We start from the raw sequence: 53,594 nt of genomic DNA, 5'->3' as shown, positions 1-53,594 counted from the left end.
CTATCAAGAAACATGGTCGCCGAGCAAAAAGCCTCTTTCGGCTAGGTTTAGACCACCTTCGTCATCTTATTCTCAATCCTTCATTACCTAACTTTTCTCTTTTTCTCCAGTCCTTACATTTTTTGTCCTGTACTTAGATCCACGCCAAACGTGACATCATCTGGATTTGGAGCTATGACATTTACTTGACCCTCAACAGGAGTGGTTACATCGTAAACAGTAAATTTAATGGTTTGCCCTAAAACTCTCTCCTTAAAAACTTGTTTGTGTTTAATTTGAAAACGAAATGAAAGGTCTACGCCATTGAGTTCCAGTCGTTCAACTGTTGCATCACCCTCGTTACCTTGAGCAACACTGTCCTCTAGAAATCTTTCGATTATATCTGCCTTGTCCGTTCCACGAAGATCAATCGCCATTACTAACTCCTTAAACTAAGTAGTCTAACCACATATTGTACGGAAACTTTCTGCATAACACTCTCCATAGTAACGATATGGGTCAACTTTCGGTATATCACTCCATTTAAGAGCAATCGCCAGAACTTTTCCCTATATCACCCCCAAAAGCCTGTTAGTCAGATTAGCATATTGCCAAAAACCTTGTTTAACTAAATTCCTGACAATTAGGCTCATTCTAGCGATGATTCCTATATCTGACCGCACCCCTTGACAAAAATTTACAATTATTCGACCTTTAGCGATCGCTATCGGGGGATAGTTGTTTTTTGTTACAGCAGTGGGGAGAAGGGAGCGGGTTTTTCAAGTTGAATTGGCAGTTAATCATGCTATTAAAAACCGATTCAGTATAAAGACCCCGTTATGCCGTGTCCCTACAGATAGACTTCAAAGGCCCTAGCATTCGCCGCGTCACGGAATGAATATTCGCCTTGCGCCTCGATAATCTTCAATATTAACTACAATATCAACCAAACGGTTAACGCAACGATCGCGATAATCTGGCTCGGCAAGTAGTCGCTCAATATTACCGATTGTCACGACGGGTAATGATGTGGGGGTATTTTCCTCCCGCATCACTTGCTCCAGGGAATCTTTGCCTTTCATGCTTCGGTTAGCGGTGATCAGGATCATCTGATTGGCTTGGGCATACCGCCAAACAACGCGATCATCGCTCGTGACAGCTAACCCAACTTCTTCAAACAGAATAAAAAGAATCGAGATCAAGTCAAGCCAACCACTCGCAGCAAGGCCACCGGCGAGGACAAGAGAATGCCCTCGTAAGTTATGATCAACTAGAAAATTCATGCCCGTGATGCCAACTTGGCTTTTTCCGCTTGAAGTTTTGCTAGAATGGCTTCTGTGCCTGGTTTTGGCGGCTTAGCAGCAATACGGGCAACTCGCTCACGATTTTGCTCTTCATAATATTGTCGGAGTTCTTCAGCTTCTTTGAGAACTTGCTGGTACTCAGCTTCCACATCCGCACGATGAGCCTCAATATAAGCCAGGGCAGCGTTAATTTGCTCTTCCGTCAGATCAAATAATCCCTGAATGAACTTAGGTGGATATTGAGCAGTCACATAATCCATCACATCATAGAGGGTGATGCGGGTTCCTGCGATTGTCAGTCCTCGCTCTGTACGAATGATAGCGGTTTGTTCATTAGATGCGAGCGTCATAGCTATAGTCTCAGTCTTTCACCATCTCATTCCATATTACCGCATGAAAAAGCAAGGTGAGCAAACGCCCACCCTGACTACTAATTCGCAAGCTCTTTAATCCTCGACCCAGACTTTCAAAATGTATTTCAGCCTCGTTCCTGCATCTAGCCAGTAGTGAACTCCAATATCTGGCAATTCAGTATCATTTGTGTGAGCATCACCAGGCCACGTACTACAAGATCGGCGATCAAATTTAGACCACAGCTTCAATTAATGTGCATGGTGCGTTCCCCAAAATCGATCGCTGGAGCAGTGGGAGCCACATTAGGGAACGCACCCTACGGCGATTGCGTACTGCTACGCAGTGCCTTCGGCATCGCACTGCCATGTCTAGGAGCAAAGTGACGCTCGCGGCATCGGCAGCTGCAACGATCGGTTGGTTAGCCAGCGGTTACACAGGTAGCCAGGTATCCCGGTTTGGCAATGGGCCAGCCAACTTGCAGCGGGCAACAGGCGTCAGTGGATCAACGAGACCCTTCGTCTTATCTGACATGATAGAGTTGCCGAAGTTCATAACGTCGCAAGGCAGGACTGACCCGTGCACCCATTCAGAAATCGATCCATGTCGTGAAAAAAGCCGTCGTAACCAGAAAGGTTTACGAAACTTACTTGGTCCGTACTCGGCAATTGAGTTGGCAACGGGAGGATCATCGCCACGTCGGATTCCGACGTTATTGGGACGCTCCGCCTGTGCGTAAAGGGAGTGATCGAATTGCGCCACGGGATGAACGCTTCCATCATGGACGTGGGCAGTCGGGAAGAAAAGGGCCGTTGAATTCCGCGTCCTAAACGACAATGCCATGGGATGGATCCGCATGTCTCCAGATCGAAGCTGAAAGACGGCAAAACCAAAGTCACTGTAAAGCGGCAGCTGTTTCCAAACATCCTCTGGAAGGCGAAATCGAAGATCAAGTCTGTGAAAATCCGCGAGTGCGGGTACGAACGAAGCGTCAAACGCGCCAACTCGATGAACCATGAGATTTCTAGGACTCGCTCTCGCGACAGCGACGCCTTTGCTACGCATTTCCAGCGGCTGCGGGAAGCATCGATCCATGTCGCGAAAAAAGCCGTCGTAACCAGAAAGGTTTACGAAACTTACTTGGTCCGTACTCGGCAATTGAGTTGGCAACGGGAGGATCATCGCCACGTCGGATTCCGACGTTAGGCGCATCTCATACACTAAGTGCTGACGGTCGCCATTCAGGCGAGCGTAGATCTTCGTGTTGGACACCTGTTGAACGTCGTGAGAAAAGATACACATTGGATTGCATCTGCCTAACTACATATTATGCGGAAACTTTCTGTATAACACTCTATTTAGGCGCGATTGCCAGAACTTTTCCCTATATCACACCCAAAAGCGTGTTAGCCAGATTAGCATATTGCCAAAAACCTTGTTTAACTAAATTTCTGACAATTAGGCTCATTCTAGCAATGATTCTTCGATCTGACCGCACCCCTTGACAAAAACTGACAATTATTCGACCTTTAGCGATCGCTATCGGGGGATAGTTGTTTTTTGTTACAGCAGTATGGAGCAGTCTAACTGATGGCTATATTTCCAGATTATCGCCGGTAGGAAACCAATCTTGATCGAGAATTTGTTCAAGGGAACCAATGGGAATAGCGGGGAAAGTATCGAGGGGTAATTGAGTTCTAACTTGAGCCTCTTTTCTAGCAAATTGATAGCATTCCTCAAAGATTTCGAGAATATAAGGTTTGAGACTAGGGCTATCTTTAACTTCTTTGATTATTTGTCGGCGAAAGTTGATAATTTCCCCTTTCCAGTGACCCTCATTTCTTGCTCTTTCTCCTGTCCAGTAAGTTAGTTTCAGCAAATGTACCAGCAATTGAATTAAAAGATTTTCGATTTTGCGTTTTTCACTCCTTCCCATACTTGCTAATTCCTCCAGTAAATTCTCTAAATCTACCCGCTCAAACTGTCTCGCTTGCAGTTGATTAATAGTAGTTCTAATCCAGAGATAAAAGTCTTCTTCGTACAGGGTTTTATTGTCCATAATTGACCTCTAGATATTACTCATGGTTATTACTGGGAAACCAATCTTCATCGAGAATTTGTTCAAGGGAACCAATGGGTATAGCGGGAAAAGTATCGAGGGGTAATTGAGAGCGATCACTGGCATTTTTTCGGGCTGAAAGATAACATTCATCGAAAATTTCCAAAAGATAGGGTTTCAGACTAGGACTATCTTTAAGTTCATCTAATATATCGAGACGAAAAGTTCTAATCTCTCCCTTCCAGTGACCTTCGTTTCTCTCTCTTTCTGCTGTCCAATATTTGAGCTTAAGTAAATGTTCTAATAATCGGGTTAACAGACTTTTAATTATGCGCTTTTCACTCCTTCCCATACTTGCTAATTCCTCCAGTAAATTCTCTAAATCTACCCGCTCAAACTGTCTGGCTTGCAGTTGATTAATAGTAGTTCTAATCCAGAGATAAAAGTCTTGTTCGTACAGAGTTTTATTGTCCATAAATACTCACTTAAACCAAATAAAATGGGGATAATCATAGAAATTAACTATATAAACTAGCCACATATTCACCGTAGCCATTATAGGGCAGAGTTTCGATAATTTCCCAAGATAAATCACTTCTACTGCCGATAAATTTCTCCGTTGCTTGCGACCAACGAGGATGGGGTTTACTGGGGTTAACATTAGCCTCAAAATCGTATTCGTGAGCGTCAATTGTGTTCCAGTAGGTGGCGGGTTGTTTGGCGGTAAATTCAATTTTTACTATTGATTTTGCCCCTTTAAAACCGTATTTCCAAGGAATAACCATTCGCAAGGGTGCGCCGTGTTGTTTGGGTAAATCATGCCCGAAAATTCCCACAGCAAAGAAAGCTAATTCATTGGCCATTTCTTCAATTCTTAAACCTTCTGTATAGGGCCAGGGTAAGGCTCCTAAATGTAATCCTGGCCCTTTGGTAATTTCGGGATCATAAAAGGAGGTAAAACGGACGAATTTAGCTTCTGGTTTTGGTTCCACTGCCGCGATTAAAGCACTCATCGGAAAACCCAGCCAAGGTAAGACCATTGACCAAGCTTCCACACAACGAAAACGATAGATTCTTTCTTCGAGAGGAAAGGTTTTTTTAATAGTATCTATATCGTAGGTCTGGGGATTTTTCACCAATCCTCCCACTTCTACCGTCCAGGGATTCGTTGGTAATTTCTGCGCTTTTAACCAGATATTTTTACCCCCTCCGAACTCATAAAAATTGTTATATCTCCCCGCTACAGTTTCGGCAACTATGGGGCGATTTACCGTTAAAAACTGCGGATTTTTGCTGAACCCTTCAATTTTAGGTAATTGCAAACTTTTTTCTAAAGCTTCCGAGGAGGAGGATTTACCACAAGCAGTTAATAATAGGGAACTCCCCGCAATTCCTGCCCCGATTAACCCCTGTAAAAAGCGACGACGGTTAAAATAAACACTTTCGGAAGTAACTTCATTTTCGGAAATTTGCCAGGATTTAGCTAAACGAATTAAGACCATAATTATCCCCAATTTTATTGACAAAAAAACAGAGTTATGATAGAAAATACCACAACTCTGATTGTACAATAGTTTGTCAGTTTTTTTAAGAAATTTCGGCGAGCATGGGGGCAGTCACCAGAGGTTCCCGTCGTCCTTTTAAGACCATGGGAACTCCTCGCGAGGGAGCAAGGGTGACACCGCGGCGACTGGGTTTTTCGGGGGTATTATTAACTAGAGTTAACTGATAATTGGCCAAAATTGTGGCGATAGCGATTTTCATCTCGTAGATAGCTAAAACTTCCCCGATACAACGACGCGCCCCACCACCAAAAGGCATATATTCGTAGGGGGTGAATTGTTTTTCTAAAAAGCGTTCTGGTTTAAAAGTATGGGAATCGGGGAAAGTTTGCTCGCGGTGGTGAGCTAGATAAATACAACCCATAAGAATTGTCCCTTTTTCTAAAGGATAACCATCTAGTTCTACCGGTTCTTCCACTACTCGCGGAAAAGTTAACATTCCCACGGGATGAATGCGTAAAGTTTCCGAACAAACCGCCGAAAGATAGGGTAATCTAGTTATGTCAATCGGGTTAGGATTATCTCCTAAAGTGGCTATTTCTTGGAGAATTTTTGCTTGAATTTCTGGATAGCGATGAGTCCAGTAGAGCGCCCAAGACATAGCAGTGGCTGTGGTTTCATGACCTGCGAATAATAAGGTCATTAATTCATCGCGCAATTCCTTATCGCTCATCGGGTTGCCTTCTTCATCCTGGGCCGACATCAGTAGTGATAAAATATCGGTGCGATTGGGGTTAGGATTAGCTTTTCTTTCGGCAATTTCTGTGTAGATAATATCATCAATTTTTTCTTGGGAACGCCGGTATTTTCCCCAGGGACTCCAAGCACCCAAATCAGCCCGCAAAATTGGGAAAAATAGCAAAGAAGCCATCACTGGAGAGTTAAAAATATCGAGCATTTCAGCCAGAATTTTTTTCAGGGTTTGATAACGTTCCCCTTGACTAATTCCAAAAACTGCCTCCATAATTACTTGTAAAGCAATCGCTGTGGTCGCTGAACGGGCTTTAAAAGGTTGATTTTGGGGCAATTCTGCCATTACTCTCAGGGTAATATCGCGGATTAAATCGCCGTAGAAACGCATTCTTTCCCCGTGAAAAGGTGGCAATAAAAGCTGACGGCGTTTTTTGTGGATGTCTCCGTCTAACATGAAGACGGAATAATCACCAATAATCGGGGCAATAATCCGATTGGCTTCCCCCGGTGCCGAGAATTGTTTACGGTCATTAGTTAAAATTTGTTGTAGGGCCGAAGGACTACTGACAAAGATAAAATTACCTACAGTTAAACCCACTTTTGTGCTAAAAATATCGCCATGCTTGCGGGCGGCATTTTCCATAAAAGCTACGGGATTAATGATCCATTGTGCCATTTGCACGAAGGTGGGGGCTTTGACCTTGGGGATGATTTTCATAGATTAATTGCTATATCCAATGCTAATTATTTCTAATTCTGACATTTTTTCCCCAGAGACGGCAAGGTGTAATAAGCTGCCCGCGCATTTAAATTGCTTATTGAGATGAGGCACTCTTGCAAGAGGCAAGGGGGGGGGAGATTCAGCTAATCTAAGGATAGGCGGTTAAGATGCGTCTTAGCTTATCAAGTAAACAGCAAAAATTACCGGGCTGTTGCTTGTCTTATCTTCCGGGAGAGAGAGGGATTTTCTGGGAATTTTCAGGATTGACTTTCTGGTCTAAACAATGATAATCGGGGTAGAATAGCCCCCAGTTCTATTTAATTCGCTTTTATAGTTCAATCTCTCTTTTTTCATTCCTTATAGGGACTTTTTATGATTATTTCCAAGTTTTTGCCCTTAGGAAAAACTGTGATTATCAGGCATTTACTGTTATTAACTACATTTAGCCTTGTTTTTTTCCTGACTACTCCCCCCGCTTTTGCCCTCGAATCCAGTCCCTCCACCAGTTTTAATCCTCAAACTATTCTTTTCCATGCCTTAACTTGGGTGGATAGTTTGGGAGCCGTAGGAGCGATCGCGTTTATAATTATCTATATTCTAGCTACTGTGGCCTTTTTCCCAGGTTCAATCCTGACTTTAGGGGCTGGTGTGGTTTTTGGCCTGGTTTTAGGCTCTTTTTACGTCTTTATCGGGGCAACTATCGGCGCTACTGCCGCTTTTCTGGTGGGACGTTATCTGGCTAGGGGTTGGGTGGCGGAAAAAATTCAAGGTAATAGTAAATTTCAAGCTATCGATGAAGCTGTGGGGAGAGAAGGCTTAAAAATAGTGCTTTTAACCCGTTTATCTCCCATATTTCCCTTTAATCTGCTCAATTATGCCTATGGTGTCACCGGGGTTTCCCTGAAAGATTATCTACTAGGTTCCGCGGGCATGATTCCGGGGACGATAATGTATGTCTATATTGGCTCTTTAGCGGGCAATCTTGCCACTATCGGGACCTCGGCACCAGCCACTAACCCAGTTTTACAATGGACTATTCGCCTGAGCGGTTTTATCGCTACCGTTGCTGTCACCCTCTACGTCACAAAAATTGCCCGTCAGGCCCTGGCATCAGTTATCAATGAATAGTCATCAGTTATCAGCCAGGGGTTGGGGAAGTGGGAAGTGGGGGAATGGGGTGTGGGGTGTGGGGTGTGGGGTGTAGGGTGTGGGGAGAACAAATAAAAATAATCTCCTGACGACCGGCGACCGGCGACCGGCGACCGGCTACCCAAAACGAAAACTTCGTATCTCACCATTAAGATAACTGCTTTAATAAACCTCTTGCATAATTAATTTTTCAGGGTTCAAAAACGGCAAAAATAAGAATTAAATTGCATAATATCTGTAAATAGACCATTTAACTGATTATTATTCATTCTTAATTCTCCTGACTACTGACTACTGGCTACTGACTCCTAACCCTAACAACAATTTTTGATTTTTACAAGAGGTCTAATATGTTTGAAAATAGCTCTAGGGAAGTTAATGTTCTCCCCATGGACGAACATAATCAAAAATTAATTAATTATGTTCATCCTGCCGATTGGGTCAATCCACAACCCCAAGATTGTTATGATTTAGTCGTCATTGGTGCGGGTACTGCGGGTTTAGTCGTGGCGGCGGGGGCGGCGGGTTTAGATATAGGTTTGAAAGTGGCTTTAGTGGAAAAACACTTAATGGGGGGAGATTGCCTCAATTTCGGTTGTATTCCTTCTAAATGTCTGATTCGTTCCTCTAGAATTATCGGGGAAATTGAGAAAGCCAAAAAATTAGGAATTGATATTGGGGATACTAGGGTAGATTTTGCCAGAGTCATGACCAGAATGCGGCAAATTCGCGCCGATATTAGCCATCATGATTCGGTGCAACGTTTCCAAAAACTAGGTATCGATGTCTTCTTGGGTAGCGCTCGTTTTTTAGGACAAAATGCCGTGGCAGTGGCGGGAAAAACCCTCGATTATAAAAAAGCCATCATTGCCACTGGTACTAGGGCCATTCATCCCGATATCCCCGGACTAAAAGAAGTGGGATTTTATACCAATGAAACAATTTTTTCCCTAACAGAATTACCTCCCCGATTAGCTATTATCGGTGGCGGGCCGATTGGTTGTGAATTAGCCCAAGCTTTTCAACGGTTAGGCACGCAGGTGATTTTATTTCATAATCATTCCCATCTTTTGAATAAAGAAGACCGAGAAGCATCCGCAATTATTGAGCATACTTTCCTGCGGGAAGGAATGCAGTTAATTCTCTCCTGCCAAATTGAACGGGTGAGAAAAAATGAACGGGGTAAAACCATTGAATATACAAGCAACGGTCAAGGAGCAACTATCGCCGTTGACGAGATTTTAGTCGCTGCTGGTCGGGAGCCTAATCTGTCAGGATTAAATTTAGAAGCGGTGGCCGTGGAATACGATACCCGTCGGGGAGTCAAAGTTAATGATTATCTGCAAACTACTAACCCGAAAATTTATGCGGCTGGTGATATCTGTATGGATTGGAAATTTACCCATGCTGCCGATGCAGCCGCCCGTATTGTGATTAAAAATACCCTCTTTTCTCCCTTCGGTTTCGGACGCAATAAGCTCAGTAATTTAGTTATGCCTTGGGTCACTTATACCGACCCAGAAATCGCCCATCTGGGCATGGATGAAACCCAAGCACAAGCCCAGGGATTGGCCACTAATACTATTAAAATTCCTTTGAGTATAGTCGATCGAGCTATCGCTGATGGCGAAACAGCAGGTTTTTTAAAAATTATTCACAAACAAGGTTCCGACCAAATTTTAGGAGCCACTATCGTCGCCGCCCACGCCGGTGAGATGATTTCTCAAATTACCACCGCTATGGTGGCTAAAATCGGACTGAGTAAACTCTCTACTGTTATTCATCCCTATCCCACCCAAGCGGAAGCGATTAAAAAGGCCGCCGATGCCTATCGTCGAACTCTCCTGACTCCTAATAGTCGAAAATTCTTGGCATTGTTGACTAAATTATCCCGTTAAAATCAGTTATCAGTTATCAGTTATCAGTTATCAGTTATCAGTTATCAGTTATCAGTTATCAGAGTTGAGTTTTCTTTGGGAGCATCTCACCTTTGTAACCCCTAAATCAGGTTTTATGTCAAGCTATTTTGAAAGCCTTGCTAGAAACCAGTTTTAGGGACAAGTATAATTAGGGTCTGCTGAAAAAGTTTTTCCTAGGGGCAGGGTGTAGGGTGTAGGGTGCGGGGTGTGGGGTTTTACAGATTTTGAGGGGGTAAATTACCTAATTTTCAGGGAAAAAGTCCCTGAATTTCCCCCTGATCACTCCCATATCTGGTACTTTTGGATTTCAAAAAAGTCTAAAAGTCTTATCCAGCAAGGTTTTTAGATTTATTCAGCCAGCCCTAATTACTCACTTGCATAAATGAGATGCTCCCGTTTTCTTTTCACTGATTACTGATTACTGTTTACTGTTTACTGATAACTGAAAATACTTCCCAACTCCCACTCTGCAATAACTACTGGCAGCCAGAAATAGGTTGGGTACTTATCATACTTTGTGCTTTTTGTCAAAAAAACTTTTTTTTTGCAATAAAACTACACAAAAAAAAGATCATCGTTGTCGGTGAAATTGACTGATTTACCAGTCTTAATTAGGATCACCTTGTAGGTGTGGCAAGGGTTTTAGCCATTGCTGCTCAAAAAAGTACAGAAAAACCCATTATGAAATTCTATCAAATCGCTGTAACCATTGTAAAATCGTTGTTAAATAAAAATCTTTCTCAATTAATTCTTAAGAATTTGTAAATATTGCGGAATGTTAATTTAAATATTCTCAAGTTTTTGGAGTCAATATATAATTTTTGCTTATCTTTTTTTAAAAATACAACTCCTGCAAAAATCCAACATCTACCATTGGGTTAGAAGTCAGTTATCAGTTATCAGTTATCAGTTATCAGTTATCAGTTATCAGTTATCAGTTCACTGAGAAAACTCCCCACACCCCACACCCTACACCCCACACCCCATACCCTACACCCCACACCCTACACCCCACTTCTTATGAGAGATTCCATATCGGGCTATCTAAGAGTACAACAACACTGCCTCAATCAAGTTAAATTAGCCGTGAAAAAGCAGGGCTTTAGCAGTCAACGCTCCTTAGCCCAAGAAGCTGAATTTAGTCTGGCTATTGTCAGTAACTTCCTGACCGGTAAACCGGTAGAACAAGCCACTTTTGCACAAATTTGTCGTCGATTATGCCTCGACTGGCAAGAAATCGCCGCCCTGAATGTTCAGCTAACAGCACCCCCTCAAGACAAAATTCTGGTTAATTCTCCATCCAAGAGCGAAAAATTGGACACATTGCCCCCCTATCCCAATGGGGCAGTTCCCCTTGGTTCCCCATTTTATTTAGAACGTCTTCCCCTCGAAGAACAGATAAGGCAGGAAATCAAGAAACCGGGGGCTTTAGTGCGGATAAAAGCCCCGAAAGAAATGGGCAAAACTTCCCTACTTTTGAGAATGCTCGATTTTGCCAAACAGCAAGGCTACCGCACGGTGAGTTTGAACTTAGAACAGGTGGACCAGGCGATTTTGGCTGATTTAAACCAATTTTTGCGCTGGTTGTGTGCCAATGCCGCCCGTCAACTACAGTTAAAACCGCAATTAGATGAGTATTGGGATGAGGATTTAGGCAGCAAGATTAGCTGTACGGTTTACATTCAAGACTATCTCCTGGAATCGATTACCGCCCCCATTGTCCTCGCCCTTGATGAACTTAATCAGATTTTTGAACATCCCCAAGTGGCCAAGGATTTTTTACCGCTGCTGCGTTCTTGGTACGAAGAAGCCAAAACCCTACCTATCTGGCAAAAACTCCGTCTTATCGTCGTCCATTCCACAGAAATTTATGTTCCCCTGCAGCTCAATCAATCCCCCTTTAACGTGGGATTCCCCGCACAGCTAAGTCATTTCAGTCTTGAGGAGGTATTGCAATTAGCCCAACGTTATCAACTCACCTGGGAAAATCAGGAAAAAGTCCAACAATTGATGGAGCTAGTGGGAGGACACCCAGCTTTGGTACAAACTGCCCTCTACTATCTCAGTCGGGAGGAAATAACCATGACGCAAATATTAACCAGTGCCGCCTCTGTCACGGGGATTTATGCCCATCACCTGCGGCGCCATTGGGCGGTATTAGAACAACAGCCTGAACTAGCAAAAGCCCTCGATCGGGTGATGAGCGCCATGGAACCCGTACAATTAGACCCAATTCTCGCTTACAAACTCAGCAGTATGGGGCTACTCAAACAATCGGGAGATAAAGTAGTACCCGGCTATGAATTGTATCGACGCTATTTTTTAGAGGTGAAATCCTCTATCAGTTATCAGTAAACAGTTATCAGTTATCAGTGAGGGTGTGGGAAGTGGCGAGAACAAAGCTGCCTTCTGCATGAGTGCCTTTTGAACCTAGTAAATCAATTTTGTATGACTACTTATGAATATGTCAATCAAAGATACTGTCCAAAATACTGTCAACGTTAGGAATTTTAGTCGCTCGCAACTCGGTCAACCGGATGAGAACAATTTATATCAAGCAGTCGCCACAGTTACCGAGGGACATTGGCCGGAAAATCTGTCGGGATACGTTTTTATCGTCTGTCCTTTTCATCGAAAAAATGACCGTCATTTGTTCTCTGGCGAAGGTGTAATTATTAGATGGGACTTGCAAGGGAAAAATAATCAAGTTAACGTCCACAGTAAAAAACTAAAAACTTGGGATAGTTTTTGGCGAAAAGTTTTACCGATATTTAATATTAGTCAAGCCACTTTTCCCGCCGTGGTCAGCATTTTAGGTTCTTCGGAAATAGCGAATACTGCTATGGTTAAACTAGAAAAAGTTGCCGAAGATAAACAACTAGAAGAAACCAGATTAATTCTCACCGCCGATGCTGGACGTTACTGGGAAGTGGATCCCGTTTCCCTTGATACTATCACTCCGATTGGTTATTTTGACCAACATCTTGTTTCCGTGCCTTTGTCTTTTTTCCCAGTCCTAGAAAATACCGCTCACCCCTTCTACGACAAAAAGACCCAAGAATTTATCACCTGTGAATTAAAGCTAAAACTTGTATCAGGAGGTATGTTAAAAGATTTAGATAAATCCGTGTATATTGTTCTTTGGGATCAACAAAAACAACTTAAACCCTGGAAACTACAGGGAACTATCCTCGATGGTAGTCCCCATTCGGTCATCGTCACCGAAGATTATATCATGATTCCCGATATGCCTTTTCAGATGGGAGTAGCCAAACTATTAGGTATCAGAATTAAGCCTGAAGAAACCTATCCAAAAACTCAAATTTATCTGGTTAAACGTCAAGACCTCAAGGAAGAAGAAACCACCGTTCCCTCGCGATTAATTACCTTCAATGGCGACAGTTATCACTTCCTTTGTAATTACCATAGTACCAACGGTGAAATTCAGATTGTGGCCATCCAAAATGCCACTATTAGTTTAACCGAAGCGATCGAAAAAGACGATATCCAACATTTTACCGGTCAGAGTTATCCCCCCGAATACCACGGCATCCCCTGGATGTTTTCCTTTGACCCCGGAGTGCTGCGCAAAGTGGTTATCGAAGATGCCAGGGTGATGAGCGAACAAGCTTTCATCCATCCGGGTTGGTTCTGTACCAGTCTCTACACCGCCGACCCGCGGGAATCGGAACAGGGATACAGTGCCGTTTATCAAATTTATCTCGGTTATGTGCGTGAATTAATCTGTCGTCGTCAGTATATGGATTGTCGCGACCAAAGCAATCGCATCCTCAGGGATGCCGAACTTCCCTGTCATGACTTGCCCTCGGTATTAGCCAAGGTTCCCTTCGATAAAGATTGGAATCAGTTAACTGAACAGATTAGGCAAGAAAAAAATGCCAGTGATACTCATGTATCACATTTAGGTGGGGGACTACTGGATTTTTATGTTTGTCCCGATGGCTATATTTTAGATAGCATTCAGTTTATTCCCCAAGAACAGGCCTATCTATTGACGACGGTTTTAACCCCGACCAAAGTATTAGAAGCTTGGTTATTTAACCCTGACAATCTCAAGGACGGACCGATTGCTAAACTGAGCTTACCGGAAGATGTTCATTTTGGTTTGACCTTGCATTCCGAGTATTTCGAGCAGGTGCTGCCTTCTCCCCGTCCTTCCGTCTCACAGGTAAATCGAGTCCTGTCAGCCTTGCGAAGTCTTGTCTTGGTTCCCGTAGAATTTTTCTTGGGGAGACCCGCAGCCGTTTACAATCGCCAAGTAAAAAAATGATTGTTCTCAAAGGATACGACATTCTTGCCCAGGTTTACGAAAGCGTTAACTCAGAAGTCTATCGGGCGATTCGCACCGTCGATAATCAACCCGTTATCCTCAAAATCCTCAAGCAAGAATATCCCACCACCCAAGAACTAACCCACTACAAACAGGAGTATAAAACCATCTGCGGCCTGAACTTCCAGGGGGCGATTAAAGCCTATGGTTTAGAAACCTACCGCAGAACTCCCGTGATTATTTTGGAAGATTTCGGGGGTATATCCTTAAAAAAATGGCTAGAGGGCAAAAAAACTCTAGCCTTAAGGGACTTTTTAAGTCTTGCACTCCGAATAGTGGCTAATTTAGAGAAAATTCACAACGCCAAGGTTATTCACAAAGATATTAATCCTGCCAATATAGTTCTTAACCCCGAAACCGGACAGATTAAAATCATCGATTTTGGCATTGCCAGCGTCCTGCGGCGGGAAAATCCGGGGCTAAAAAATCCCAACGTCCTGGAGGGGACTTTAGCCTATATTTCTCCCGAACAAACCGGACGGATGAATCGCAGTCTCGATTACCGCACGGATTTTTATTCTTTGGGCGTTAGCTTCTACGAACTTCTCACCGGACAATTACCTTTTCGGGCTAAAGATGCTTTGGAATTAGTTCACTGTCATCTGGCTAAACAACCTTTGGAGATTAATAGTCTCGTCAAGGAGGAAATTCCCCCGGTGGTGGAGGCAATCATCATGAAACTGATGGCTAAAACCCCGGAGGAACGATACCAAAGTGCCTACGGTATTCGGGCAGATTTAGAAGAATGTTTAAGACAACTAGAAACAACGGGTAAAATTGAGGATTTTGTCATCGCTAGGCAAGATCTAGCCAATCAGTTCCAAATTCCCCAAAAACTCTACGGCAGGGAGGCAGAAATCGCCACTCTTCTCACTGCTTTTCAACGGGTAGCCACGGCGGATAAAAACTCCTCTCACACCGAACTGATGCTAGTTACGGGTTATTCTGGCATGGGTAAAACCACCCTAGTTAAGGAAATTTATCAGCCAATTACTGAAAAACGCGGCTTTTTTATCTCTGGTAAATTTGACCAGTTTCAGCGCGATATTCCCTATGCTGCCGTGATTAGCGCTTTGACTAATCTCGTCAAGCAACTTTTGGGGGAAAGTCAGCCACAACTGGAACTATGGCGACAAAAACTCCTCAAGTCTTTGGGGACGAATGCACGGGTTATTATTGATGTGATTCCCCAACTAGAATTAATTATCGGTCCGCAACCAGAGGTGTTACAATTAGCGATCGCTACTCAAAATCGCTTTAATTTAGTCTTTAAAAATTTTATTCGGGTCTTTTGTTCCCCAGAACATCCCTTAGTCATCTTTCTCGATGATTTACAATGGGCAGACTTGGCTAGTCTCCAGTTAATAGAATTAATTATGCTCGATGGCGATATGGACTATTTATTTTTAATTGGCTCCTATCGCAGTAATGAAATTAATTCCACCCATCCCCTAACCGCTACCCTCGATAAATTAGAGCAGGGGGGCATAATTATCAATCAAGTTATTTTAAGACCTCTGGAGCTTGAACAGGTCAATCAGTTAATTGCAGAGACATTAAATCATTCACCGGAATATGTGCAATCTTTGGCCGCTTTAGTCTGGCAAAAAACCCACGGTAATCCTTTTTTTGTCAATGAATTTCTCAAAACTATCTACTGGGAAAATTTGCTGTTTTTCCAACAAGAGCAGGAAACAACCACTAAAACCGACAATAATAGGGGCTATTGGCAATGGCATCTCGGTCAAATTCAAAGGATTGGCAGTACCGACAATCTGATTCAATTTATGATGGGTAAAATGCAGAAATTGCCTCCCGAAACTCAGGAAATTTTAAGTTTAGCGGCCTGTCTTGGGGCAGAGTTTAATTTAAATATTCTAGCAGTAATCTCTGAAAAATCACCTTCAGAACTTTTACCAATTCTAACTTATAGTAGCGAAGCTGGTTTAATTATTCCCCTCTCAGAATTAGATGAACAATTACTGATTCAAGAATATAAATTTGCTCATGATCGCATTCAACAAGGAGCTTACGCTCTCATCGAAGACAGCCAAAAATCTTTAATTCACCTAAAAATTGGTCGCCTACTTTGGGAGCATAGTTCTGTCAACGAATTATCGGAAAAGATTTTTAAAATAGTCGATCATCTCAATCTTGGTTATCAACTAATTAGCGAGGAAAAAGAACGAGAGTCAGTGGCTAACTTGAATTTACTAGCAGCCCAAAAAGCTAAAGCCGCCAATGCCCAAACTGGAGCCTTAAAATATATTAAAATCGCTCAAAAACTTCTCAAAAAAGCAAGCTGGAAGAATAACTATCAACTGACTTTAGATATTTATTCTGAAGCCACAGAAATCGCCTATTTAAGTGGGGATTTTGAGCAGATGCAGTGCTGGGCTAATCTCGTATTAAAACAAGCAAAAACCACCCTAGATAAAATCAAAGTTTATGAAGTCATCATCGAAGCTTATCACGCCCAAAATCACGAACTAAAAGCGGTACAAATTGGCTTATCTGTCCTCAAAAGCTTAGATTTCGAGATTCCTGAATCCTTACAATCATCAGCTATCCAGGAAGAACTCACTAAAACTCGACAAAAATTAGCGGGTAAAAATATCGAAGACTTAATTAATTTACCGCAGATAAATGAAGAAGAAAAATTAGCAGTAATGAAGATAGCGGCTGCCATATTTTCTCCTGTTTTTATTGCAGCCCCTCATCTCTTACCCATCCTAGTATCAAAACAGGTTAACTTATCAATTCAGTACGGCAACAGTTATCTAGCGGCCTTTACTTATGTTAATTATGGCTTAATTCTTTGTGGTCTTTTAGAAGATTGGGAAACGGGTTATCAATTTGGAAAATTGGCTTTAAACATTGCTGATAAATTTCATGCCAAAGCCCTGATGCCGAAAATAATTGCCGTCTTTTCTACCACTATTAGTATCTGGAAAGAACCGATTAAAAATTCCCTGTCCTTGTTAAAATCTTCCTATCAAACCGGTTTAGAAATGGGGGATATCTACTACGGAACGATCTGCGCCTATCTTTACTGTTTTCTTTCCGCCTTTATCGGACAGGAATTAACCGAATTAGCTGGAGAAATAGCTAACTATGATCTGGCTTTTGTTAAGCTCAAACAAGAAAACCCCCGCAACTATCTAAAAATCTACGGACAAACAGTTTTAAATCTGCTGGGGCGCTCGGAAAATCCCAGCCGTTTAGAAGGACAATACTATCAAGAAACTCTTATGTTACCGTACCATCTAGAGGCTAATGATCTTTACGGTCTCTGTGCTTTATTTGTCAATAAATTATACCTTTGTTATCTATTTGGACAGTACAAACAAGCCATTGAAAACGCTAACCAAGCTCAAAAATATCTGGGAGGAGCTACCGCCACTTTCTTGATTTCTCTGCATAACTTCTATGATTCTCTCGCCCATTTAGCTATTTATAATCATCTGGATAATGACCAAAAACAACAGGTCTTAGAACGAGTGACGAATAATCAGAAAAAGCAACGGGAATGGGCTAATCAAGCACCCTCTAACTATCTCCATAAATTTTATTTAGTGCAAGCGGAAAAGGATCGGGTGCAGCAATCCTATCTAGAAGCCATAGAAAACTACGATCTAGCCATCGCTAAAGCCAAGGAAAATGAATACATTAATGAAGAGGCACTGGCTAACGAACTAGCGGCGAAATTCTATCTCGATTGGGGTAAAGTAAAAATTGCCAAAACCTACATCAATGAAGCTGCTTATCTTTATTCTCTTTGGGGAGCAACAGCTAAAGTCAAAGATATAGAAAGCCGCTATTCTCAGTTAATGGTCAATAATTATGGTTCCAATTCCCTGACCGAAACTAGGAGAACTACCACCAGAAAAAATTCAGTTAGTCATTCGGGAGAACTGTTAGATTTAGCCACGATTATGAAGGCATCCCAAGCCATTTCTAGCGAGATAGTTTTAGATCAATTACTCGCCACCCTGATGAAAATTCTCATCGAAAATGCCGGGGCGCAGCTGGGCTATCTTATCCTAGAAAGCGGCGGACAATTATCGATCGAGGCCTCCGGTTCAGTGCAGGAAGACAGGGTGACAGTCTTTAAATCTAATGCGATCGAAGAACATCTTCCCGTCTCAATTATTAACTATGTAGCCCGGAGCGGTCAAACCGTTCTTAATAACGATGCCGCCCATCAGGGCAGTTTCAGCAACGATCCCTATATTAAAACCCATCAAACCAAATCGCTGCTCTGTTCCCCCCTCCTCGACCAAGGACAACTGCGGGGAATTGTCTATCTAGAAAATAATCTCACCGTCGGGGCTTTTACCCAAGAAAGATTGGAAGTGCTGCAACTGCTCTCCAGCCAAGCGGCGATCGCAATTACTAACGCCAAACTCTACGCCGAAATCAAAGCCAAACAGAGACAACTAGCGCAATTTTTGGAAGCCATGCCGGTGGGGGTATTCGTCCTCGATGCCGACAGTCAACCCTACTACGCCAATCAAACCGCCCAGGAGATTTTAGGAAAAGAGATAGTTAATATCACCACGGCTAATCAGTTGGGGAAAACCTATCAGTTATATCAAGCTGGAACCGAGCGATTGTATCCCACAGAATACCATCCGATTGTCCGAGCTTTAAGGGGGGAAAAAAACACGGTGGATGATATAGAAGTTCACCAAGGAGAGAAGATTATTCCCCTAGAAGTGTATGCCACGCCCGTTTTTGACGAAAAAGGAGCAATTATCTATGCGATCGCCGCTTTTACCGATATTACCGAACGAAAACAGGCGGAAGCGGAACGGATTCGCTTTACCGAAGAATTAGCCGAGTATAGCCGCACCCTAGAAGAGAAAGTGCAGGAGCGCACCCTAGAACTCAGCCAAATCCTAGAAATTCTCAAGGACACCCAAGCAAAATTACTGTTTGAAAATGAACTGCTCAGAAGTAGCGAAGAATCTAGCACCTTTGACTACCAAGTGGGGGGCAGTTTACCCATGGATGCCCCCACCTATGTGGTCCGCGCCGCCGACCGTTATCTCTATAAGGCCCTCAAACGCGGCGATTTTTGCTATGTCCTCAATCCCCGTCAAATGGGTAAGTCTAGTTTAATGGTACGCATGATCGATCACCTCCAACACGAGGGCATCTGTTGCGCTCCCATTGATTTAACCCGCATCGGCAGTGAAAATGTCACTCCCGACCAATGGTACAAGGGGATAGCCTTCGAGTTAGGACGACGTTTTGGCCTGCTCAAAAGGGTCAATCTCAAAGCTTGGTGGCAAGAACGGGAAGATGTCTCGGCAGTACAGCGCTTGGGGGAATTTATCGAAGAAGTGTTATTGCTGGAAGTGGGGATCGTGGAAGGTTCTCCCCCGAAACCGATCGCGATTTTTATCGATGAAATTGATAGCGTTTTGGGCTTAAATTTCGCGGTTAATGACTTTTTTGCCCTGATTCGTTCCTGCTATAACCAGCGCGGTTTTAACCCGCTCTATCGGCGTTTGACCTTCGCTTTCTTCGGTGTTGTCACCCCCTCCGATTTAATTACCGACCACCAAATCACTCCTTTTAATATCGGTCATTCGATTCAATTGGAGGGTTTTAAGGAACACGAAGCCCAGCCTTTACTGCGCGGATTGGCCGAGAAATTTACTAACCCGCAAACTGTCTTAAAAGAAGTCTTTGCCTGGACAAACGGCCAACCCTTTCTGACCCAAAAACTCTGTCAGTTAATTCGCACCGCTACCTCGCCGATTCCCCCCAATGGTGAGGCCTCCTGGATTGAGGACTTGGTACAGAAGAAGATCATTGACAATTGGGAGGCTCAGGATGAACCGGAACATCTGCGGACTATTCGCGACCGGCTCCTCAACAGTCATCGCTCCCAGTTGCTCCTGAGACTCTATGAACGGATTTTAAGGGAAAAAGAGGTGATTGCCGAGGATAGCCCCCCAGAAAAAGAGTTACTTTTATCGGGGTTAGTGATCAAAGATCAAGGCCAGCTGCGGGTCCATAATCCCATCTATCAAGCAATCTTTAACCTCCATTGGCTGGGTTGCAGCTCAAATTTGTAGAAATATCCACTAAGGGGCAATTATTGGGACTTAAACGCTCAATAAAGATCAAATCGAGTATAATGCCTACAGAGTCGGCACTTGACGTTGAGAGATCGGCGATGAAAGAGACAACCCCGGCCGTATCAGAGATAAATGAAGCTCGCTTCTATTTTCCTTTCGTAAGATTAGAGCCATGAACAAAACCAATGTAATAAGTTGGAGCTATTTTAGTCATCCAAAAAAAGCTGATATTGTCAATATTTTAATAATTATTGCGATATGGACTGTGATGGTAATTGTCGTCAATCCTTTGGGTAATTTTCCTCTTAATGATGACTGGGTTTATGGACTAGCCGTAAAATCGATTCTGGAGAAAGGTGATTTCAGCTTTCCCAGTCCAGCTCATGCTAACCTATTTTTTCAAGCCTTTTGGGGAGCCTTATTTTGCCTTCCTTTTGGATTTTCATTTACTGCATTACGCTTCTCAACTTTAACCTTAGGATTAATCGGTGCGATTGGTACTTATGGACTGCTTAGAGAGGTTAATGCCAATCAGAAAATCTCTTTGTTGGGCGCTTTGCTGGTAGTGGTTAATCCTCTATACTTTGGATTAGCTAACAGCTTTATGACCGACGTTCCTTTTCTGGCTTTAAGTATCCTATCTTTCTATTTTCTGATCAGGGGATTGAAGCGGGAATCAATAAGTGAAGTTATTCTGGGTCTTTGCTTAGTTTATGTCAATATTTTGATTCGCCAGTACGCAATAGTGATTCTTTTATCATTTGCCCTGGCATACTCGTTTAAAAAAAGATTTAAAATAAAGTTTTTGTTTGCTAGTTTTGTCATATTTTCTTCAGGGATTTTACTGCATAGATTTTATCAAAACTGGCTTTATTCTACTGGTCGCACTCCCGCAATAGCAGAGAATGTGTTAAGTAGAAAAATCTATTTTAGATACGACATTCTCATGATTTCACTAATATACATAGGGTGTTTTATTTTCCCTATTATAGCGATATTTTTCGTAAAAAAACTAAAAGAAATATCTCGCCAACAGAAAACCATAACTATCTTGATTATGTCTAGTTTTTTTGTTGTTGTGATGGGTAGATTGATTTGGCAAGGCAAAACTATGCCATTTATTGGAAATGTCCTACGTTATTTCGGCTTAGGGCCTTTAACCCTTCGAGATACTTTTCTCTTGAAGGTAAATCTTCCCTCCTATTCCCTTGGACTAAAAGTATTTTGGTTGATAATCACGGCTATGGGTGTCTTAGGGGCGGTTTTATTGCTTTACTACTTATGTTTAGCAATCATTCAAACTTTTTCAGAATCGGAAAAATGGTTAAAAGTGCTAATACTTTCAGCCATCTTGATCTATCTTTTTCTTTTCGGAGTAAAGTATCCTTTTGATCGTTATTTTCTGTTTCTTTTGCCATTATTTATGGTGCTTTTAGTGATTTCAAATAATTATATTAACGAGCAATATATTGGCAAAAAAATAACTGCTTTTGCCTTGACAATGACCTTTATTTGGGGCGGATTTACTATGGCTGCAACCCATGACTACTTAGCCTGGAACCGAACTCGGTGGCAAGCCTTAAATGATTTGATGGAACAGGGAGTTACTCCTGAATATATCGATGGGGGATACGAATTTAATGGCTGGTATTTAAACGATATAAAATATCAGAAGCAGCGGGGTAAAAGTTACTGGTGGGTAAATCGTGATGACTACATGATTTCCTCTGGATTGCTCGAAGGTTATCAAGAAGTCAAACGCTATCCTTTTACAAGATGGCTGCTTTTAAAGCAAGATAATGTTTTTGTTCTCCATAAGATTGCTGAAGATAAAACTAATGGGACTTGAACGCTCAATACAGATCAAATCGAGTATAATCGCTACAGAGTCGGCACTTGACGTTAAGAGGGCGGCGATCAAAGAGACAACCCTGTCCGCGATGCCTCTCTTGCTTTGACCGATGGTGTGGGCGTTTTGACAATTGAGAAGAAAATTATCTCCATTCCTGTCCATTTTGGTCAAAATAATCAATAATCCTCAACCTTGGTGATTAAAAAAGCGTTAATTGCTTTTTTATCACTTCTCTCTGCTTGAGAGAGAAAAAATCCCTAACCGAGCAGTATTGACGGACCGGCCATCACCCCGGCAATTTGTCGGTCTAACTGTTCTAAATTTTCTGCCGGTTCAAGGCAGCATAACCCTTGACAAATTAACCCAAATGTGCTATGCGGCAAACTGGCATCGACTCGATAGACCGCAGTGGGCAAATAGCGACTTAACAGCGGCTCGATCGAGCTTTCCGGGGCGCGCAGACAGAAACCGTGACGATAGTGATCGAGGGCGACAAATAAACTGGGGCAAGCGGTGGGGGACTCTTCTAGGATGGTACTAAAAGATTGCAAGGCCTTTTCGGCCCGATCGAGATATTCTAGATTTTCCGTCAATCGCGACAGACGCACTAAATTAGCGATCGCAATTCCGTTAGCCGAAGGGGTGGCATTATCCGTATAACCCCGTTCTCGCACGATCAGATCGAGACTATGATCGGACGCAGTATTAAAATATCCCCCCTCATCCTCGGCCCAAAACCAGCGATCGAATTCCCCCTGTAGATCGACAGCCGCCTCTAACCAGCCAGTTTCTTGGGGTTTAGCGGTTTGCAAGTCCAGTAAAGCCTTAATAAAATAGGCAAAATCCTCCGATTGGGCCAAAACCGAGGCCTGACCCTGATAATTCAAGCGCTGAAAACGTCCATCTAACCACTGATGCTTGAGAATAAACTCGGCCGCGACCGTAGCCATTTGCCAGTACAACGGTTCGCTAAAGACGGCAAAGGCCCGGGCTAAACCGGAAATCATCAAACTATTCCAAGCGACGATCATTTTCGTATCCGTTACCGCCGGAATGCGTCCCGGCCAAGAGACGGTTTTCGCCTCCTGATTGTCTCTGGCCGGGGGAAAAAGAGCTAATTGGCCTTGAGAACTGCCATAACGCCGAATAAATAACTTATCGAGCATATTTTCTATCTCCTTCCCTAATTCTCCCCCTTGCCGACGTTGCAGCACATTGCGACCCTCAAAATTCCCCTCGGCAGTAACGGTAAAATTAGCCTGCAGCAGCCCCAATTCCTCGGTCGAGAGATAATCCCTTAACTCCGCATCCGACCAGACATAAAAGGCCCCTTCCTCCGGTTCCCCATCCGTGGCGTTCTCAAAACTATCGGCATCTTGGGCCGCATAAAAATAACCTTCTGGGGCGGTCATTTCCCGTTTTAGCCAGTTAACCGTGCCTTTAATCCCTCTCTCAAAGGCCGCCTCTCGATCACCCGCACTCCACAAATTGGCTAAATATTCGACAATTTGCCCGTTATCGTAGAGCATTTTTTCAAAATGGGGAACCGTCCACGTCGAATCCACCGTATAACGATGGAATCCTCCCCCCACATGGTCATAGATTCCCCCCAGGGCCAGATCTTCCCCCCGTTGATAGGCCGCTTGCCGGAGGGAATCCTCAAAATCGTCACCAAAGCGACTACCCTGCAAAGCCAGATGAGAATATGGAATCATCGGAAAACTGGGCCGACCGTAATTATTGGGATTAACCCGAATCACCGCCGTATTTGTCTCGATTCCTGTGGCTAAAAGGGAAGTATCGGCTAAATTGGTCTCTGCTCGGGGTAAAATGGCCGATTGACGCAGTGCGCCCAGCATTTCGGCCGTGAATTTGCTTAATTTCTCCTTTTCCTCGTCATAATAACGACGTACCGATTGCAAAACTTGCAGAAAACCGGGCCGGTTAAAGCGCGGTTGCACGGGAAAATAGGTGCCACCATAGAAGGGAATTAAACTATCGGGTGTTAGGAAGACATTCAAAGGCCAACCCCCTTGACCGACCATCATCTGCAATGCTTGCATATAGATGCTATCGATGTCTGGTCTTTCCTCGCGATCAACTTTGATCGGCAAAAAATACTGATTGAGATAATCGGCAATGGCCCGATCGGAAAAAGCTTCTCCTTCCATAACCGTACACCAATGACAGCTAGAATAACCGATCGAGAGAAAGATCGGTTTATCTTCTCTCCTGGCAATTTCTAGGGCGCTGTCACACCAATACCACCAATCGATCGGGTTTTCGGCGTGTTTTCGCAGGTAAAGACTTTCAGATTCAGCCAGATGATTAGCCATGGGAAAAGGGGAATTTTTGCTCTTGCTGCTTATCAGTTTAAGCTAATTAGAGACTAACCGGAATCAAGCCTCTGCTTATGCTGAAAACTTCGATCGCCCTAGGATTTTTTCTCACTCAATCTTTGCCCCTTAATCCGCAAGTGCAGGGAGTGGCTAATCATTTAATTGGGGTGATGGATACGACGCAACAAGCGCAGACTAACCCCCGCATTGCTAAGGTGCAAATGACCACCTGTGCCGTGGATTTTTCCCCCAAACAGGATAATATTTATCTTTATCAAGAACAGGCAATTATCGATCGCTTAAATCAACCCTATCGTCAAAGAATTTTAGTCATTCAACCTAGCCCCGATAATTCCACTGTGGAATCAAAAGCTTATAAGTTAAATAATGCCGCTAACTTTATTAATTTTTGTAACAAAGACTTGACAGAAAGAAAATTAAATGTATCAGATTTGGCCGAGTCGGTGTGTACTGTGTTTTTAAAACCGATAGCAGAGGGTTATCGGGGAGAAACTCCCCCCCAGGGTTGTCCCACGAATGCCAGAGGTGCGGTAAAAATAACTAATACAATTATTCTACATTCCCAGGGCATGGATACCAGCGATCGAGGTTATGATAGCCTTGGCCGGCAGGTATGGGGAGCGCAGGATAATTTCTATCAATTTCGCTGGCAAAAACCCTAAAATCGGCTTTCTTGTTTCATTAATGCCACATCGGCAGCAAAATAGGTCAAAATCAAATCGGCCCCCGCTCGTTTCATACTGATTAAAGTTTCCAAAATCAGGCTTTTTTCGTCAATCCAGCCCTGTTTTGCCGCCGCTTTAATCATTGCGTATTCACCACTGACGTTGTAAGCGGCGACGGGAAGATGGCTACTATCGCGCAGACGACGGATAATATCGAGGTAGGCCAGAGCGGGCTTAACCATAATAATATCTGCCCCTTCTGTTATGTCTAAACTGGCTTCCCGTAACGCTTCCCGACTATTAGCCCCATCCATTTGATAGGTTTTCTTATCACCAAATTTTGGTGCTGATTCTAAGGCATCTCGGAAGGGACCATAATAAGCAGAGGCATATTTAGCCGTATAAGCGAGAATTCCCACATCCAAATAGCCAGCCGCATCTAAAGCTCGACGGATCGCCCCAACCCTACCATCCATCATATCGGAAGGGGCGACGAAATTAGCCCCGGCTGCCGCTTGTGAGAGCGACATTTTCACTAAAACTTCTAGGGTTTCATCGTTGAGAATTTTCCCGTCCTCCACAATACCATCATGACCATAAATCGAAAAAGGATCGAGGGCAACATCGGTAATAATAATTATTTCAGGAACTTCTTTTTTGATCGCTTTCACCGCCCTTGGCACTAAACCATCGGGATTATAACTTTCTCTACCGAAATTATCTTTTTTATCTTCGGCAATCAGGGGGAAAAGAGCGATGGCATTAATGCCTAAGTTATAGGCATTAACCACTTCTTTGAGCAATAAATCGAGGGAATAACGATAACAATCGGGCATAGAAGGAATAGCAACCCTTTGATTTTCTCCCTCCATGATAAAGAGGGGATAAATCAAGTCATTAACGGTTAATTCGGTTTCACGAACAAGACGGCGAATCGCTGGAGTATAACGAAGACGACGGGGACGAATCAGCATGATAACAGCGAGTTAAAAATAAAAAGTAAACAGTAAATAGCTGGCTTGGCTCTGGTTTTTTGCTTAGGAAAAAACTGGGGATAGGACGATCAAATAATCCCGATCCCCCTGACTAATTAGTGAAAATCGGGACTATGACGAATCAAACTCATAAACTCTTGACGAGTCTTAGCAGAATCGGCAAAAATACCGCGCATGGCACTCGTAGAAGTCCAAGAACCGGGTTTTTCAACCCCGCGCATTACCATACACATATGAGTCGCTTCAATCACCACAGCTACCCCTTGAGGTTGCAGTAATCCCTGCAAAGCATCGGCAATTTGTGCGGTTAAACGTTCCTGTACTTGCAGTCGTCTGGCGTACATTTCACAGATGCGGGCAATTTTCGATAAACCGATCACTTTCCCATTAGGAATATAGGCAACATGAGCGCGGCCGATAATTGGTAAAATATGGTGTTCACAGGAGCTAAAAATATCGATGTCTCGGATTAAAACCATCTCGTTAGCCTCCTCATGAAAAACTGCCCCATTCAGCAATTCATCAAGGGATTGCTGATAACCAGAAGTGAGAAATTTTAGGGCTTTTACTACTCGTTTGGGAGTGTCTCGTAAACCTTCGCGATCGGGATCTTCTCCTAATCCTAACAGCAGTGTTCGTACCGCTTGCATCATCTCCGCTTCCGATACCGGCGATTGAGGTTCGGTAATCACTTCGGGAAAGTGATTGTAGTCATCATTATCGAAAATTGCTTTGGACTTAGCTAAGGTCATAGATATTTTTACGGACTCCAATAGTTAATTAATCGGCCAAGTTTTCTGATTTTACCAATGTTAATAAATACCCTTTGCTAGAGTATTTATTTTTCTGGACATCTAGACGATAACTAATGAAAGCTATCGGGTTATTCCTTCGTCTTTGGGGTTATCTCCGTGCGGAAATCTGGAAAAATTGATTTTCCTAGTCACCGAAAAAGTCTTGAGTATCTCCCTAGTTAATTGAGGGCAGAGTTCTACTGCATGATTAATTTATTTTGTCAAGTAGTTCATTTGTTTGCAAATTTGGCTCCTCTGGAATGATAATCGTTATCATTTTAACAAAAATTTTGTCGCCAGATAAAATAGTCCCGTTAAGTTATTTAACTTATTTTGAAGATTTAGAGATATTTTGCGATTTTATCGCTTATATTCGGCAATATTACTGATTTTCTGGTATTCTTCCTCCGAGTATAAATCCGCCGGAGAAGCAAGGCGATCGAGAAAGAGGATTCCTTCCAGATGATCGTATTCCTGTTGAAAGATACCCCAAACAAAAAACGATCGCTCACTATCGGAGCGATCAAATATTTTTAACTGACAACGACCCTAATAATTCCATCTTGGTCCTTTTTCGCCACCGCTTCGCCATCCCGAACCGTTCCTCATATCAACATGGACAAACCCGCGCCGCGCTCCATATCCTAATACCAAATTTCTAAATTCCTGACAGACATAAGACTTCTTGCAGAAGTCAGGCAACAGGCAACAGGCAACAGGCAACAGAAAGAAGAATAGATGCTTTCAGCATCAGGATTGATTACTTTTTGACTTTTGCAAGAGGTTTATAGAGCTTCTAAAATCCAAGACCAACCCGTTAAATAACCGATAGTGTCATTGGATAAACGATTTAAAAGAGCATCGAGTTTATCTCTTAAAGCATCAAGAGATTCAAAAGTTTCCCATGCCAGAGAATTTTTCAGGTACAGCCAAACTCTCTGTTGCGGGGTTAACTTCAGGACAACAAGAAGGTTGATAAAACCAGATAATATTGTCGGGAATTTCTAAGTGTCCCGCAATATGTGCAGGAGCGTTATCTACTTGTAAAATATGTAATTCATTGGGAAAAGCTTGCGTTGTCATAGATATTCTCCGAAACAATCGCCCTCTAAATGGGAGAATTCAGAGAAGAAGCTTCTGCCCTGTCGAGGCTCTACAGCCCCGGACAGCCAAAAGCATTGGAAGTTATCTTGAAAATTACCAATGGGCTTAACTCCGAAAAGAGTTATTTTATTCCGAGCCATAGTGTGACCACCAAATCTCCTTTCATCCTCGCAGCAAAAACTTACTTTCTCGTAACGCTTTACTTTCTCGCTTTCCCTTTCTAGTAGAGCTTTTAGTCGTTTAGATAAGTTCGCTTTAAACTCATCTACTTCGCCGGGTAATTGTCTCGAATTTCGTGGTCTAGGTACTTTTAATTGAGCTTCCTAATTCCTGTCTAACGAGACGATAAACTGTTGTATAGCTAACGGAAATTTCTCGAACGACCGAGAGCCAAAAATAAATCTCTTTATAGCTGGTAAAACCCACTGGGTCTTTTAATTCGTTTTGTCAAAGAGCCACTTCTTCTACCGAAATCTTTTTCGGTCTTCCTGGGGGGTTTCCTTGGGATAATAATCGCTCGATTCCTCCTTTTCGGTATAAACTTAACCAGGGATGGATTGTTCTTTCCCCTCGTCCCATTAATACCGCTAAATGGCGAACCGTCTCTACCTCCCCCATCTTCAAAAAATATAAGGACTGTACTTTAGCGTAGGCTAAACTACTTTTTTGTTGTTTCATTAATTCTTTTAAATCTTCTACTGACTCAACAATATCAATTTTGGGTACGACCGGCATCGCCAATTTATCCACTTAATCATCTTTTCTATAAGTAGGCCATAGTTTTTGAAATTTGGTATGAGTTGGTGCTTTTCTAAGCGTGTTGTGGTGGAATAGGTCTGGCAGCAAGGGATTTTCTCAATTTTTTAGGAGCGTGTCAATCGTTATACTCCCAGACGACGGGCGACTGTGACATAATTTGTGACTAGGTACGGTAAAAGTCGCTAGTGAACCCCGTTAGCCTTGGAGACTTCCTTGCTAGACACCATTTCCACCCTATCCCCAAAACTAACAGCGATCGAAACCACGGGAAATCCTCTCCCCAAAGTTGTCAGTTGTTCCTCCACCTGTCGTTACTGTCGGTTTTATAGGTTTCAGGGGAGAGGAAATGGCTATTGTCAACGCTTGGGAGTCCCTGTTCACAGTCATTGGCGCGCTTGTCCTTTAATTTGTCCACCTTTTGCCCCTTCGTGGGAAAGGTCGGAAAATGGGTAATTCTAAGTAGTTAAGTAGGTAGGCGTTAAAAATTATCAGACACCCCCCTTATCAAGGGTAGGGTTGATTCATGAATCAACCCTACCTTATCAAGGAGGGATCAAGGGGGGATTAAAGGCAAAATCCATTTTTAATTTAATTATAACCAGCTACTTATCTGGATTTTACCGCCTGTATCGAGCAATTTTCTCCCCATCCGCGGCCGGAGCGGGATGGGGTTTTAATCGAAACCGATGCTTTCCACTCCACCGCTATCGGGACTGGTGGCGACAAAATAGAGAATTCCTGATCCGAGACCAGCGATCGCTATACTAAAGCAAATAATCCAGACTTGAGCAGGTTCGTAGCTATTACTATCGATCGCTCGCCGGATGAGAAAATACCGGCGCGTGGCGATGACAACGGTTAATAATCCCACCATAGCGAAGACAAAACCCAACAACCAACCCAGTCCTAGAGATGGCGAAGATACTGTCCGTAAACGCAAAATGACCAGACCAAAACCCATCAAAGCGATGGAAGCGCGCATCCAAGACAGATAGGTGCGTTCGTTGGCCGAATGATCTCGCCAGTAATCGGGGTTAAATTTCTGCTTTGTCTTTCGGGATTTAAACAGCATAGAGGAGTTCCTCGCTGGGAAGTTCAATAAAATCAAGTATTCTTTCTTATGGTTTTAATAAATTGTTTTTATCATCTAGTTTTTCGCTTATCTTTAACCAATTCAAGGGACTTAAGCAGATTATCATCCATAAATAGGGGAAGTTTACCGTCCCATCTTTCGATCGCTTTGTTCTGTAAAACTTCTGGACTTAAGGAATCTTGGAGAATGCGATGAGCTGCCGCCTCTCCCTTAGCCAGATTGATTTTTACTTCCGATTCTTTCAGAGCTTTCAGCACCATAAAACCGGCTTTTTTGGCCTCCTGTTCGGCAATTTGTTTGGCTTCCACCGCATCGGTAAAGCGATCGGAGAAGTTGACATGAACCAAAGAAATATCATCGACACCGATATGATAATTTTTCAGTCTTTCGCTCAAACGAATATCTACTTCTCCTTTCACCTCCTCCCGTTTAGTAATTAATTCTTCGGCGGTATATTTAGCCATAACTGCCTTGAGAATTTCCTCCACTGCTGGATCGATCACTCGTTCAATGACAGCCGCTTCATCGCCAATTTGTTGAAAAATATTATTAACTTCTGATGCTAAAATATGCCAATTCAGGGCCACATCTGTAAATACTTCCTGTAGGTCTTTGGAGGAAGCTTCGGCCGCTATCTGTTGTTTTTGGATTCTCACACTTAGTTTTTTCACCGTGTTAACAACGGGAATAATCCCGTGAATGCCCTCATTAAGTATTTTCTCCTGTACTTGACCAAAGACCATTAAAACTCCTCTTTCTCCTGCATTGACAATCACGAAAGGATTAAAAATAATCGCCAAGATTAATAACAAAAAAAAGATATTACTGGGTCTAGATAAAAGGCGATTTTTAGGCATTCTTGCTTAAGACATTAAAAATAAACGATAGGATCGGCTGTCAATTAAGATATAAATCCCTAGAACAATATAGATAAAAGGACTAATTTTATGTCCGTAGTTTGTAACCACTTTAGCTATCCTGGGATGGGTAATCAAAAAATAGGCTAGGACGCACCAAATCCCCATCATGAGATAAAAAACTATCATGATAATTAAGACGTGCATCGGGGAATTATTGGCAAAAAGAGAGGTATAGATACCAATATTATCACCACCATTAGCCACGGTCACGGCGGCAACGTAATAGGTTTGGGAGGGAAAACGAGGAAGAAAGGAGCGATTTTTAGAATAATTAACATCTTCTCTTACTTCTTGAATGTAATCCTCATTTTCCCTTGACAAAAGTTGTTTAATGCCGATAATCAAAGGAATAAATCCTAATAGACCAATCCATTCTTTAGAAACCAGTAACCCAAATAGTAAACCGAGGGAACTAGCTAGGAGAATGAGGGTGAAACCGAGGTATTGACCAACAATCAGGTGTCGAGGTCGAAAATTAGCATTAAGTCGCGAGAAAAACAACATTAGCACCATCAGATCATCAAGATTTGTGGCTACAAAACTCGTCACGCTAGTAATTAAAAGGGCTACTAACCAATTCATAGATTGAAAAAAGAGATAATCCTTCCCATTCTAAATCTCGTAGTGCCAGATTTCCTCCTCTCGTAAAAGAAGACGATGGACGGGAAGACGTTCCACGGCCCCCTGTTGTTCAAGATGATTAAGTGCGCGGGTAATTGTGACTCTAGTGGTTCCTAATAAGTCAGCGATATCCTGATGAGTTAGACGCACATCAATTAATTGTCCGGTACCGGTTTGTTTACCAAATTGATTGCCTAACCATGCCAGTAATTTCACAACCATAATATCAGTACGTTTGTAGCTACGAATAATACTTAGTTCTTGTGCTTGCTGAAGATGAGACAGCAGAATTTCTGCCATTTGATAACTCTCAACTGTGGAAAAGGAAACTGCTTGCACAGGAGTGATGCACTCAACTTGATAGGGATTGACTCTCTCTAGGGTTTTGCCAACAAAATTGCCAGGTCCCCACAATCCCAAGACGATCAGGGTTCCATCTTCTAACCAGGTGGAGGTTTTTACGACTCCACTCTCGATTTTCCAGAAATTAGGGTTTCTGAGGGGCAAAATTGCCCGATTATCAAAGTGCCAGCGATGGGGGGTTGGTGGTTGATAGGTAAGCGTCATGATTGGTAAGTAGTCGTGCAAAATTAATTTCCTAGTCGAGACTCCGAGACAGGAGACAGGAGACGGGATACAGCGATTAGGGATCGGATTTGAGAATTTTGGGGTAAAAACGATAATTACCCCAAAAAAGACCGATTTTATGGCATTGCAAGCCCTATTTATTTCGGGGTGTTAGTCTTCTCCAGTTCCGTTGTGGCCGAGGAGATCAGTTCTTGCCAAGCTCGATCGCTTTCCTGTAGAGTCTGTTTAACCGCGTCGATGGTCTTTTCCACGCGAGTTTTCAGGAAAGGGGAAGCACTGTCTTTGAGTCGTTCGGTGTCGTCGGCTAAGATATCGATCGTCTCGGAGGTATTAACAAGGCTATTTTCTAGGGTAATAAGGTTGTTTTGCAGGGTTTCACTGAGTTTAGCCCCGGATTTGGTCAATTTTTTCGTCAATTTACTCACTTTTTCCCCTAGATCGTCAATATTATCCGCTAAGTCCTCTAGGTTGTCCTGTTGAGCTTCGATAATCTTCTTGTCGAGAGAAGGCGCGGCTAGTTGAGCCTTTAGGTCATCGATAGCCGATTTTGTCGCTTGGATGGCTTTTTCATAGGCAATTTGGGCATCTTCCAGAATTTTTGGGCTAGAAACCTCATTTTTTTTCTTAACTGGTTCCACCACGGTGCCACCCGTTGCCGTGGCACGGTCGATGACGGCCAACTGTTCAGGGAGAAGGGGCAAGGCGATCGCATTTCCCCTTCCCCCGAGGAGCAAAGTGACAGTTAAGAGGAAAATCAGCAGCCGGAAAACTTGATTTTTGAGGCTTTGAAAGCTCTTATTTCGGTTGATCATATTCGGATTTTCTTCCATATTCAAAAAATTGGTTACTTCATCTAAATGCTATCACATAAAATATTTATTTGTTATTTATTTACAAAAAATTTTATAAAAAATTTATTATATTTTTTAACCAATAAATTGCAGGCAAAATAGAAGCTTTTTGAGCTAAAAACTATTACAGAAAAGCTTTTGCTCTTTTGATAAAAATTAATTTTTATCGCTTTTTTATTAATGAGATGCTGAATTATCCGATGAGTCTATTTCTTGATTGATCCGAGATATTTTCTTCCGACCTTTAATATATTTGGCTAAAGGTTGTTTTTTCTTCAGTCGTTTAATGCCACTTAAAGTGCAGAGAGTAAAAAAAGTTCCCACGAGAACCATCTGCCATAAACCGCAGCCAGAAGCCGCGCCTAATCCTGCCGCTAACCAGATAGTCGCCGCCGAAGTCAAGCCTTTTACTTGTATCTTATTTAGTTCCCGATGGGATTGTTGTAGGATGATTCCCGCGCCTAAAAAACCGACACCAGAAGCGACCCCTTGAATAGTACGACTGAGAGCATTAGAAGACGCATAACCCACATCTCCCTCCGCTTGTAGGGGAATCATGACAAACATGGCAGCTCCGAGACTAACGATCATAAAAGTTCTCAATCCAGCAGGACGACCGCCTCGCTGTCGGTTATAACCAATCAGACAGCCGACGGCCATAGCCATACTCAGCCGAAAAATAATCGTTTGCCAATCTTCCGAGTCAAAAAACATGGTTTAACCCATCAAATGAGATAAAAACTTCGCCTAACCAATCAAGGCCTTTTCCAGATGCCGCTTTAAATCGTTTCTATTCTCGATCCCGATCGATAATCGTAGTAAAGCTGGTGTTATAGGTGGAAGTGAGATCAATGGGAACCGTTACCGCCCCATGGCTAGAGTCTGGTTCTTGCCCCCCATGAATCGCCCTCGTTGCAAATTCCATCAATTTATTGTCCTATTAGTCGATATCTTCGAGGTCTTTAAACAGGGCCGTGCTGAGGTAACGTTCCCCAAAACTAGGCTGAATCATGACGATTAATTTATCTTCGTTTTCGGGTCTTTTGCCCACCTGAATCGCCGCCCATAAAGCGGCCCCGGCCGAGATGCCCGATAGTAGTCCCTCCTGACGAGCTAACCGTCGCGCGTAGGCGAAAGCGTCTGTATCATCGACGATAATCACCTCATCGATTAATTCCGGTCGGAAAATGGCTGGGATAAAACCGGCCCCGATGCCTTGGATTTTGTGCGGTCCTGGGGGTCCTCCCGATAAGACGGGACTATTAGAGGGTTCAACTGCGATCGCTTGAAATTGGGGACGACGGGGTTTAATGGTTTCGGCAATACCGGTAATGGTTCCCCCAGTTCCCACGCCACCGATAACGATATCTACCAGACCATCGGTATCGGTCCAGATTTCTTCGGCAGTGGTTTCTCGGTGAATTTTCGGGTTGGCCGGGTTGCGGAACTGTTGCAAACTATAGGCGTTGGGGATGTTTTCGACTATTTCCTCGGCCCGGGCGATCGCTCCTTTCATGCCTTGGCTACCCGGGGTTAATTCTAATTGCGCCCCGTAAGCTTTTAACATCGCCCGTCGTTCTAAACTCATGGTTTCGGGCATAGTCAGGACTAGGCGATAGCCTTTGGCCGCCGCCACCATGGCCAGGGCGATGCCGGTATTGCCGGAAGTGGGTTCCACCAGAATTGTTTTATCGGGGTGAATTAGTCCGGCGGCTTCCGCGTCCTCCACCATACTGACCCCGATGCGATCTTTAACCGAGGCGGCGGGGTTCATACTTTCCAGTTTGACGACGATGCGGGCTTTTACTCCCTCTGCCACTGGGATTCGATTCAGTTGGACTAGGGGAGTCCGTCCTACCAATTGGGTGATGTCTCTTGCGATCGGCATAATCCCACTTGCTTTATACTTGTTGGCTATTTTTGATTATATATGTATTTAAGATGTTTTACAATACTTTTTAAGTCGGAGTACACTGCAAAATGCTGGTGTTGGCACCTCTGATCACAACGTCGGCGGGGATTATCCCTGTCGATTTTTTTGCCTTGCTAGTTTTTTTGGTATATCGAAGCACAATCGATAAAATCATCTTGGGAAATTTCTCTTAATTTAGTTAACTATTATTAGTATATAAAAGCACATCTCTTTAAATAACTTAAAGGAATTATTAGAGAGATGAAAAGAGCGATACTTTTTCTTGGTATAGGTTTACACATTTAATAAAGTTTTCTGAGATTTATCCTAAAAAATTATTTTTTTGCTGTTTTTTTAGGAAACAATTTTTAATAAATAAAGGTGTAAATATGCTCTATAAAATAATTCATGGCAAAAACGAAGTATGTCTGGAAGCGCCTATCAACGCTAAATTCAATTAACAAGAATTGTTCCTCGATATACAAAAAAATCTGGCCAAGGGAGAGTAAAACTTTTTTCAAGGACGATAGTATAGTCCCAAGAAAAAAACTCCTAGATACTTTATCGGAAAAAATAAAGAAAAGCCAGAGAAATCAACCTCGATATTTTGCCGAAACCAATCATCATTATAGGAGATGAAAACTATGGTGTTAGATGCCTTTGCCAAAGTCGTTTCCCAGGCCGATACCCGGGGGGAATACCTGAGCGAGAATCAAGTCAATGCCCTAATTGCCTTCGTCAAAGATGGTAATAAACGGGTCGATGTGGTCAATCGTCTTTCCAGTAATTCTTCTGCGATCGTTACCGATGCCGCGCGTAGTTTGTTTTCAGAACAGCCCGTTTTAGTTGCCCCCGGTGGCAACGCTTATACAAACCGTCGTGCCGCCGCCTGCTTGCGGGATTTGGAAATTATCCTGCGCTACGTTACCTATGCCACCTTCACCGGCGATGCCAGCATCCTTGATGATCGCGCCTTGAATGGTCTCCGGGAAACCTACGTCGCCCTGGGAGTTCCGGGGGCTTCTGTTGCGGCTGGAATTCTCAAGCTCAAGGACGCTTCCCTTGCCCTAGCAGCCGATCCCAACGGGATCACTCGCGGGGATTGCAGTTCTTTACTAGCAGAAGTCGCTTCTTACTTCGATCGAGCGGCGGCGGCAGTTTCCTGATGCTGTGACTTTCTTATCTCAATCCGATTAAACTTTTGTAGGAGCAATTCCATCGATGACCAAAACACCTTTAACCGAAGCGGTGGCTACTGCCGATTCCCAAGGCCGTTTTCTCAGCAGTGCAGAATTACAAGTAGCCTTCGGTCGTTTCCGTCAAGCCGCCATCACCCTAGAAGCGGTAAAAATCCTCGCCCAAAAAGCCCCCAGTTTAGCCCAAGAAGCAGCCAACGCTGTCTATCAAAAATTTCCCTACACCACCCAACTCCAGGGGCCGAACTATGCCTACGATGAGCGGGGGAAATCCAAGTGCGTTCGCGATATCGGCTACTATATCCGGATTATCACCTATGCCCTCGTGGTAGGCGGTACAGGCCCGATCGATGAATATCTAGTCGCCGGTTTGAGTGAAATTAATAGTGCCTTTGAACTATCTCCTAGTTGGTATATCGAAGCCTTAAAATACATCAAAACCAATCACGGATTAAGTGGGGATGCTGCTGTAGAAGCTAATTCCTACATTGACTATGTGATCAACGCCCTTAGCTAATTCCCGTCAACTTCACGTCAACACAAGCTCAAATCTCCTAAATTCACCTCGGGATGAGCGCCGAGGTTTTTTTGCGTCCGTCTAACTTAGGGCTTGCTGAAAAAGTTTTTCGGTGGTGGCTGGGTGTGGGGTGTGGGGTGTGGGGTGTGGGGTTTTATCGATTTTCAGGTGGTCAACTACCTAATTTTCAGGGAAAAAGTACCTGAATTTTCCCCCCAATCACTCCAATGGTCGGCAATTTTTGAGAGAAAAAAAGTCTAAAAACCTTATCCAACAAGATTTTTAGATTTATTCAGCAAACCCTAACTTGGTCGTCCTCGGGAACCGACCCTAACAAAAAAACCATCTTGGGCAAGATGGTTAAACACAACGAGTATAGACCGAGAAACTTGATTTTAGACCGCTTTTTCTGGCCCGGTAGCGACGGGCAGCTCTGTGGTACTGTACTCTGTCCAAGAACCCTCATAAATTCGCACCTTGGGATAACCGAGCAGATGTTTGAGGACAACATACTGTAAAGTCGCTTCCCGTCCGGTACTGCAACTGACGATAATATTATCCGAGGGCTTGATGTTGCGTTGGGCAAGAATCTTCCTGATTTCGTCTAAAGATTTCAATTTATGGGGATTTTTCAGGGATTCATCCGGATTATTCGCCTCCGTAAAGGTCGGCCAGGGTATATTTTTCGCCCCCGGAATATGACCATTTCTCAGCCAGATATCCTGTTTCCCCTGAAAAAGTTCTTCCGGTCTAGGATCGATAAAAACCACATCCAGTTTGCCGATCAATTTCTCTACTTCTGCTAAAGTTACCCGAATCGAGGGATTATCACGGACAGTAAAGCTCCCGGGTTGATATTTAGGGAATTCTTTAGTTACCTTCTGTTCGGAACCCTTATAACCCTTAAAACCCCCATCTAAGACGGCAACATCTCGGAAACCTGATCGCTCTAGTAAATAGGCGACCATGGTTGCCCCCAAGACATCGCGACCATCGGAATATACTACCACTCGATCGCCATTAGTGATTCCCGCGGCGGCAAAGAGACTGCCAATTTTATCCTCTTGCCAATATTGAACCGGCAAAAATCCGTTTGGACCACGAAAATTATTATCGGCTATATTCACCGCTTTCGGTAAATGACCGGTGATATATTCCAAAGGATTAATCCGCACATCGAGAATTTTTAACTTCGGATCGTTGAGATTTTGTGCTACCCACGCCGGCGATACAAAGTCTATCTTAGTCTCAGATTTAGACGTGGCCATCAGGGGCGATGACGGTGCTAAGGTAAAGGTTAAAATGCACAGAAGAACTAAAGTGAAAAAAGTAAGGGGACGGCTTTGAAACCGTCCCAGGGATAGACCCTTCCCTTGACGCAGTTTTGGTTTCATGATTCAGTGTCAGCGACGAATATCAAACGATAATCACTATAGGGCTTTGATTAGCTTTCTCCAAAAATTTAGGTATAACGTGATATTTTTTTTGGCAGCAAGTCGATCAACTAATTATTAATTTCCTCTTGGGTGTTGATCGCCTTGGGTGTCTTTAATAACTGTTGCCACCAGAGATGAACTAGGAGGGACCAAGCACTCGCTAAAAGCCAAGAGGCAAGGATATCACTAGGAAAGTGAACTCCTAAATAAAGACGGGTCCAAGCAATAACCAAGAGGAAGGGAATCCCCAGTAAAACTACCCCTAAAAACCAGCGCTTTCTCCAAGATAGGATCAGTAAAGAAACCACTAACAGGGAACTAAATAGAGCATGACCGCTAGGGAAGGCAAAATCATCGGGTAAGGGATAAAATAACTGCCAAAATTGCGGGCGATTCCGATGAAAAAGAATCTTGAGATTATAACTAATAGCCCAACCTCCCGCCATGGTTACAAGGAGATAAGCGAACCCATACCAGTATTTTTTTAGGGCAAAAATCAGCAGTGAAATTGTTAGTATCGGAGCCACTCCCCAATAAGTGCCTAATCCCGTTAGTTTTATGGCCAAAAAATTTAGGTTTAAATTAGCGGTTTGATGAATAGATAGCAGCAGCGATTTTTCCCAAGCAAATCCTTGGGGATGCTGGTCAATAGCGATCGCTAAATCCGTAAAAGTTAGCGATGTTAACAAGATAGCCAAGAAAATTAAGCTATTGTTTAAGTAAGTTTTGGGAATCACGGGTAAAAAGTGGCGACAAGGATAACGGGGGCATTCATCCGACATTTTAGGTAAAGAATCAGTAATATTAGGGAAATCTCCGGTCAAAATTCCTAGGTTTCGTTAATATACAATTTTCGCTGCTCCAGCGCCAATTGCCGGAATTCCCCTGCCGCAAATTTGCCCTGGCAAGGACGTCGCTCTCCCTCGGACTCGACCAAATAGATATAATCACAATCAACCCCTTCTAAATTGGTATTTTCGGCGATTTTCCAAGCTTCGATACAAGCGCCCGTTAGGGTGGCTCCCTGTAAATTGGCTCTCATCACGTTAGTATGGGCTAAATTCGCCCCTTCTAGATTAGCCTGGGCTAAATTTGCCTCGCTGAAATTTGCTCTGGTGAGGTTGGCATTTTTGAGGTTAACTCTGTAAAGATTTAGTCCGCGAAAATTATAGCCAATATAAGTTTTATTTTCCCCTTGACCGGTAACGAGAAGATTTCGGGTAGCAGTATCGGCCAGAATTGTCTTTTCCCAGCGCGCTCGCTCGATGCCCGATACCAGATAAAATCGAGTTCTAGTGAAATCTTTTGCCCTTAAATCAGTGGCTTTTAACTGCGCTGCCGTGAAATCAGCTTCTTTGAGATTTGCCCCCCCAAAATTTGTGCCTTTACTGGCTAAAAAAGCAATGGCCAGGGATTTCGTGATCGTTTCTCTCGATTCTTCTAGGGATAACCAGGCCAGATAAGCGGTGAAACAAGTTCCAAAAATACCAACAATTAAAGCTATAGGCAAAGTTAAATTAACTACAGCTACCGCTGCGAATGCTGCTTGAAAAACCAAGATAATTACTGTTAATAAACTTAAAGTTAAGCTGATTAAAATTGCTAGGATAAAACTGATTGTTTGACCAGAAATCAAGGATAAGACTAAGGGCAATCCCCCAACTCGCTGACGATAAAATATTCCGTAAATTAGTGATAAAATCGTGATGATCAGCGCAGCAATGATTTTAAATCCGGTTACATTTGTCACCAGCATTAAAGCTAGATAATAACCCACTAATCCCCAGAAAAAACCGCAGATAGCCGCTATTAACCAAGAAATTAAGATTAATTGTAGATGGCCGCGCTTTTGTAATCCTGCTTTGGCCTGTGTAAATTTAGTTCCCTCTAAAATAGCCCCTTGAAAATTAGTGCCACGGATATCCGCTTCACTAAAATTAGCCCCCGATAAATCCTTTCTGCGAAAACACTGTCCTTTTAAGTTGACTCCTGTAAAATTGCGTTTGCCCTTGGCATATAAATCTAGTATCTCACTTGCTCTCATAGAAATTACGGAGATGTGTTTTTGGGTTGAGTGATTAATGTAACTCATAATCCATACACAATTATTAATTATATTTTTTTATATTTTCTTAATTAAGCTATTTTAAATAAGCTGCCCGCGTATTTAAATTGCTGGTGGAGATGAGGCAAGGGAGGGTGAGGGCTACGAATAAAAAAAAAATGGGATAAGATCATCGAAAAACTGAAAAATTGCCACCTTTGTAGGGAATATGACTAGACAAACCGCTAATCTCGGACAAACAGGAATTGCCGTCAGTGCCTTGGGCATCGGGACATGGGCATGGGGAGATAAAATATTCTGGAACTATGGCAAGGAATACGGAGCTAATCAGGTAGAAGCGGCCTTTAAAGCGGCAGTAGAGGCAGGAATCACCTTTTTTGACACTGCCGAAGTCTATGGCCTGGGGGAATCGGAACGACTCTTAGGAAAATTTACTCAAGAGACTGATATTCCCATCGATATTGCCAGCAAGTTTGCCCCCGTACCGTGGCGTTTTGGGGCGAATGCGGTGCATAATGCCATTACCGACAGCTTAAACCGTCTAAAAACCGATAAAATGGCTCTTTATCAGGTACATTGGCCCTTCACCTTCCTGATTAGCCAAGAAACCCTGATCAATGCCCTAGGGGAAGAAGTAAAACGCGGCCGCATTGGTTCCGTGGGCGTAAGTAATTATTCCGCCGAGCAAATGCGTCAAGCAAGCCAGATTTTGGCGAAAAAAGAGGTTCCCTTAGCGGTCAATCAGGTGCAGTATTCGCTTTTGTATCGCAAAATAGAAACTAAGGCAATTTTAGCCACGGCCAAGGAATTGGGTGTCACCATCCTCGCCTACAGCCCCCTCGCTCAAGGACTACTGACGGGTAAATATAGCCCAGAAAGCCAGAATTTGCCCGATGGAGCCAGGAAAAATGACTCGCGGTTCAAAAAAGAAGGTTTGGAGAAAATAGCCCCAATTTTAAGGGTACTGCAAGAATTGGGCGCAAAATACCAAAAAACCCCCGCACAAGTCGCCCTCAATTGGTTAATCGCCCAAGGAGATGTGATTCCCATTCCAGGGGCAAAAACTGCCGACCAAGCGATCGAAAATGCCGGGGCCTTAGGATGGAGTTTAGAAGCGCAAGAGGTGACGCAATTAGAACAGATGAGCCGGCCTTGGCTGTAAAAATCAACAGTTTTGATTTTTGATCACCATTCTGGAAAAAGTCTCTAACTTCTTGGGGATCAAGATCAAAACAGGCTACAATCTTTGCATACTCCTGTACTACTTAAGAAAACTGGGGACAAAATTAATGGCGACAATGACAAGTAATCCCGATCGAGATAAAGCCTTGGGTTTAGTCTTAAATCAAATCGAACGCAACTTTGGCAAGGGTTCGATCATGCGTTTGGGAGACGCCACCCGCATGCGGGTGGAAACCGTGCCTAGTGGTGCTTTAACCCTAGATATGGCTTTGGGTGGCGGTTTACCGAAAGGCCGCATCGTCGAAATTTACGGGCCGGAAAGTTCCGGCAAAACCACTTTAGCCCTCCATGCGATCGCAGAAGTGCAAAAAGCTGGGGGAGTGGCGGCCTTTGTCGATGCGGAACACGCTTTAGATCCCACCTATTCGGAAGATTTAGGGGTAGATATCAATAATTTACTGGTGGCACAACCGGATACGGGGGAGGCTGCCTTAGAAATAGTTGACCAGTTAGTGCGTTCTTCGGCCGTGGATATCGTCGTCATCGACTCGGTGGCCGCTTTAGTGCCGCGGGCGGAAATTGAAGGGGAAATGGGGGATAATCAGGTGGGTTTACAGGCCCGTTTGATGAGTAAAGCCCTGCGAAAAATTGCCGGTAATATTGGTAAATCCGGTTGTGTGGTGATTTTCCTCAACCAACTGCGGCAAAAAATCGGTGTCACCTACGGCAATCCTGAAGTGACCACCGGAGGAACGGCCTTAAAATTTTATGCCTCGGTACGTTTAGATATCCGTCGCATTCAAACTTTGAAAAAAGGCACGGAAGGAGAATACGGAATTCGGGCTAAAGTTAAGGTGGCTAAAAATAAAGTCGCGCCTCCTTTCCGGATTGCTGAATTTGATATTATCTTCGGTAAAGGCATTTCCCAAGTGGGTTGTATGCTGGATATGGCCGAACAAACTAACGTGGTTACTCGTAAAGGGGCATGGTATAGCTATAATGGCGAAAATATTGCCCAGGGTCGCGATAATGCCGTTAAATATCTCGAAGAAAAGTCAGAAGTAGCGGCGGAAATTGAGAAGTTATTGCGGGATAAATTAGATATGGGTTCGGTTCCTTTCCCCACGGAACCGGCCGATGAGGACGATGAGGACGAACAGGAACCAGAAATCTAAAAGAAGAGGGTTTTAGGTCTTGGTTATCCCCCTATTTCGGGGGATTTTTTTGTTTCAGAATCGATAGATTTCGCCGCTTCTAACCATGATTGTAAACCTTTTTTGGTCGGTGTTCCTTTAGGGGTAAAAGTCCATAAATCTCGTTTATGTTGCGGTCCGTAGCTGATATGAATCGGGCGATTAATTCCGTAAAAATAGAGAGAGTCAAAGGGTAATTTTTGGTTTAAAATCCAATCTATCAGGCGATCGCTAGTTAAGTCGATAATCCGAAAATCACAGGCTGCCCCCAATCGCTGACAATAATATTGACTTTTTTGATTAATTTCGTGGCCGCAATGTTGATCGCGACTGGGATCGATTCTCCCGTTTTTTAAGCCGGTGATTGGGTCTTTTTTTTGGAGAAGTTTTCTGAGATCATTGGAACAAAATCCGTAGGTTAATTGGAATTTTTCTCGACCAAAATTATCAATAATTGGATCGATAATAAAGTGAGTAAGATTCTGCCAAGCGGTTATGGTTTCAGGATTTTTTGGATAGGGATCGATTTGGGCTGCATACTTTTGATAGGTTTGGGAACAGGTAGATAATTCCCCTAGGGTTAAATATTTACCAATTAACATAATCAGTTATTAGTTATTAGATGGTATTTTTCAGTTTATTAAACATCTCTAAAAATTATAAACCAATTATAACAAATCCTGTTTAAAAAGTATAGGGGAGTGGGTTTTTTGAGTAACGTACAGAAAACGGGTTTCTCGGAGAGAGTTGATTCATTGTAGGGTTGATTCATGAATCAACCCTACCCGTTGGGGGTTTTGGGGTTTTAGTTCAATTTCCCCACTTCCTAATTCCCTTAGAGGGTTTGATAAGCTTTCAGGGGGGCAATTTTAACGCTTTCGGGGACGAGGGGAAAGGTAGTTAATATATGGAGTTGATTCATTGTAGGGTTGATTCATGAATCAACCCTACCCGTTGGGGGTTTTGGGGTTTTAGTTCAATTTCCCCACTTCATCATTCATAATTCCCCTACAGGGTTTGGTAAGCTTTGAGGGTGGCAGTTTTGACGCTTTCGGGGACGAGGGGAAAGGTAGTTAATATATGTTGAAATTCTGTTGGGGTTAATTCATACAAGTGGGCAACTATTGCATCTAATTTCGCTCTAATTGCCATTCTTTCTGCTTCTTCTGTTACTCCATTTTTATAGGAACCTATCCCCACTTCTTTCGCTAATTGCTCAAATTCTTCTGTGGTACAAATCAATTTCGCCGCATTTTCTACTATCTCCTGAAAGTATTTATCTCCCTCTTTTAATCGGGGGATAGGAGTTTGATAGATGTAGAAAAACGATAAATGAGATGTAACTTTATCTCGGATACTTCTATCAAAAACAAAACTATTAAAAATGGATAATAGATAACATTTTTCTTTTAAACTTATAGTTGGTTGCTTATCGATTTTTTCTAAACTCATTGTATGGGGACAAAATAAATTAGGAGGTAAAATTGTAGCTATCATAGTTCTAATATTCGTATTTCTGGCAACATCACGAAATCCTAAACGATAGGTTTGATAGTCTAAGATTTGACCTTTATCGACTTCACCGCGTTTTAATAAAGCTTGTCTTGCTTCCTTTTCATCTAACCAGTATTTCGGTAAAGCATACCGATGGGTGAATTGATGAATCATTTTTCCTTCGTAGAGAGGTAGTCTTCCTTCTGCGGGTTCAGTTTTAAATAAATGACTATCAGTAGTCATATCAAATTCGCGAGTTAACTTGAGATTCCATGTATCGGGAAGGGTTTCTCCTAGCAGGGGAAAACGAGACATTTTTTCAGCGATATGAATATCTATATCTTGTTTAAATTCCATCACCGAGAGGGAATCGGGGGATAGTTTGCGGATTAAATCGACGCTAATTACTAAACTATCTTTATGGGGAAAACGTTGTAATTCCTCAACATCGTGACGCATAAACTCCACAGGAAAGGAAATAGTTTGTTTATTTTTCTCAAAAGTTAGAATGACAAACTTAAAGCGACTATCTACACCTTCAAAAATTGTTTTACGATTTTCAAAACAAAATAATCCTGTCACGTTTGTCTGAGAAAATAACATTTCTCGCAGTTGCTTGGTTCCTAAATCGGTATAAATTCCACTGGGAACAACTATTCCACATTCTCCCTGGGGATGGAGGAGATTAAAACATTGTTCAACAAAAAGCTTATAGAGATTAATATCCGTCCCTTGCTTTTTACCATTAACAATAGAGATTTGATTTTTGTATTGTTCCGAGGAACGAAAATAGAGACTAACGTGGGGGTATTCACTTTGATATTCTAACCATGCTTGAGCGATTTCGGGATTGGTTAACAGTTTTTTCTGTTCCTTTTCAAACGTCTTGATGTCCATTTTATTTTTAGTCACCAAGTCGCTATGCTGAGAGAAAAATTCTTTCGCTTGGGGTTTAAAGACTTCCCAGGGGGGATTGGTGATAATCACATCAAAACCACCTTTTTCTGTAATCAGTTTATCGAAGTGATAACCCCAGTGGAAGGGTTTCAGGGATTGCATATCAGAAAGAGTTAATAAACGTTTCTTTGCTTTTCCCGTTAATTGTGCGGATTCGTACTTGATTGACAACTTACCGCTAAACTCATCTAAGAGAATTTGGTTTAATTTCTGCACCGATTCGCGGTTGACATCCTCGATGTGATTGCGTAACATCTGGAGACGGTTTTCTTGGGGGGTTCCCTGCACTTCTCCCAACTGAAAAGCGTGTTCTTTGTATAACTCAATACTGCGATTTTTTTCCGCAAGAATTGCCTGATAATTTTGCGCGGTGAGGGTTTGCAGAATATTTTCCTCTCCCATGAGATTAAAACTTTTTTCGTCCACGCGAATTAAACCGATGAGGGAATTTCCCGACATGATATTAAAATCAATATTCGGTAAGGGTTCCAATTCTGTCACCGATTGTGCGGCAGCAACTAAAGCGAGAAATAAACGCAGTTTCGCGATTTCCGTCGCTTCCTCCATGATATCGACACCGTAGAGGTTATCGGAAATAATTCTTTTTTTGATGTAATATCCGAGGGAGGGATGGGATTTTCTTACCTCTGTTAACCACTGTTTTAATTTACTGTCTCCCCGTAGTTCAATTGTCCCAATTACCGCGCTATAAATTCCGATTAATGTCTTCATCGCAGCTACTAAAAAAGCACCGGAACCACAGGCAGGGTCTAAAATAGAAAGCTGGGGAAGAATATCTTCAATCAGAAGCTGACAGAGGGGAGAATCGAGATTGATTAGTAGTTCAGAAATACTGGCAAATTGTTTGCGGGGATAATGTTGATTACTTCTCTCGACAATCCATTTATTAATCGTCCTATCACAGAGATATTCGGTAATCTCCGGACGGGTATAGTAAGCACCGAAAGCTTTTTGGTTGATATACTTTTCAAAGATATATCCCAAAACATCCGGGTTAATTTCGTCATCGCTTCCCCCCGGAGTGTCGTCAAGATTCCAGGAGTAACGGGAGAATAAATCGAGGATATTCTCAAATGCTTGGTCATCAATACAAATGTTTTGATAAAGATTTTCGAGGGGATGTTGGAGAAATAATCCTCCGTTAAGATATTTGACTTTTCCCACCAATGCAGTTACTGTCTCATCTCGTTGGTATTCTGGTTTAGCGAATGCTTGGAAAAAGAGGGTTTGCAGAAACTGACGATAGAATAAATTTTCCCCCCGTCGTTGACTTGCTTGGAATTGGTTTTGCAAATAGTTGAAGTCGTTATCGATAAATCCCTTGCGCTGCAGGAAATAGACGAACATTAAACGATTGAGAATAACGGAAGTGTACCATTTTTTATCGCTTTCTCGATCGATTCCTTGGATAAAGGGGAGGAACTGTAAATGCTCTCGCTGAAATTCCTGATAAAATTTCTTGGTAATCTTTTCGATATCGAAACCTTTTTGTAAGCGATGGGCCACCTCCACCACGGAGGGTTCCCCATCTTCAAAATCGGTGATATCGAGGACTAATTCCGCTAGTTTACCGAGAAATAAATCTCCCGGTTGTCCTTTTATATAAAGATGGTCACGGATATAACTTTTACTTCCCTCTCTTTTTACCCAGTACCATAAACTGCGTGTCCGTCCCCCATCGACGAAAATTAGCAGATTTTCGGCAATTCTTTCGATAACTTGCTGGTGAATGTCCCGACGAAGTTTCGCATCGGGTATATCGGTAGTTGTCACCTCTAATACTGCTACTCCGGACACTTCCGCAATCCGTTGACAGGGATATTCTTGATTGTCAACGGTGATACTAATAGTTTTTTTTGCGCGAGGATGAGACCATCCCAATTCCTCGATAAACAGTTCCCCAAATTGGAAGTTAGATAATAAGTCACGAGTCCGGGAGAAATTGAGGGACATATTAGACCTCTTGGAAAAATTAAAAATTGTTGTTAGGGTTAGGAGTCAGTTATCAGTTATCAGTTATCAGTTGAGTAGGTAAGGGTTAAAAATTATCAGACACCCCCCTTATCAAGGGTAGGGTTGATTCATGAATCAACCCTACCTTATTCAAGGTAGAACCTTGGAACGAGACAAGGGAGGATCTCCCTCCGTTTCCCGATGGGTTACACAAGAGGATAACATCGTACTTTGTAGCTTGATTCATGAATCAAGCTACTATGGTTGAAATAGACCCAAGGAACAAATAATCTGAGGTTCTTGGGTGGATTCTTGTGGGTGAACAATACAGAGACGGTCATCTTTATATAAAGATACCAGTAAGTCTGCCAATTGTCGGTCACTGATGCCAGTTCTTAAACCACGATTTAAGCGATCGAGAGCCGACTGTCTAAGGGGATAATGATACAATTGGTCGAGAGCCTTGCATAAATCCTCATGAGCAAAAAGATCATCCTTACTATCTTGAGAATACCTTTTTAAGCGCTCGTAGGTCTTAAATTTTGCTCCCGTCAATCGTCCCAATTTAGATCCGGAGTTGTTTTCCTCCTCCGCAATTAATTCTGTACCTTTTTGTACTAACTGATGGTGTTGGGGATGGGGGGGAATGGCCGGGGTTTGGGGATGACAGGCAGCGGACCGTAAAATAGTTAATTGGGATTGAGTCACACTATTTCCCTGCTTATCAATCCATGCTAAAGCATCATTCCCCCCGGCAGTTTTTAGATAAACCATGACTCCCTCTGGATGGGTTGCTGTCCCACTATGGCAACGGGTAGAATAAACCACCGGCGGCAGAGTCTCTATGGTATGTTTTAAACTAGGGTCAACTTCGATCGCATTTTTCCAAATTTGATACGCTTCCGAGGTTAAATCCACTTCTTGATCCTCCTCCTCATCGATAACCTCAGATTTTTCATGATACAGATCTAATAAAGTCTGGTTATCCATCTCCTCCTCAAAAAATACCTCATCGGTCCCCACCACGTCCGCATTCTCTCGCAGTCTTTGAGATAGTCTCGTCCGCAGTTTAATAATTCTCTCCACTCCCTCCGCAGGTAAAAAGGAATAACAGAGAATCTGACTTGCTTTTTGACCGATTCTATCTACCCTTCCGGCCCGTTGAATCAGGCGAATAATTGCCCAGGGTAGGTCATAATTAACGATAATGGCACAATCCTGTAAATTTAACCCTTCACTCAAGATATCCGTCGCAACCAAGACTCGTATTTCTTCCCCCACTTGCTGAGAATTACTGCGGGGACTAAAACGATGGACCATTTCCGCAGGATTAGCAGAGTTTCCCGTCACTCCCGCAATCTTATCCACTCCCCGATTTTGCAACTGAGTGACTAAATAACTGACTGTATCGGCAAATTGGCTAAAAATTAACACCTTTTCTCTGGGATGATTCTCCTCTAACAGCTGCCATAACTTCTCTAGCTTTTCGTCGGTCTCCGGCTGCCAGGTCCCACAGGTTTGCAATAATGCTATTAAAGCCAAGGCATCAGATTTTAGGTCTTTTTTCAATGCGGGTTTAAACACCTCGGGGTTAATCCACTGAAAGCGCTTGCGATAATCACCGCTATACTTTTGATACACTTGTTCGGCTCTTTTTTGATACTCTTTTTCTAACCCGGTTATCCCCCCAGTCTCCTCGGTTTCTATACTTTCATCTTCTCCCTGAGTGACTAAATCCTCATCCAGATAACGAGTGTCTAACAAAGCTGGATCCTGACTCCCGATGGGAAGGGGTAAATTATTGGCCATGGCATGAAGGAAAATATAGTTACGGAGAATATGACGGTCAAGGGATTGCAGGAAAGCATACCCTCCACTCTCCAAACGTTTAAATAAATTCGTCCGACAAAAACCCATTAATCTTTTACCCGCACGGGATAGACTTTTTAAGATGGTTTCTTCCTCTCCTGTCCCTTTGCATCCTTTAATTAGATAATTTCCCAATCCGTAACGGGGTAACTTCAATCCGTTGAGAGTTATCACCACTGCTTCCGAATATAAACGCGCATAAACCGAGTCTTGTAGGTCAAACTTGATTGTCTTTAGTTGTCGTTGGGGAAGATAAACCCTCGACCCATCAGCAAATTTTAGATACCGACGACCCTGTTCGTCTTCTGTAGCATAATTATTTTTAATAAAACCGCGAGTCCGTCTAATCATATAGAGACGCATTAAGTCTCTCCAGTCGTCGGGAGAGTCACTTTTTTCAAAGGCTGCTAGGGACCTGACCGGAGATTGGTATCTGCGATTAAATTCGATTTCTCCTCCCAGAGATTCTAGTAGTCTTTCGGGACGAATTCCGAGATTAGTATCCTCTTGAATGAATAAACGCAGTTGATTGGACAGGTCAAGATAGTTTTTATTGTAGGGAGTCGCAGTCAAGAGAATACAGCGACTTTCATTGGTGTTAATGTACTCCTGTATCACCCGATAACGTTTACCCTCCCGATTACGCAGGTTATGACTTTCATCGATAATTACTACCCGATAGCGCCGCAGATTGGGTAATTCCTGTATAACCTGACTTAAGGGGATAATTTTCGCTCTTAATTTGTATTTATAGCTGTAATCCTCCCACATGGTTAGGAGATTTTTCGGACAAATAATTAAGATTTCTAAATCGTAGTCTTCCTGCAAAATATATGCTAGAATGGAAGCGATGCGCGTTTTTCCTAACCCCACCACGTCGCCAATTAAGACCCCACCGCGTCTTTGCACATAACGAGCGGCAATTTTAATGGCCGATTTCTGAAAATCTAGTAAGTCTTGGTCAAACTGTCGGGGAATTTTGTATTCCGCTAAACCGGCCCTGGCTTCAAAGGAAAGATGGTAGGCTATTTTTAAATAGATATGATAGGGGGGAATAAGACTTTCCCGGGCCCAACTTTCGTTAATCACCTCAACAATATCCGAGGATATATCCCAACACCAAGCATCCAACCAACGATCATTAAACCACTTTTGTAATTTGGCACAAGCATCGTGGTCAAGGACATCAATATTTAATTCTCCCTGCTGTTGTAATCCCGCAAAAGTTAGATTACTACTACCCAAAAATCCCACCGTTGGGTTATTGACATCCTGTCGATGAATAAGGTATAATTTAGCATGGAGATTATAGCCCAAAAATAAGCGAATTACTAACTTGCCCGATTGAATTTGTTTTCCCAAACGTTGCAAAGCTGCCTGATCTCGATTGCTAGGATTCCCCCAAGTTAATTGTTGGCAAAAATCCTGAACAATTTGTTTTCTTAAACGAGCGCAAGTAGCCTTATCTATATCATTTGAGCGCTTCAATAAAGACAGGGATTGCTGTAGTAATTCCTGGGGTGCTTGCTGCATACCAATCAGCAGACGACAACAGGACAAATCACCACCGAGAAAGTGATCAATATAGGTATCAATGGACTGCCAACCGCGCAAATTAAAATAACCCACGCAAAAATCAGCGCGTTGGGCCAACAATAAACTTTCGCGTAAAATTGGCAATAAATGGGACTCAATATTATCAATAATACGCGGCATATTTTTATAAAAAGATTAAGTTAATATAAGGCTTTTCTAACTGATAACTGATAACTGATAACTGATAACTGATAACTGATAACTGAATTTACTTACTTAATCCAAACCGTTTTAACGTTGACAAATTCGCGAATACCTTCCACACTTAATTCCCGACCAAAACCGGAACGTTTAATCCCCCCAAAGGGTAAACGAGGATCGGATTTAACCATACCGTTAATAAACACACAACCGGCCTCAATTTCGGTAATTAAACGCTCAATTTCTGCGGGGTTATTCGTCCAAGCACTAGAACCCAAACCAAAGGGACTATCATTAGCTAAAGCGATCGCTTCCTCGATATTTTTGACTCGAAATAGTAAAGCCACCGGTCCAAAAAATTCCTCTTTTTCCCCCGGAGAACCAGCAGGAATATCGGTTAAAATCGTCGGTAGATAGAAGTTACCTTTCCCCTCTAAACGTTGACCCCCCACAAGGACTTTACCACCCATAGCGACGGTTTTTTCCACTTGAGCGGCAATTTCCGAGACGATCGATGCCGTGGCCAAAGGACCAATATCAACAGTTTCATCGAGGGGATCACCAACTTTTAAAGCTTGGAATTTGGCCACTAATAACTGTTCAAATTGATCGGCGACAGTTTCCATAACAATAAACCGTTTAGCGGCGATACAAGTCTGACCATTATTTAACAATCGCGCCGTCACTGCCGTAGCCGCTGCCGCCTCGATATCGGCAGTATCTAAAACGATAAAAGGATCACTACCTCCCAACTCCAAAACCACCTTTTTGATCTGTTTTCCTGCGGCGGCTGCTAAACTGATCCCCGCCGGTTCACTACCGGTTAAAGTGGCGGCTTTTACCCGTTCATCGTTAATTAAATCACTAACGCGATCGGCCCCGATCAAAAGAGTTTGAAAAGCACCTTCGGGAAAACCGGCTTCTAATAAAATTCTTTCCACCGCTAAAGCTGATTGGGGGACATTAGAAGCGTGTTTGAGTAGGCCGACATTTCCCGCCATTAAAGCGGGGGCAGCAAAGCGAAATACTTGCCATAAAGGGAAATTCCAGGGCATAACCGCTAAAATTACCCCTAAAGGTTGATAACGGACAAAACTGCGACTAGCATCGGTGGCAATCAGCACATCTTCCAGATAACCGGCGGCATTATCGGCATAAAAACGACAAACCAAGGCACATTTGAGGACTTCTGCGATCGCTGACTTGATCGGTTTCCCCATTTCTAAAGTCATGGTTGTAGCCAATGCTACTTGATCCCGTTCCAAAATATCCGCCGCTTGCCGTAACCACTGTCCCCGTTGACTGATGGCGGTGTGGCGATACTGCTGAAAAGTTGCCTCAGCTAGGGCCAATTTCGTCGCCAATTCCTCCGAGGTTAGAGGGGTAAAAGTCTTGAGAATTTCTCCCGTGGCAGGGTTAACTGAAGCGATACCCATATCCCAATTGTCTCCTATCGAGCGCTATATCTCTAGTTTAGTTCTCTGGTTGTACCGCTGCTGACATAATTCGATCGCTAATTGGATTGCCGCTTGCATACTCTGGGCCCTAGCGATGCCAAGACCGGCGATATCAAAAGCCGTCCCGTGGTCTGGAGAGGTGCGAACAAAAGGTAAACCGATGGTAGTGTTAACAGCACAGTCAAAAGCCATTAATTTGACGGGAATTAGGCCCTGATCGTGGTATAATGCCAGATATGCGTCGGCGGTTTGCCCTGCACCGCTAAACCAAGCGCGTCCCGGTTCCACCCAAAGCGTATCGGGGGGGACAAGGCCGATTAATTGGGTTTGCGGGTATTTTTGTCCCATTGACTGCAGCCAAGGCTGTAACCAGTCCTTTTCTTCCCTTCCCAGTTTTCCCGCTTCGCCACTGTGGGGATTAAGGCCAGATATGGCGATTTTTGGGCGATCGATGCCGAAATCTAGCTTTAAAGACTCGATCAATAGGTCTAGTTTTCGGGTCATCAGATCGGGGTTAAGAGTATCGGGAACTTCTCGCAGGGGGATATGGGTAGTGGCGAGGAGAGTGCGTAAGTTATAGCCGGTGTGAGGGGATTTAGCGACGAATAGCATCCCATAACGGTTAATTCCCGCCATGGTAGCTAAAACCTCGGTTTGACCGGGGAAATCATAACCGGCCAACTGCCAACAGGATTTAGCGATCGGACCAGTGACAATACCGTCAAATTCGCCCTTGAGGGTGCGTTTTATGGCTTCTTGCAGGTAAAGAAAGCTAATTTCACCACTATGGGCATCCCCACGCCCGAAAACGATTTTTTCTTGATTGTAGGGCAAATCGATCAGAGAAAAGCGATCGAGAGGATGGGGATCGTGATAGGCTTTTTCGAGAAGCGTTCTGGTGCCGATTAGAGTAATCTGACAACCGGACGAGATTGGGTAATCGGCGATCGCTTTTAACACCACTTCAGGGCCGATTCCGGCGGGATCACCGACGGGGATAACTAGACGGGGAATAAAAGAGGCGGATTCCATAAATTTTGGCCGTCAATATTGCTAATTCTCCCGATTAATCTCATCGTTGACAATTATCAGGAGGGAATAAATCAGTAAACAATCTTCAGTTTACCTAAAATGTCGGATGAATGCCCCCGCTAAATTTTTCGACAAGACATCAACCTTTGCGGGGGATGAAATCCGACCAGGATATTGACTGCGAAGCACGATTTTAATTCTACCATTTGTAGGTAAACTGTGTTATACTTAATTGATCCAGGGTCGAGGATTAATCAATGCTAGTCGTAGAAGCCAAGCTAAAAAACGGGACACCAGAACAATATCACCGGCTTGATGAAGCAATTAGAACATCTCAGTTTGTGCGTAACTCTTGTGTTCGTTATTGGATGGACAATAAGGGGACAACCCGGAATGATCTTCAAAAGCTTTGTGCGGTACTAGCTAACAATAAAGAGACACCATGGGTTAATAAATTAAACTCTCAAGCTCGTCAATCGGCTGCTGATAGAGCCTGGCAATCAATTAATAGGTTTTACCAGAATTGTCATGCTAAGATACCGGGGAAAAAGGGTTTTCCTCGGTTTAAAAAGCATAGCCGTTCGGTTGAGTATAAACTAACAGGCTACAAACTATCTGATGATCGACGTAAAATTAAATTTACCGATGGTTTTAAAGCAGGAGAATTTGATTTATGGTGTAGTCAAAAGACCTTAGTTTATTATTCAGAACAACAGATTAAACGGGTAAGAGTTGTTAGACGTGCTGACGGTTATTATTGCCAGTTTCTGATTGACGTAGAACGGCAAGAA

General features: G+C 43.0%; 41 protein-coding genes and 3 pseudogenes. 16 read left to right on the top strand and 28 right to left on the bottom strand.

Annotated features, from left to right (window positions below):
• A pseudogene (locus O9334_RS05265) lies at nt 1-137 on the top strand (IS4 family transposase); the annotation flags it as partial.
• Here the strand turns inward: O9334_RS05265 and O9334_RS05260 are convergent.
• From O9334_RS05260 to O9334_RS05250, 3 genes are all read right to left on the bottom strand, one after another.
• Nucleotides 114-416, bottom strand: coding sequence for a hypothetical protein (locus O9334_RS05260; protein WP_287999631.1), 303 nt, complete (start codon nt 414-416; stop codon nt 114-116). The pseudogene O9334_RS05265 and the gene O9334_RS05260 overlap by 24 nt on opposite strands.
• A gap of 450 nt (nt 417-866) precedes the next feature.
• The gene (locus tag O9334_RS05255) at nt 867-1,262 is read right to left on the bottom strand and encodes a DUF5615 family PIN-like protein (protein WP_287999630.1); all 396 of its coding nucleotides are present in this window, start codon (nt 1,260-1,262) and stop codon (nt 867-869) included.
• Nucleotides 1,259-1,633 (bottom strand): DUF433 domain-containing protein, encoded by a 375-nt coding sequence (locus tag O9334_RS05250; protein WP_287999629.1) that lies wholly within the window; start codon nt 1,631-1,633, stop codon nt 1,259-1,261. The genes O9334_RS05255 and O9334_RS05250 overlap by 4 nt, the downstream gene beginning before the upstream one ends.
• Nucleotides 1,634-2,470: 837 nt before the next feature.
• On the opposite strand from O9334_RS05250, the gene O9334_RS05245 reads away from it, so the two are divergent.
• Nucleotides 2,471-2,653 (top strand): hypothetical protein, encoded by a 183-nt coding sequence (locus O9334_RS05245; RefSeq protein ID WP_002758344.1) that lies wholly within the window; start codon nt 2,471-2,473, stop codon nt 2,651-2,653.
• A gap of 575 nt (nt 2,654-3,228) precedes the next feature.
• Here O9334_RS05245 and O9334_RS05240 read toward each other — a convergent pair.
• From O9334_RS05240 to O9334_RS05225, 4 genes are all read right to left on the bottom strand, one after another.
• Nucleotides 3,229-3,693, bottom strand: coding sequence for a DUF29 domain-containing protein (locus O9334_RS05240; RefSeq protein ID WP_190381544.1), 465 nt, complete (start codon nt 3,691-3,693; stop codon nt 3,229-3,231).
• A gap of 16 nt (nt 3,694-3,709) precedes the next feature.
• Nucleotides 3,710-4,168 carry a DUF29 domain-containing protein gene (locus O9334_RS05235; protein ID WP_190381543.1) on the bottom strand — a complete coding sequence of 153 codons (459 nt, stop codon included), beginning with the start codon at nt 4,166-4,168 and terminating at the stop codon, nt 3,710-3,712.
• A 43-nt stretch (nt 4,169-4,211) separates the two neighbouring features.
• Complete coding sequence (gene msrP, locus O9334_RS05230) at nt 4,212-5,195, bottom strand: protein-methionine-sulfoxide reductase catalytic subunit MsrP (protein ID WP_190381542.1); 984 nt, start codon at nt 5,193-5,195, stop codon at nt 4,212-4,214.
• A gap of 85 nt (nt 5,196-5,280) precedes the next feature.
• On the bottom strand, nt 5,281-6,666 hold the full coding sequence (locus tag O9334_RS05225) for a cytochrome P450 (protein WP_287999628.1): 1,386 nt from the start codon (nt 6,664-6,666) through the stop codon (nt 5,281-5,283).
• 375 nt (nt 6,667-7,041) lie between these two features.
• On the opposite strand from O9334_RS05225, the gene O9334_RS05220 reads away from it, so the two are divergent.
• From O9334_RS05220 to O9334_RS05195, 6 genes are all read left to right on the top strand, one after another.
• Nucleotides 7,042-7,797 (top strand): TVP38/TMEM64 family protein, encoded by a 756-nt coding sequence (locus O9334_RS05220; protein WP_045357359.1) that lies wholly within the window; start codon nt 7,042-7,044, stop codon nt 7,795-7,797.
• A 371-nt stretch (nt 7,798-8,168) separates the two neighbouring features.
• Complete coding sequence (locus tag O9334_RS05215; protein WP_045357363.1) at nt 8,169-9,716, top strand: mercuric reductase; 1,548 nt, start codon at nt 8,169-8,171, stop codon at nt 9,714-9,716.
• Between the two features lie 1,041 nt (nt 9,717-10,757).
• Nucleotides 10,758-12,092 (top strand): AAA-like domain-containing protein, encoded by a 1,335-nt coding sequence (locus tag O9334_RS05210; protein WP_287999627.1) that lies wholly within the window; start codon nt 10,758-10,760, stop codon nt 12,090-12,092.
• 103 nt (nt 12,093-12,195) lie between these two features.
• Nucleotides 12,196-14,028 (top strand): carotenoid oxygenase family protein, encoded by a 1,833-nt coding sequence (locus tag O9334_RS05205; protein ID WP_287999626.1) that lies wholly within the window; start codon nt 12,196-12,198, stop codon nt 14,026-14,028.
• Complete coding sequence (locus O9334_RS05200) at nt 14,025-20,177, top strand: AAA family ATPase (RefSeq protein ID WP_287999625.1); 6,153 nt, start codon at nt 14,025-14,027, stop codon at nt 20,175-20,177. Before O9334_RS05205 ends, O9334_RS05200 begins: the two co-directional genes overlap by 4 nt.
• Before the next feature lie 175 nt (nt 20,178-20,352).
• Complete coding sequence (locus O9334_RS05195) at nt 20,353-22,029, top strand: ArnT family glycosyltransferase (RefSeq protein ID WP_287999624.1); 1,677 nt, start codon at nt 20,353-20,355, stop codon at nt 22,027-22,029.
• Between the two features lie 260 nt (nt 22,030-22,289).
• Here O9334_RS05195 and O9334_RS05190 read toward each other — a convergent pair whose 3' ends face one another.
• The gene (locus O9334_RS05190) at nt 22,290-24,368 is read right to left on the bottom strand and encodes a thioredoxin domain-containing protein (RefSeq protein WP_287999623.1); all 2,079 of its coding nucleotides are present in this window, start codon (nt 24,366-24,368) and stop codon (nt 22,290-22,292) included.
• A 77-nt stretch (nt 24,369-24,445) separates the two neighbouring features.
• On the opposite strand from O9334_RS05190, the gene O9334_RS05185 reads away from it, so the two are divergent.
• Nucleotides 24,446-25,054 (top strand): chromophore lyase CpcT/CpeT, encoded by a 609-nt coding sequence (locus O9334_RS05185; RefSeq protein ID WP_287999622.1) that lies wholly within the window; start codon nt 24,446-24,448, stop codon nt 25,052-25,054.
• Here the strand turns inward: O9334_RS05185 and hemB are convergent.
• The 4 genes and pseudogenes from hemB to O9334_RS05165 form a co-directional block, all read right to left on the bottom strand.
• On the bottom strand, nt 25,051-26,031 hold the full coding sequence (gene hemB, locus O9334_RS05180) for a porphobilinogen synthase (RefSeq protein ID WP_045357384.1): 981 nt from the start codon (nt 26,029-26,031) through the stop codon (nt 25,051-25,053). The two genes, O9334_RS05185 and hemB, sit on opposite strands and share 4 nt — an antisense overlap.
• Before the next feature lie 116 nt (nt 26,032-26,147).
• Complete coding sequence (folE, locus tag O9334_RS05175; protein WP_045357386.1) at nt 26,148-26,804, bottom strand: GTP cyclohydrolase I FolE; 657 nt, start codon at nt 26,802-26,804, stop codon at nt 26,148-26,150.
• A 402-nt stretch (nt 26,805-27,206) separates the two neighbouring features.
• A pseudogene (locus O9334_RS05170) lies at nt 27,207-27,344 on the bottom strand (peptide deformylase); the annotation flags it as partial.
• Nucleotides 27,345-27,631: 287 nt separating this feature from the next.
• A pseudogene (locus O9334_RS05165) lies at nt 27,632-28,685 on the bottom strand (IS630 family transposase).
• A 237-nt stretch (nt 28,686-28,922) separates the two neighbouring features.
• Between O9334_RS05165 and O9334_RS05160 the strand changes: the two are divergent.
• On the top strand, nt 28,923-29,162 hold the full coding sequence (locus O9334_RS05160) for a hypothetical protein (protein ID WP_287999621.1): 240 nt from the start codon (nt 28,923-28,925) through the stop codon (nt 29,160-29,162).
• A 220-nt stretch (nt 29,163-29,382) separates the two neighbouring features.
• Here O9334_RS05160 and O9334_RS05155 read toward each other — a convergent pair whose 3' ends face one another.
• The 8 genes from O9334_RS05155 to cysK all read right to left on the bottom strand — a co-directional run bounded on the left by O9334_RS05155 (nt 29,383) and on the right by cysK (nt 34,670).
• Nucleotides 29,383-29,781, bottom strand: a complete 399-nt coding sequence (locus O9334_RS05155; protein ID WP_045357391.1) for a YidH family protein — start codon at nt 29,779-29,781, stop codon at nt 29,383-29,385.
• Between the two features lie 71 nt (nt 29,782-29,852).
• Nucleotides 29,853-30,659 carry a prohibitin family protein gene (locus O9334_RS05150; RefSeq protein ID WP_045357393.1) on the bottom strand — a complete coding sequence of 269 codons (807 nt, stop codon included), beginning with the start codon at nt 30,657-30,659 and terminating at the stop codon, nt 29,853-29,855.
• A 6-nt stretch (nt 30,660-30,665) separates the two neighbouring features.
• Nucleotides 30,666-31,304: a cadmium resistance transporter gene (locus tag O9334_RS05145; RefSeq protein ID WP_045357395.1), complete on the bottom strand. Its 639-nt coding sequence runs from the start codon at nt 31,302-31,304 to the stop codon at nt 30,666-30,668.
• 30 nt (nt 31,305-31,334) lie between these two features.
• On the bottom strand, nt 31,335-31,910 hold the full coding sequence (locus tag O9334_RS05140; RefSeq protein ID WP_045357397.1) for a Crp/Fnr family transcriptional regulator: 576 nt from the start codon (nt 31,908-31,910) through the stop codon (nt 31,335-31,337).
• A gap of 158 nt (nt 31,911-32,068) precedes the next feature.
• Nucleotides 32,069-32,743: a hypothetical protein gene (locus O9334_RS05135; protein WP_045357476.1), complete on the bottom strand. Its 675-nt coding sequence runs from the start codon at nt 32,741-32,743 to the stop codon at nt 32,069-32,071.
• A 216-nt stretch (nt 32,744-32,959) separates the two neighbouring features.
• Complete coding sequence (locus O9334_RS05130) at nt 32,960-33,496, bottom strand: MgtC/SapB family protein (protein ID WP_045357399.1); 537 nt, start codon at nt 33,494-33,496, stop codon at nt 32,960-32,962.
• A gap of 76 nt (nt 33,497-33,572) precedes the next feature.
• Nucleotides 33,573-33,707: a PLP-dependent transferase gene (locus O9334_RS05125; protein ID WP_112537333.1), complete on the bottom strand. Its 135-nt coding sequence runs from the start codon at nt 33,705-33,707 to the stop codon at nt 33,573-33,575.
• Between the two features lie 15 nt (nt 33,708-33,722).
• Nucleotides 33,723-34,670 (bottom strand): cysteine synthase A, encoded by a 948-nt coding sequence (gene cysK / locus O9334_RS05120; protein ID WP_190381422.1) that lies wholly within the window; start codon nt 34,668-34,670, stop codon nt 33,723-33,725.
• A 671-nt stretch (nt 34,671-35,341) separates the two neighbouring features.
• On the opposite strand from cysK, the gene cpcB reads away from it, so the two are divergent.
• The 3 genes from cpcB (at nt 35,342) to O9334_RS05105 (ending at nt 36,668) form a co-directional block, all read left to right on the top strand.
• Nucleotides 35,342-35,860 carry a C-phycocyanin subunit beta gene (cpcB, locus tag O9334_RS05115; RefSeq protein WP_002733930.1) on the top strand — a complete coding sequence of 173 codons (519 nt, stop codon included), beginning with the start codon at nt 35,342-35,344 and terminating at the stop codon, nt 35,858-35,860.
• Nucleotides 35,861-35,915: 55 nt separating this feature from the next.
• Nucleotides 35,916-36,407 carry a C-phycocyanin subunit alpha gene (gene cpcA / locus O9334_RS05110; protein WP_002732914.1) on the top strand — a complete coding sequence of 164 codons (492 nt, stop codon included), beginning with the start codon at nt 35,916-35,918 and terminating at the stop codon, nt 36,405-36,407.
• Nucleotides 36,408-36,500: 93 nt separating this feature from the next.
• A complete protein-coding gene (locus O9334_RS05105) occupies nt 36,501-36,668 on the top strand; it encodes a hypothetical protein (protein ID WP_287999620.1) in 168 nt (55 codons plus the stop codon).
• A 134-nt stretch (nt 36,669-36,802) separates the two neighbouring features.
• Here O9334_RS05105 and O9334_RS05100 read toward each other — a convergent pair whose 3' ends face one another.
• The 3 genes from O9334_RS05100 to O9334_RS05090 form a co-directional block, all read right to left on the bottom strand.
• Nucleotides 36,803-37,801 (bottom strand): sulfurtransferase, encoded by a 999-nt coding sequence (locus O9334_RS05100; RefSeq protein ID WP_287999619.1) that lies wholly within the window; start codon nt 37,799-37,801, stop codon nt 36,803-36,805.
• Nucleotides 37,802-37,911: 110 nt separating this feature from the next.
• Nucleotides 37,912-38,580, bottom strand: coding sequence for a phosphatase PAP2 family protein (locus O9334_RS05095; protein ID WP_045357478.1), 669 nt, complete (start codon nt 38,578-38,580; stop codon nt 37,912-37,914).
• Nucleotides 38,581-38,672: 92 nt separating this feature from the next.
• Nucleotides 38,673-39,887, bottom strand: coding sequence for a pentapeptide repeat-containing protein (locus O9334_RS05090; protein ID WP_287999618.1), 1,215 nt, complete (start codon nt 39,885-39,887; stop codon nt 38,673-38,675).
• A gap of 229 nt (nt 39,888-40,116) precedes the next feature.
• Between O9334_RS05090 and O9334_RS05085 the strand changes: the two genes are divergently transcribed.
• Nucleotides 40,117-41,070, top strand: coding sequence for an aldo/keto reductase (locus O9334_RS05085; RefSeq protein WP_045357409.1), 954 nt, complete (start codon nt 40,117-40,119; stop codon nt 41,068-41,070).
• A 127-nt stretch (nt 41,071-41,197) separates the two neighbouring features.
• Entirely contained in the window at nt 41,198-42,265 is a 1,068-nt protein-coding gene (recA, locus tag O9334_RS05080) for a recombinase RecA (RefSeq protein ID WP_045357411.1), read from the top strand.
• 23 nt (nt 42,266-42,288) lie between these two features.
• On the opposite strand, the gene O9334_RS05075 is transcribed toward recA, so the two are convergent.
• The 5 genes from O9334_RS05075 to pdxA form a co-directional block, all read right to left on the bottom strand.
• The gene (locus tag O9334_RS05075; protein WP_190358931.1) at nt 42,289-42,885 is read right to left on the bottom strand and encodes a hypothetical protein; all 597 of its coding nucleotides are present in this window, start codon (nt 42,883-42,885) and stop codon (nt 42,289-42,291) included.
• A gap of 406 nt (nt 42,886-43,291) precedes the next feature.
• Entirely contained in the window at nt 43,292-46,708 is a 3,417-nt protein-coding gene (locus tag O9334_RS05070) for an Eco57I restriction-modification methylase domain-containing protein (protein ID WP_287999617.1), read from the bottom strand.
• A gap of 258 nt (nt 46,709-46,966) precedes the next feature.
• A complete protein-coding gene (locus tag O9334_RS05065; protein WP_287999616.1) occupies nt 46,967-50,293 on the bottom strand; it encodes a helicase-related protein in 3,327 nt (1,108 codons plus the stop codon).
• 92 nt (nt 50,294-50,385) lie between these two features.
• Nucleotides 50,386-51,750, bottom strand: a complete 1,365-nt coding sequence (locus O9334_RS05060; RefSeq protein WP_045357421.1) for an NAD-dependent succinate-semialdehyde dehydrogenase — start codon at nt 51,748-51,750, stop codon at nt 50,386-50,388.
• Nucleotides 51,751-51,774: 24 nt separating this feature from the next.
• On the bottom strand, nt 51,775-52,803 hold the full coding sequence (gene pdxA, locus O9334_RS05055) for a 4-hydroxythreonine-4-phosphate dehydrogenase PdxA (RefSeq protein ID WP_045357422.1): 1,029 nt from the start codon (nt 52,801-52,803) through the stop codon (nt 51,775-51,777).
• A 257-nt stretch (nt 52,804-53,060) separates the two neighbouring features.
• Here pdxA and O9334_RS05050 point away from each other — a divergent pair.
• Nucleotides 53,061-53,594, top strand: a 534-nt coding sequence (locus O9334_RS05050) for an RNA-guided endonuclease InsQ/TnpB family protein (RefSeq protein ID WP_502846537.1), incomplete at its 3' end; no start/stop codon positions are given.

The organism is Microcystis sp. LE19-8.1F (assembly GCF_027531715.1).
Taxonomy (GTDB): domain Bacteria; phylum Cyanobacteriota; class Cyanobacteriia; order Cyanobacteriales; family Microcystaceae; genus Microcystis; species Microcystis wesenbergii_A.
The sequence above is the reverse complement of the archived record's forward strand: the minus strand, read 5'-3'. Positions and strand labels throughout refer to the sequence as shown.

Bases quoted from the DNA above. Each gene is read 5' to 3' on its own strand.
- O9334_RS05260 (WP_287999631.1), bottom strand. From the start codon at position 416: ATGGCGATTGATCTTCGTGGAACGGACAAGGCAGATATAATCGAAAGA.
- O9334_RS05215 (WP_045357363.1), top strand. From the start codon at position 8,169: ATGTTTGAAAATAGCTCTAGGGAAGTTAATGTTCTCCCCATGGACGAA.
- O9334_RS05240 (WP_190381544.1), bottom strand. From the start codon at position 3,693: ATGGACAATAAAACCCTGTACGAAGAAGACTTTTATCTCTGGATTAGA.
- O9334_RS05100 (WP_287999619.1), bottom strand. From the start codon at position 37,801: ATGAAACCAAAACTGCGTCAAGGGAAGGGTCTATCCCTGGGACGGTTT.
- O9334_RS05090 (WP_287999618.1), bottom strand. From the start codon at position 39,887: ATGAGAGCAAGTGAGATACTAGATTTATATGCCAAGGGCAAACGCAAT.
- O9334_RS05250 (WP_287999629.1), bottom strand. From the start codon at position 1,633: ATGACGCTCGCATCTAATGAACAAACCGCTATCATTCGTACAGAGCGA.
- O9334_RS05245 (WP_002758344.1), top strand. From the start codon at position 2,471: ATGCCATGGGATGGATCCGCATGTCTCCAGATCGAAGCTGAAAGACGG.
- O9334_RS05195 (WP_287999624.1), top strand. From the start codon at position 20,353: ATGAACAAAACCAATGTAATAAGTTGGAGCTATTTTAGTCATCCAAAA.
- O9334_RS05225 (WP_287999628.1), bottom strand. From the start codon at position 6,666: ATGAAAATCATCCCCAAGGTCAAAGCCCCCACCTTCGTGCAAATGGCA.
- O9334_RS05140 (WP_045357397.1), bottom strand. From the start codon at position 31,910: ATGACGCTTACCTATCAACCACCAACCCCCCATCGCTGGCACTTTGAT.
- cpcA (WP_002732914.1), top strand. From the start codon at position 35,916: ATGACCAAAACACCTTTAACCGAAGCGGTGGCTACTGCCGATTCCCAA.
- O9334_RS05185 (WP_287999622.1), top strand. From the start codon at position 24,446: ATGCTGAAAACTTCGATCGCCCTAGGATTTTTTCTCACTCAATCTTTG.
- O9334_RS05200 (WP_287999625.1), top strand. From the start codon at position 14,025: ATGATTGTTCTCAAAGGATACGACATTCTTGCCCAGGTTTACGAAAGC.
- O9334_RS05155 (WP_045357391.1), bottom strand. From the start codon at position 29,781: ATGCTGTTTAAATCCCGAAAGACAAAGCAGAAATTTAACCCCGATTAC.
- O9334_RS05205 (WP_287999626.1), top strand. From the start codon at position 12,196: ATGAATATGTCAATCAAAGATACTGTCCAAAATACTGTCAACGTTAGG.
- O9334_RS05150 (WP_045357393.1), bottom strand. From the start codon at position 30,659: ATGCCTAAAAATCGCCTTTTATCTAGACCCAGTAATATCTTTTTTTTG.
- pdxA (WP_045357422.1), bottom strand. From the start codon at position 52,803: ATGGAATCCGCCTCTTTTATTCCCCGTCTAGTTATCCCCGTCGGTGAT.
- O9334_RS05190 (WP_287999623.1), bottom strand. From the start codon at position 24,368: ATGGCTAATCATCTGGCTGAATCTGAAAGTCTTTACCTGCGAAAACAC.
- O9334_RS05065 (WP_287999616.1), bottom strand. From the start codon at position 50,293: ATGCCGCGTATTATTGATAATATTGAGTCCCATTTATTGCCAATTTTA.
- folE (WP_045357386.1), bottom strand. From the start codon at position 26,804: ATGACCTTAGCTAAGTCCAAAGCAATTTTCGATAATGATGACTACAAT.
- O9334_RS05130 (WP_045357399.1), bottom strand. From the start codon at position 33,496: ATGTTTTTTGACTCGGAAGATTGGCAAACGATTATTTTTCGGCTGAGT.
- O9334_RS05125 (WP_112537333.1), bottom strand. From the start codon at position 33,707: ATGGAATTTGCAACGAGGGCGATTCATGGGGGGCAAGAACCAGACTCT.
- O9334_RS05255 (WP_287999630.1), bottom strand. From the start codon at position 1,262: ATGAATTTTCTAGTTGATCATAACTTACGAGGGCATTCTCTTGTCCTC.
- O9334_RS05085 (WP_045357409.1), top strand. From the start codon at position 40,117: ATGACTAGACAAACCGCTAATCTCGGACAAACAGGAATTGCCGTCAGT.
- O9334_RS05235 (WP_190381543.1), bottom strand. From the start codon at position 4,168: ATGGACAATAAAACTCTGTACGAACAAGACTTTTATCTCTGGATTAGA.
- recA (WP_045357411.1), top strand. From the start codon at position 41,198: ATGGCGACAATGACAAGTAATCCCGATCGAGATAAAGCCTTGGGTTTA.
- O9334_RS05060 (WP_045357421.1), bottom strand. From the start codon at position 51,750: ATGGGTATCGCTTCAGTTAACCCTGCCACGGGAGAAATTCTCAAGACT.
- O9334_RS05075 (WP_190358931.1), bottom strand. From the start codon at position 42,885: ATGTTAATTGGTAAATATTTAACCCTAGGGGAATTATCTACCTGTTCC.
- O9334_RS05220 (WP_045357359.1), top strand. From the start codon at position 7,042: ATGATTATTTCCAAGTTTTTGCCCTTAGGAAAAACTGTGATTATCAGG.
- hemB (WP_045357384.1), bottom strand. From the start codon at position 26,031: ATGCTGATTCGTCCCCGTCGTCTTCGTTATACTCCAGCGATTCGCCGT.
- cysK (WP_190381422.1), bottom strand. From the start codon at position 34,670: ATGCCGATCGCAAGAGACATCACCCAATTGGTAGGACGGACTCCCCTA.
- O9334_RS05145 (WP_045357395.1), bottom strand. From the start codon at position 31,304: ATGAATTGGTTAGTAGCCCTTTTAATTACTAGCGTGACGAGTTTTGTA.
- O9334_RS05135 (WP_045357476.1), bottom strand. From the start codon at position 32,743: ATGATCAACCGAAATAAGAGCTTTCAAAGCCTCAAAAATCAAGTTTTC.
- msrP (WP_190381542.1), bottom strand. From the start codon at position 5,195: ATGGTCTTAATTCGTTTAGCTAAATCCTGGCAAATTTCCGAAAATGAA.
- O9334_RS05210 (WP_287999627.1), top strand. From the start codon at position 10,758: ATGAGAGATTCCATATCGGGCTATCTAAGAGTACAACAACACTGCCTC.
- O9334_RS05070 (WP_287999617.1), bottom strand. From the start codon at position 46,708: ATGTCCCTCAATTTCTCCCGGACTCGTGACTTATTATCTAACTTCCAA.